Origin of the sequence: Sinorhizobium glycinis (genome assembly GCF_001651865.1) — a bacterium.
GTDB classification, from domain to species: domain Bacteria; phylum Pseudomonadota; class Alphaproteobacteria; order Rhizobiales; family Rhizobiaceae; genus Sinorhizobium; species Sinorhizobium glycinis.
Window position 1 is genome coordinate 226816 of the sequence record NZ_LPUX01000064.1, and the last position, 56787, is coordinate 283602.

Below are 56787 nucleotides of genomic sequence, written 5' to 3' on the forward strand. Positions count from 1 at the left end.
TCGACGCGCCGCCATGCACCTTGCGCAACAGGCCGGCTTGTTCGAGGTCGTCGAGATCGCGATGCACCGTCATCTTGCTGACGCCGAAGCGGATGGAGAGGTCCTCGACGGAGGCCGTTCCCGCCTCCATCAACACGTCCATGATCGCCTGTCGCCTGTCTTCCGGTTTCACTGAGATCGTCCCTTACGGCGGGTCTGCCTTCCGCTTACACACAGGAACATAACATGGGAATGTGATTATTCAACGTATAATGTGATATTTTGTTACGCAACGATGTGATATTCAGCGGCGATTGAACCCCGTATCGATGTGAGGCTCCCAGAATTCGACCGACTCGCGGATCATCTCGACCACCCGGTGATCGGCTGGCTCTCGCTCGCGGAAGGAGAGTTCGAGGCAGATCTCGTTGTCCGTGCCGCCGCCCTTTGTGACGGCATCGAGCAGGCGCTCCGGCGTGATGCGGCCGTCCCTGTTGTAGCGGGCCGTAAAGGGCCAATGGCCGCCCTTGTTCATCGACGACTGCTTGATGTGGATGATCGGCGACTGCCGCGGAAAGGCCTCCGCCCAGGCATAGGGATCGACATCGGCGGGATTGTCCGAGGTGACGTCGCCATGGTCGATATCGACCATCATCTTCATCGGGATCGGCAGCCCGGCCAGCTCGAAGCGACGGTCGAGCGCCCGACATGCCTCGATCGTATGGCCGAATTCGCGGCCGACCGACATCGGCTCCCAGAACACGTAGGAGAGTCCCGCGGCCTTGCCGTGCTCTGCCACTTCGCGCCAGCAGTCGATGGCGATCGCCATCAGCTCCTCGCGCCGCGCCGGATCGTCGTAATCCTTCAGCGTGAAGATCGCGAACTGCGTGCCGATCGCGGAGGCGCCGAGTTCAGCCGAGATATCGGCAAAGGTCTTGAACCAATCCACATAGTAGCGCCGCACATCCGGGTCGGGATGGCCGAAATGGTTGAGGCGCCCATAAGGTCCGGTCATGCCGGAGGTAATCTTCACGCCGGTGCGGGCAAGGGCTGCCCGGAATTGCCGTGTCGCCTTGCTGATCGTTGCCGCCGGCCAGCCGGGATTGACGAACTCGTGGGTGAGTTGCACGTAGCCGATGCGGATCCTCTCGGCGATCGTGTCGATCAGGTCGTCCGGCTCGGCAAAGCGGTTGACGAGGGGATTGGTATTGAGCGACAGCGTGAAGGCCATGGCCGGTTTCCTGGCTACCAGAGAAATTTCGGAAGGATGAAATCGGGCGTGGCGCCGTGAGCCGAAAAGAGCTCTCGGCGCTCCTCCTCCGACTGGCGTTCGAGAATGCCGGTGGTGACCAGCACCGAGCCGAGCCCGGCGTTTGCCGCGCCGGCAATGTCATGCTCGACGCTGTCGCCGATCGCACAGACCCGCGCCGGATCGGGCCGGCCGAGCAAATCGAGCGCGAAATCGTAGATGTCGGGGAAAGGTTTGCCGATCCAGCGCACCTTGCCGCCGAGCTCTTCGTAAAGCTCGGCAATGCGCCCGGCGCCGAAGGTATGACCGGTGCGCGTCAGCATCACCTTGTCCGGGTTGGTGCAGAGGCAAGGGACGCCGCGCCGCGCCGCCGGCCGAAGCAGGTCCTCGTAGTGGCCAAGCGGATGGAAGTCGCCTTCGCTACCCGCGAGGAGCACGACATCGGCCTCTTCGCCGCGCTCGGTCCTCGCGAAATCGAGGCCTGTGAGCGGTGACAGGTCTCCGTCGCGGCTGATCAGCAGGCATTTGCGCGTCCCGCTTCCCGCGGCCTCCCCTTCCCGCTTGAGAAGCCGCCAGGCAACTTCGCCCGAGGTCAGGAACCAGTCCCAGCTGCCCGGCTCGAAACCAAGGTCTGCGAGGCGGCGGTCGTTTTCTGCCGAGCGCTTGCCGGAATTCGAAAGAATGATGATCCGTTTGCCGGCCTCCTTCACGCGGACAAGCGTCTCGGCAGCACCCGGATAAGGCCCGCGCCCGTCTCTCAGGACCCCGAACTGGTCGACCAGGAAAGCATCATAGGCGTCGGCGATCGCCGACAGGCCGGGGATTGTCCGAACCGCGCTCATAGCACGCCCGCCTCCCTTGCGCCGGAAAGCGCAAGTCGCGCCGCGCCGGCCGCCGCCTCCTCGGAGTGCGCCGGCAGGAACGGCACGCCGAGTTTGCGCGCGCGGATTGCCGTCCAGGCTTGGTTCCCGGCGCCGCCCCCGACGCTACGGACGGAGCGAAGCCGTAGACTGCTGAGCGAGGCGAGCCGCTCATAGGCGAGGCTCTCGACGGCCGCGACCCCCTCGAAGATCGCCTTCAGGAACTCGCCGTCCTCGGCGGGCCGCGGCGTCATGCGCGGCATGAGCGCGGGATCAGCGATCGGAAAGCGTTCGCCGGGCTTCGTCAACGGGTAGTAATTGAGACCCGTCTCTGTCGTCGGGTCGATCGCCGCCGAAAGTTCGGCAATCCGCTCGGCGCTGAAATGCGCCGCGAGCACGGCTCCGCCGGTGTTGGAGGCACCGCCGGCAAGCCACATGTCGCCGATCCGATGGCTGTAGAGCCCGTATTCCGGGGCAAATAGCGGCCTGTCCGACAGCATCTTCACCGTCAAGGTGGTACCGAGAGCACTGACGCCGTCGCCCGGCCTGTCGGCGCCCGTGGCCAGGAACGAGGCACAGCCGTCTGTCGTGCCGGCAACGACGACCGTCTCGCTCGGTAGTCCGAATGCTTCCGCCGCCGGCGGCGAAATCGTTGCGATCGGCGCGCCCGCCGACAAAACAGCCGGAAGCAGTTCGACCTGCGCACCGGTTCGCGCGAGCCAGTCCGGCCAGGATCGGCTCAGCGGATCGTAGCCGGTCTTCAGCGCATTGTTCTCGTCGGTGACGTCGTAAAGGCCGGTGAAATGACCGGCGAGCCAATCCGCCTGGTGAATGACGCGGAAGACGCCGGGCAGCGATTGAAACGCCTGCAGCTTGGCGAGACCGGAGGTCGTGCCGTGCGCAGCGCTCTCCTTCGGCGCATGCGCGCCGATGCGGTCGAGAATGGCGAGGTCGGGGACCGGGTCGTTGTACATCAGCGGCGTCGCAAGCGGCGCCCCGTCGGCCGCAGCCGGCAGCATCGTGCCGGATGTGCCGTCGATGCTGATTGCACGCACGCGCGCCGGCTCGATCGCCGCAAGCGTCTCCAGAAGGGCTGCCTGCACCGCCTTCCACCAGCCGAGCGGATCACGATGGTCTTCGCAAAAGCCTGCGAGCTTGGCGGCGCCTGAGGCGACGACATTTGCGGCTCCATCCATCGCAACGGCACGGGCACCCGAAGTGCCCATATCGATGCCGAGGACGAGTCCTTCCCCGCTCATTGCAGCACCTGCCCGGCCCGGTTCAGCTGCTGGCGGTATTTCTCCGCATCCCAGCCGAGCAACTCGGCGTTTTCGGCATCCGTCAGGTAACGCAGCCGCGCGCTTGCCGGAATGCGCGCGGCCACATCCGAAAGGCAGCGCGCCATGGCAAGCGCGCCGGCGGTAATATCCTTGAGGACCAGCACTCCCTTGCCCGGAAAGAGCAGCAGCGGCGGGAGGGTCTCTCCGGCCTCAAGAAAATGCTCTTCGATCGAAAGCGCGGTGTCCTCGGGAGCCGCGATCACCGAGCCCTTGCCGAGAAAGATCACATGGTCGGGATAGAGGCTGCCGCCGGCGGCGATCCTGCAGCTTTCGAGATCGGTCGCCGCATCATGCAGCCCTTCGCATTCGGGCAGGCGATAGGCGCTGTTGACCGCGAGGCGCGACAGCGCTGGCAGGTCGGCCGCCGGAGCACTGCGCACGAGGCCGGCAAAACGATCCGAGACATCGACAAGAAGAAGCGCCGCCTCCTCGATCGTATCTGCGGCGACGGCGAGACCATGATTGCCCAGCACCAGCACGGCCGTATCCGCGTCGATCCGTTCGCCGATCGCTCTCGCGAGCGGCAGGCCGGGACGGGCGTAAGGGATGAAGGCATAGGGAATGCCGGCAAGCCTTTCGGCGGCGATGGCAGCGGCATTGGTCTGCACCGCGGCAGCGATCGTCGCCACGCAATGCACATGGATCACCACCTTCTGCGGCATCAGCGCGTGAACCGTCGTCTCGATCGACGGCCTGAGCCCGGAAAGGTTGAGCTCCTCGATGACGAAGTCCTGGGCCTTCTCCGCCGCCGGATCGTCCCGGTCCAAGGCGTCGAGCAGAGGGTCGAGCGCGACCGGCACCATGATGTCGCGCTGCCGGGCCTCTGCGAGCCAGAGTCCTGAAGCCTTGATCCAGAGGGTGTCGCCCTCCTTGATCGAGGTATTGCCGCCTGCGCCCTGGACGAGCTCCGGATCGGCGCCGATCCGCGCCGAAAGATCCAGAAGCGCTTCGAATTCGGAGCTTCGCAACATCGCCTGCCCCTTTCTCATGCAGCCGCCTGCTGGCCCTCGAGCCAGCCGCCGAAGGCTCGCTTTTCCGCTTCGCTCATGTGCAGTCCGTGCTTGGTGCGGCGCTCGAGCAGATCTTCAGCCCTGCGCGCCCATTCTGTCTCGATCAGGAAGCGGGCCTCTCGCTCGCGGAAGAGCCGGCTGAAGGGGGTGCCGAGTTCCTCGAGCGAATTGGCGCCGCCGATCAGCGCATGGGTCCGCGTGCCGTAGAGCCTTGCATAATGTTTGGCGAGATCGGCCGGCAGCCAGCGATAGCGGGCGCGAAGCTCCCCGAGGAACCGGTCGAAATCCGCGTCCGCCATGTCGCCGCCCGGCAGATAGGCGCCCGCCGTCCAGGCCGGTCCGATCTTCGGAAAGAAGGGTTTCAGCCGCTCCAGCGCATGTTCGGAGAGCTTGCGGAAGGTGGTGATCTTGCCGCCGAAGACGGAAAGCAGCGGCGCCTCTCCGTTTGCCGCATCCAGCTCGAAAATATAGTCGCGCGTCACGGCCGACGGATTTTCGGCATTGTCGTCATAGAGCGGCCGGACGCCGGAGAAGCTCTGGATAATGTCCGCATCGCTAAGCTGCTGCTTGAAATAGCGGTTCACCGATTTCATGAGGTAGGCGATCTCGTCGGCGTCTGCAGCGACTTCCTCCGGACGGCCGTCATAGGGAATGTCGGTGGTGCCGATCAGCGCCAGATCGTTCTGATAGGGATTGATGAAGATGACGCGCTTGTCGGGATTTTGGACGAGATACGCCTGCCGCCCCTCCCAGAACTTCGGCACGACGATATGGCTGCCCTTGACGAGCCGGACGCTGCGGCGGGAATTGAGCCCGGCAACCCGGCCGATCACGTCGTTGACCCAGGGCCCGGCGGTGTTGACGACGCAGCGCGCCTTGATCTCGGCCTTCGCGCCGGTCTCGGTGTCGGTCGTCTCGACGAGCCAGAGATCGCCGCGGCGTCGGATGCTCGTACAGGCGGTGCGCGTCAGAATCCGGGCGCCCCTCTTCTCGGCATCGAGCGCGTTCAGGATGACAAGCCGGGCATCGTCCACCCAACAGTCCGAATATTCGAACGCTTTGCGATAAGCCGGCTTGATCGGCGCGCCTTCCGGCGCCGTCCTGAGGTCAAGCGTGCGCGTGCCCGGCAGGCGCTTGCGGCCGCCGAGATGGTCGTAAAGAAAAAGTCCGAGGCGGACGAGCCAGGCCGGCCGGTCGGCCGGATTATGCGGCAGCACGAAGCGCATCGGCCAGATGATGTGCGGCGCCGATTGGAGGAGCACCTCGCGCTCGATCAGCGCCTCGCGCACCAGCCGGAACTCGTAATATTCGAGATAGCGCAAGCCGCCATGGACGAGCTTTCCGGAGCGCGAGCTGGTGCCCTGGGCAAGATCGTCCTTCTCGCAGAGCAGCACGGAAAGACCGCGGCCCGCCGCATCCCGGGCGATGCCCGCGCCGTTGATGCCGCCGCCGATGACGAAGAGATCGTATGTCCCGGTTTCGCTCATCGCCACGCCTCAGCACGGGTTGACCGGAGGCAGGCCGGCGATGTAGCGGCGCACCTCCTCCGCGGCCATTTCCGCTGCATGGGTGACGGTCCTGACCGAAGCGCCGGCGATATGCGGCGTGAGCGTGACGTTGGGCAGCTTGAGCAACGGCCAGTCTTCCGGCACCGGCTCGATCGCGAAAGTCTCCAGCATGGCGCTCGACAGGTGGCCGCTAACAAGATTCTCGTGAAGCGCCTCGTAGTCGCAAAGCGGCCCGCGTGCGGTGTTCACGAAGATCGCCCCCGGCCTCATCTTCGCGAAGGTCTCCGCGTTCATCATGTTCCGCGTTTCCGCGGTCACGCGCGGATGCAGCGTCACCACGTCCGATCGCGCCAGCAGGTGGTCGAGCGAGACGTGCTCGACTCCGGCGTTGCGGTCCTCGGCGCTCAACTGCACATAGGGGTCATGGACGAGCACCCTGGTGCCGAAGGCGCGCAGCAGCCTGACGACCCTGGCGCCGATATTGCCGTAGCCGATGACGCCGACGGTCATCTCCGAAAGCTCGCGGCCCGCGCGATCGGCGCGATAGAGATCGCCCCGCCATTCGCCCCGCCTCAGCGCTTCGTGGCCGACGCGGATCAGCCGCGTCTCGGCGAGAATGGCGCCGATCGTGAACTCCGCGACGGCGCTCGCATTGCGCCCAGGCGTGTTGACGACCCGCACGCCGGCGTCGCGGGCGGCATCCATGTCGATATTGACCGGACCGCCGCGCGAGACGGCGACAAGCTTCAGGTGCGGCAGTTCCGACAGCATCGCCCGCGACAGGGGTGCAAGCTGCGTCACCAGGATCTCGGAGTCGCCGATGAAGTCGATGATCTCGGCGGGCTGGCCCAGATATTCCTTCAATCCGTCCATGCCCTCGACGGCATAGCCGTGCTCCATCGGCACGTCCGGCCAAGGCTGTTCGAGCATGCGGATCTGATGCCCGTCGCCGCAGGCCTCGACGATCTTGTCGCGGAACACATCCGGCAGCATGAACCGGTCGCCGATGATGGCCATCCTCTTCATTTCGGTTTTTCCTGTTGGTCACCCGATCCGGCCGCGTGGGAGAGCGCGTGCCAGACGGGCCTGAGCGCGAGGCGCGACTGTTGGTAGGCGGGGAAGAGCGCATCGTAGCGGCGGACGAGTTCCGCGTCGGCCGGCTCGGCGGGGCGCTGGTGCGGCCGCACCCAATCGCGGACGCAATCGGCCATCGAGGGATAGATGCCGAGCGAAACGGCAGCGATCATCGCCACGCCCGCAGCCCCCGCCTCTTCGCGTTCACTGGTCTGGATGCCGGCACCGAGCGCGCCACCGAGGATACGGCGCAAGGAGGCGCTCCGCGCCGCCCCGCCGGTCAGCCGAATGCATTCGGGGACCGGCCCCATTTCGGCATAGCAATCGCGGGCGGCAAGGGCGAGGCCGTCGAAGACGGCGCGCACCATGTCGCCGAAACCGTGGGTGCTCGACAGCCCGACGAAGGAGGCGCGCGCCGAAGCATCGACGAACGGGCCGCGCTCGCCGGCTTCGGAAATATAGGGCTCGAAGAGCAGCGGCGTGCCCTTGGCCTCCTGCAGCCAGCCATCCACATGGGCGAGCAACTCGCCCTTGGACTTCTCTACCCCCATGCCTTTCAAAACACCCCCCGCGATCGAAAGGATCCAGTCGATGTTGAGCGTCGCCGCCATGTTCGACTGCATCTGCGTATAGGTGTTGGGGATCGGCATGCACATGGTGTAGCCGGTCAGGTCCCGGTTCAGCCGGACGTCCTCGGCGCTCGTCGCCAGACGCATGTGCATGCCGGTCGAGCCGATGATCGAACAGCCGGCGTCGGTGCCGGGGTCATAAAGCCCCGCCCCGAGCGCCGTGCAGACCACGTCGACATAGCCGAGCACCACGGGTGTTCCGGCCGGAAGCCCGGTCGCCGACGCGGCAGCCTGCGACAGCGCGTGATGCGACATCGCCCCGTCGACGATTTCCGGCAGCAGATGCCTCAGTTTTTCCAGGCCGAGGAAGGAAATCACCTCGTCGCAGTATTGGCGGGTCCGGAAATCGCCGAAGGTGAAGTTCGCCTCCGAGGGATCGGTGGCGCGCTGTCCTGTCAGGTTGAAATAGAGCCAGTCCTTGCAGTGAAATGCCGTCGTCGCGCCGGCAAGCATTTCCGGCGCATGATCCATCATCCAGCGCAGTTGCGGCCCCTGCTGGCAGGCTGCGAGCCCCGAACCGGTGCGCGCGAAACGCTCGACATCGCCGCTGTCGCCGCGCAGCCGCTCGACGGTTTCGCTGGCCCGCGCGTCGAGCCATAGCCAGCCCTTGCCGACCGGCTCGCCGTCGCCGTCGATCATCCAGGTGCCGTCCCCCTGACCGGTCACCGCGATCGCGGCAACACGGCCAGGGAGGTTCTCGATCCTGGCCGAAAGCTCGACCAGGGTTTTGACTGTATCAGACCAGGTGCGGCGCAGGTCCTGAACGCTGCCGGTACGGCCAACTGCCTCATAGGCGTTTGGAACGGCGGCAATCGCGAGCTGCCGGCCGCCGAGGTCGAAGGCGACCGACTTGATGACCGAGGTCCCCGCATCGATGCCGATCAGGATGTCGCGCATCAGGCGAGCTCCTCTCCATGCGAGATCGCCTCGCCGGTCTCGCCGTCGAAGACATGCAGGCTCGCAGGCTCGAGGCGGATGCCGATCGGCTGGCCGATCTCGAGCCTTGTCCGATCATGCTCGACCAGCACCAGGGTCCCGCCGGCGAAATCCGCGGCGATATGCGTCTGATCGCCGAGCCACTGACTGACGGCGACGCGGCCGGTGACACCGTCGGCGCTGCGCTTCACCGCATAAGGCCTGACGCCGAGGGCCACCCGCTGGCGTTTGGTCAGTGCATCGCGGACCGCATGCGAGAAGTCGGAGGCGGCGTATTCCAGCCGAACGCCGTCCTTGAGGCCGAAGGCAAGGCGACTTTCGGAGGCGGTGACGCTCGCCTCGAAGACGTTCATCGGCGGCTCGCCGACGAAGGTGCCGGTAAACAGATTGGCCGGCCGCTCCTTGATCCGCTGCGGCGTGTCGAACTGCTGCAGCACGCCGCCCTCCATGACGGCGATGCGGTCGGCAAGCGCGTTCGCCTCGGTTTGGTCGTGGGTCACGAGAATGGCGGTGAGGCCGCGTTCCTTGATGTAGTGCTTGATGCGGCCGCGCAGCACGGCGCGCAATTGCGGCTCGAGCTGCCCCATCGGCTCGTCGAGCAGGTGCAGGCTCGCATCGCGGATCAGCGCCCGGCCGAGCGAGGCGCGCTGCTGCTGACCGCCGGAAATCGAACTCGGATAGCGGCCGAGAATATCCTCGATTTCGAGCAGCCTGGCGATGCTCGCCACCTTTTCGTCGACGGTGCCCTGCGACAGCTTAGAGGCCTTGAGCGCGAAGGCGATGTTCTCCCTGACCGTCAGCGGCGGATAGAGCGAGTAGCCTTCGAAGGCCATCGCCACGTTGCGGCGAACCGGCGGAAACGTCTGGATCTCCCGGCCGCCGAGCGAGATCTTGCCGCGCGACACCGCTTCGAAGCCGGCGATCATGCGGAGCGTCGAGGTCTTGCCGCAGCCGGACGAGCCGAGAAGCGCGACGATCTCGCCCTTTCCGACCTGCATGCTGAGTTTCTTGACGGCATGGACCCCGTAATCGATCGGCCCGTAGAACTTGTCGACCTCCCTGAGCGAAAGTGCGATGTCGGTCATGCCGCTTCTCCGTTCCGCTTTGAGGCAGGCTCTGAAGGCCGCATCAGCCGGCCGCTTTCCTTGTCGAACAGCAGGGCCGCCCGGCTGTTGACGGCGAGGTGAGCCGGCCCGGTCGCCGGTCCCGGCGTTCCGGCCGGACGCGACACGAGGACCTCGCGACCGCGCGCCGTCAGCGTCAGGGTGACGGTTTTTTCATTGAGCGGCGTCTCGGCCTCTACCCTCACCGGGATCGCACCCGTCGCTGACGCTTCGCTGAAGACGATGCTTTCCGGCCGGATACCGAGCACGCAGGCCTTCCCGACGATCTCCGGTCCGAAGCCCGGCAGGCGAAGGCGGACGCCGGAAAGTTCGGCGAAGGCGCCATCCGGTCCGCGCTGCGGCACGACGTCGAGCAGGTTGATGGTCGGGTCGCCGAACAGCCGGGCGATCTCGAGCTCAGCCGGTGTGTCGTAGATGTCCGCCGGCGTCCCGATCTGGCGGAGCTGTCCCTCGAACATCACGGCGATCCGGTCGCCGAGCGCCATGGCTTCCTTGTAGTCCTGGGTGACGTAGATGACGGTCGCGCCCTGAGCGGCGAGAAGGCGCGGCAGTTCCAGGCGCATCTCGAAACGCAGCTTGGCATCGACGTTGCGCAGGGGATCGTCGAGCAGTAGCAGCGGCGGCGAGCCGACCAGCGCGCGTGCAAGCGCTGTCCGCTGCTTCTGTCCGTTGGACAGCGCCTTCGGATGGTGCGTGAGCACGTGGTCGATCTTCAGGAGCTTCGCCACCTTCTCGACCCCGGCAGCGATCGCCTCCTTCGAGAACCTGCGGGCCGTGAGGGCGCTGGCGATATTGTCGAAGGCGCTCATATGCGGGAAGAGCGCGAAGTTCTGGAAGGCCATGCCGACGCCCCGATGCTCCGCATCGACCTCCGTCATGTCCTCTCCGCCGATCAGCACCCGGCCTTCGTCCGGATCGATGACCCCGGCAACGAGCCTCAGGAGTACCGTCTTTCCGGCACCGGACGGGCCGAAGAGCACCAGCCGTTCGCCATCGGCAACGTCGAGCGACAGGTCGTCGAGGACCGTCTGGCTCTTGTAGCGCTTGACGATGTTCTTCAGTTGCAGTGTCGTCATCTGCGATTATCCCTTTACCGCACCGAGCGACAGGCCTTCGACGAGGTAGCGCTGGGCGTAGAGTGCGAGTGCGAGCGTCGGCGTGATCGACAATACGATCGCCGCGGCGATCTGGCCGTATTGGATGCCGGAGGCCGTGACGAAGGCAAGCGCGCCGACCGTCACCGGCTGCTTGTCGGCCGATGCCAGCACCAGGGCGAAGACGAAATTGTTCCAGGCGAAGATGAAGGCCAGCAGGCCGGCCGCGGCGATCCCCGGCCCTGCCAGCGGCAGGGCGATCTTGCGGAAGGTCGCGAACCAGGAATGGCCGGCAATACGATAGGCATATTCGACATCGGCCGAGATATCCTCGAAATAGCCGCGCACGATCCACAGGATGAGCGGCAGGCAGATGAGCTGATAGACCCAGATCAGTCCGAAATAGGTGTTCGAGAGGCCGAGCCACTGGAAATATTGCGTCAGCGGCAGGAGCACGAGCAAGGGCGGCGCGAAGCGGAAGGAGAGCAGCGTAAAGGCGATGTCCTCCGAACCCCTGAACTTGTGCCGCGCGAAGGCATAGGCGGCCGGCACGCCGAGGAGCAACGCCACCGCGACGGAGACGACCGACAGGAATACCGAATTCCCGAGGTTGCGCATGAAGGCGATGTCGAGCGTGCCGGCGGCGGTCTGCAGCTTGCCGGTGATCAGCGCCGCATAGTTGTCGAGCGTTGGAGTGAAGACCACCGATGGGGGGATCCTGAGGATCGTCTCGTTCGTCTGGAAGGACATCAGCAGGATCCAGACGATCGGGAACATGAAGAAGATGACGACGAGCGTAAGCGCGATGCCGCGCAGGATGCGTTCGAGCGGAGACATGGCTTCCATCTTGACCTCCTACGCCTCGCCGCGGGCGCGCTCGCGCAGCCTGAGCCAGTTCTTGATGAAGACATTCGACAGCGTGTAGGTGATCGCCCACAGGATGATCAGCAGTGCGGCGGAACGGCCGACATTGGTCGACTGGAAGAAATTCAGATAGGCCTCGACCTGGAAGACGGTCAGCGTGTCGCCCGGGCCGCCCTGCGTCATCGCATAGATGATGTCGAATTGCTGGATCGAGTCGAGCAGCCGGAAGAGCGTCGCCGTCAGGATATAGGGCGTCAGCATCGGCAGGGTGATCCGGAAGAAGACGAAGGTGCGCGGCACGCCGTCGAGCGCGGCCGCCTCGAAGGGTTGGGTCGGCAGGGAGCGCAGGCCGGCGAGCAGAAGGATCATGATGAAGGGCGTGTAGACCCAGATGTCGACGAGCACGACCGTCAGCAGCGCCGTATCCGGCGACGAGGCCCAGCGGAAGTTCTCGAGCCCTATCAGGCTGGCGAAGTAGCTCAGGATCCCGAAGCCCGGATTGGTCATCAGCTTCCACATCAGCGCCGCGAGCGCCGGTGCGGTCATCAGCGGCAGGAGCAGCATGATCGAGATGAAGTTGTTGACGGTCGAGCGCCGCTGCAAAAGCAGCGCGATGCCGAGGCCGAGCAGAAGCTCGAGGATCACTGTTGTGCCGGCATAGAGGAGCGACACCCTAAGCGTGTTCCAGAAGCCGGAATCAGTGAAGAAATTCAGGTAGTTCTCACCCCAGTTGAACTGGCGTGCCCAGGGCTGGCTCAGCCGGTAGCGCTGGAAGGAATAGATCACCGCCGAGAAGAACGGGATCAGGATGCCGATGCAGACGAGAAGCGCCGGCAGGGAAAGCACATAGGGCAGAACCCTCTTGCTGATCCTGAAGCCGCGGGTCCCTGCCCCGGATTGCGTCACTGAAGCCATGACCAGTTCCGTTCAATGCCTTGTCGACGGCGATGAAGGGGCCGGCCGCGGCCGGCGCAGCCAGACCCCTCCTCGTATGCACATGCGTCTTGTGATGACCGGCCCGCCTTGACGGACCGGCGTCGCTCACGATCAGCCGAGCCCCGCTTCCGCAAGCTGGCGGTTGATGCTTTCGGCCAGCTTGTCGAGCCCCTCGTCGACCGGCACTTCCTTGGCCACCATCTTCTGGAGCGTCGCCGCCCATTCGGTGGTCAGGTCGAAGAACAGCGGCTGGGCGGTGAAGTGAATCTTGGCGCCCGGCGCGGAAATGTCGTGCATTTCCACATAGCCCGGATAGCTCTTCTTCAGCCGCTCGCGGAAGATTTCGTCCTTCCAGACGGAAGCACGGACCGGATTGACGAAGTCCATCTTGGTCGCGCCGAAGATCGCGTGCTCGAGCCCCGTCGCCCATTGCAGGAAGTACCAGGTGGCATCCTTGTCCTTGGAGAAATTGGACATCGACAGCGACCAGATCCAGATGTTCGGCGTCGGTGCCGACGCGGCCGGATTGGCGGCGAAGGGGGCATAGGCGAGCTTGCCGGCCATCTTGTTGTCGCCGCCGTTCATGAAGTAGCCGAGGATGTCGGCGTCGTAGATCATCGCGGAGGCGCCGGCGCCGAGGTCGGTGCCGACCTGGTACCAGGTATAGGTCGACCAGTCCTTCGGGCCGCTCTCCTGGATCATCTGCACCCATTTGGCGTGGAAGGCCTTGGATTCCGCCGTGTTCATCGCCGCCGAAAGCTTGCCGTCGGCCGAGACGTTGAGGTCCTTCTGGCCGAAGTTCGCATAGCCGGAGAGGAAGCCCGGATGGATGGTCGCCCAGGAGCGCGAGCCGCGCACGCCGATGCCGTAGACCCCGCCGCCGACGTCCTTGGTGAGCTTTGCAGCCGTCGTCAGCAGCTCGTCGAGGTTCTTCGGAACACTGACGCCCGCCTTGTCGAACATCTCCTTGTTGTAGGAGAGGTTGTTCTGCTCGTAGCCCCAGGGAATGCACCATTGCTTGGCGTCTTCCGAACCGAGCGCCCCGCCCGGTTGGCCGTTCCAGGCGCAGGATGCCTTGACGCCCGGCAGGAAATCGTCCCAGCCATATTGCGGATTGGTCTTGGATGAGTCCTTGATCCATTCGTTGAGATCGGTGATCCAGCCGGCCGGGCCGTAGGTCCAGGTCATATAGGCGCCGGTCATGAAGGCGTCGTATTCCGTCGAGCTCGACGAGAGCGCCGCCGTCACCTTGTCGAAATAGACGTCCTCCGGGAAGACGTCGTAGGTGACCTCCATGCCGGTCAGGTCCTTGAAGGTCTGGAGGTTGGCGATCATCGCGTCGGCATAGGGATGCTTGTTCAGAAGCAGCTTCACCGACTTGCCGGAATGCGCCTTCCAGTCGAAGTCGGCGGCGAGCGCCTCGGTCGACATCATGTTGAACAACGTCCCTGCGGTGCCGGCCGTCAGACCGGCCGCACCCAGGCCCTTCAGCAGGCCGCGACGGTCCACCTCCCCGCGCAGAAAGGCGCCAATGAGGTCTTTCTCCTTCTCATACATCTCGTTCTCTCCTCCGTTGCGGGTAAGAATTCTCCACTGAACTGACCGGCTACCCGACCGGTATTGCCTCCCGGCTGCGGTGGTTTCCTCCCCCTACCGCAGCTCTCGTATGCTGCCCCTACAGCGCCGTGCGTCCTTTGGGACGCACAAGGACGCTGTAAGTCTTTGAACCTACGCATCGTGCTTTCCGAAAATCGGGTCCGATTTTCGGGCCGATGCGCTAGGCGGCGAGCGCCTGCGCCGTGCGCTCGTCCGTGATCAGCCCGTTCAAGAGCCCGCTTTCGAGCACGGCGCGGATCGCCCGTGCCTTGATCCTGCCGCCGGCGACCGCCACGGTGCGCCGGTCCCTCAAGTCCTCGCGACCGAGCGTAAAGGTGCGGTTGGAAAGCGCCGTCTCGATCGGCCGGCCCTTCGCGTCGAAGAAGTGACCGAGCAGTTCGCCCATGGCGCCGCCTTTCTGAATGTCCTCGATTTCGCGCATCTCGATCATGCCGGTCGCAACCAGCGATGCCTCGCGCTCGGCCGTGCCGATGCCGACCATCAGCAGGTCGGCCGATTTCGCGAGATCGAAGACCTCGCGAACGCCGCGCTGGCTGAAGAGCACGTCACGGTCCTCGACCGTGTTGGCGAAGAATGGCACCGGCATCACAAAGGCTTCGGCACCGGTGCGTTCCGCCAGGCGGTGGATCACGTCATGCGGATTGGCGGAGAACTTGCGCGTCAGGCCGCCGAGCAAGGAGACGAAGCGCGTGTTGTTGCTGGCGGTGCGCGGCAGATACTCTACGCAAGCGGCCAGCGTTCGTCCGTGGCCGACGCCGATCAGCGCCGTCTCGCCGCGCTCGATCTCGCGCCTCAGGAATTGCGCACCGGAGATTCCGAGCGCCTTCAGCGGCAGGTCGTCGCTATCGAAATCCGGAACAACCTCGCAATAGTCGAGGCCGTAGCGCCCCGAAAGCTTCTGTTCGAGTTCGACGCATTCGGAAACGTCGCCGTCGATATAGACTTTCACCAAACCTTCCTGGTTGGCCTTCATGATAAGACGATGGGCTTTCAGCGAGGTCAGCCCCAGGCGCTTGGCGACTTCGGCCTGGGTCAACCCGCCGGCGTAATGCAGCCACGCCGCGCGCGTCGCCATGCTCGCCTCGTCATCCCGAACCGCCGTTCCCCCGATGATCGCCATTGCCTCCACCCGAATGCTGCGTTGCGTGATAATTTTTGCAATGCATGAAATTTTTATCGGCTCATGTGCAATAAATTTCACGCCTTGCAAAAATTGTCAACGGCCGGGAAGTTGCGCGGTTGATGCAAGGTTGTGACGGGGGGTGAGAAGATCGGCCAGGAACGCTGGACCAGGGCGCAGAGCCCCGGAGCTGCCTCCTCTATCCGGAGCACGGCGCCTGGTGGCATCAGATGAGCAATCGCCACGTGCAGCAATACTCGCCTTTTGGTGGAACCGAAGACCACCTCCGTTCGTTGTCTTCGAACGAGCAGTTTCCACTTTTGGGGGATAGGACTCGGAGAGATGCCTCGGAAATCTCGAAACTGATTGGCAAAGCAATCGAACAAGCCGACTTGGCTGAACGTCCGGATTGGGATGTATTTCCATTTTCGGGACAACAGGCGAAGGAAATCGCAGAAACCGTTAACCATAGACACCGAACAGCGGGAACAGGCAGGAAGAAACGATCGTTAGTTGCAGGACATTCGTGACCTTCATCGGTGGACCGGCCCATTCCTGACGCAGAGCATCCGGTCCACCTGAACCTGGGGGAGCATCGATGAATGCGTTTGGCGTCGCACTTGTCGCGGATGACGACGAGTTCTTCCGGATTGCGCTCGCGGCCATCTTGAAGGCGAAGCTCGGCTTTTCCGACGTCGTGGAGACGGGATCTCTCGATGAGGCGATCGAGCGCCTGGCGGACCGCGACGATGTCTCGTTGGCGCTGTTCGATCTCACCATGCCGGGCATGGAGAGCGCCGCGAGCCTCGGTGCAGTGCGCGAGGTTCACCCCGACGTGAAGGTGGCGGTGGTTTCCGCTTCATCGCGCCGGAACGACATTCTCGCTTCGCTGGCGGCCGGAATCCATGGCTATGTTCCGAAGAGCCTCGGCGCCTCGGAACTCGCCGCCGCGCTGCGCGTCATCTTGAGCGGCGCCATCTATGTCCCGCCTTCACTCGCCGGCCGCACGCCCTATCCGGCGGAACCGGAACCATCGCCGGCGACGGGCGGGCACGGCGAAGAGCCGTCGCGGCGAACGATCGAATTCCTCACGCCGAGGCAGCGCGAGGTTCTGCTGCTGCTGGTCGAGGGTCTTTCGAACAAGGAAATCGCCCGCAAGCTTCGCCTCGGCGAAGGAACCGTCAAGATCCATATGGCCGCCCTCTTCCGCAGCCTCAGGGTAAGGAACCGCCAGGAAGCGGCCGCCGCCGGCGCCCGCCTGTTGCCGACCGCAAAGATGAGAACCGATAGGCCGGTCGGCTAGGCCGCTTTCTGGCCATCCGGACGAATAGCCCAAATGCCTGCGAGCCCGTAGTTTCGATCGCAACGAAATCGATTTGGAACGACAATGCGCCCAGCGAAAGAGAGGTTTTCGAGAGTCGCGCTCCCAGCCAATCGGCCCATCCGGGGCGAGGGCGACGTAAACGCGTCCGGTGCGGTCCTCTCGGACGCGGGGCCTCTCCTCGCAAAGATCACCAGCAAGATCGGGCCGAGCGTCGCGGCATTCCGCAAACAGGCTGCCGTATCGGCGATCCGCCGCCTCATGGTCCGGCGAGGCTTGAACCTCGATCAGATCGATGCGGACGAAGATCTCAAAGAGGAATTCATCGATGAGGTCACCGTCGGCGAGACCCATTTCTTCCGCGGTGCGGCCCAGTTCGACCTGGTCAGGGATACAATTCTTCCAGAGTTATGCCGAAGCCGTCCGCCGGGCTCGCCCGTCCGGATCTGGAGCCTCGGCTGCGCAAGCGGCGAGGAACCCTATTCGGTCGCAATCCTCTGCGAAGAGGGTGGCCTCTCGCACAAGGTTGAAATCGCGGCGTCTGACATTTCGCGCAAGGCGCTCAGCGACGCCGCCGGTGCCGACTTTGGCGAATGGGCTCTGCGGAACACAGACGAATGCTGGAGGCAGCGCTACTTCTACCAATGCGGGAGCCGGTATCGACTGAGGTCCGATCTGGCGGGGCGGGTGAGCTTCACCAAGGTCGCCCTCGGGGCCGACGCGCTTCCTGCTCCTGAAAGAGGCCTCGCCGAATTCGACCTGATCCTCTGCCGCAACGTCCTCGTCTATCTCGAGGCGGCCGCGGTCCGCCGGATCGCCCGTGAGCTATTCGCGTGCCTGGTCGAGGGCGGCTGGCTTATCACCGCTCCAACCGATCCACCCCTCTGGCAGCACGCGCCCTTCGAAAGGTCGACCACTTCCGCGGGCGTGGTGTATCGACGGCCCACCGCCCCAGAGAAAGCTCCTGCCGATGACCGCAGTTAGCAGAACGATCCACCGCACCATCGACTGGGCCGACGTGAAACGAAGGATCGCCGTGGCCATCGAACAGACCGAAGCGCTTCTCGATTCAGCCGCGCGGGGTGACGGATCCGAAGAGCGGCGGCATTTCCCCTCGACCCATCCGGATCTGGAGACCGGAGAGGATCACGAAGACTCGGCGGGTTGCGTATCCTTCGTACTCTCGGGCCGCCGCCTTGCGCTGGAAGTCCGCTACGTTTGCGAGATCGTCTCGATGACGCGCGTCACTCCGCTGCCGGGCATGCCGAGCTATGTGCGCGGCATTTGTGACCTGCGCGGTCAATTGCTTCCCGTATTCGATCTTCGAAGCCTGCTTCAGCTTCCCGCCGCTGCTTCACGGGACGGCGATTGGGCGATCGTCTGTGGGGAGACGCAAGCGGAATTCCTGGTCGTGACGGACGAAATGCCGGAGATCAGAACGTTCTCCGCGCCGGAGAGCCCCTCGACTGGCGGTGACGACGGTCCGGACTGGGCTCGCATCCCCATGGGTGACGGGACCGTTGTCCTGCAAGGCGCTCTTCTCCTCAGCGATCGCCGGTTCTTTCTGGAAAGCGAGCAGCTGGCCGACGAGTCCGCAGGGGGTGAACAACCATGAACCTCCCGCGCGCGAGGAGCCTCTACGGCAAACTGGGTTTTGCAATGCTGCTTTTCGCGGCGGCTGCGGCCTTGCTCGTCGGATCAAGCTTTGTCGCTTTGGAGAGAGTCCGCGCCGACCTCGCGGCGGCTTCGTCGCTCAGCAAGGAGCGCATCTTCTACCAGATGCTCTACAGGGCCGGACGCCTGCCGGCGCCGAACGACCCGAACTGGCCTGCGGCCATTTCCGAGCTTCGCGAGCTGATGCAGCGCAACGAGCGGGTGCTCGCGCGGCTGGCCGGCGGCGACGAGGCCCTTGGGTTTGCGGCCGAGACCGACCCCGACGCCGTTGCCCAATTGGAGCAGCTGCGCCAACTCTGGCAGCAACAGGTGAAACCGGCGCTTGAACGGACGATAAGCCAGACGCCTCCCAGCCCAGCCCTCCTTGAGGAACTCGACCGGCACATCCGGACCTACGCGGCCCGGATCAACGAAAAGATCGACAGGATCGAGGATACCGCCGCGACGAGGCTCTACCGGTCGCAGATGCTGCAGCTGGGCTTGTCCGCATTGGCCATCGTCTTGCTCTTCCTCGTGCTGAGGGTCGTTCGCCACTATGCCCGCCGGGTGCGCATCCTCGTCGACGTTGCGAAAGGCGTCAGTGCCGGAAATCTGCACGAAAGGGCCATTGTCGCGGGAAATGACGAACTGGCCGTTCTCGGCGCGTCCTTGAACGGCATGACGGCGAAACTTGCAGGCATTATCGAAAATGAGCGTGCCGCCCGCGAGCGGCTGGAGGACCTGCTCGCGACGATCGCGGAGACGTCACAGCATCTTTCGTCCTCGGCGGCCGAGATCCTGGCCGGAACCACGCAACAGGTCGAAGGCATGCGCGACCAGTCCACCGCCGTCGCGGAAACGGTGACGAGCGTCGATGACGTGCTGCAGACATCGGAACAGGCGGCGCAGCGCGCCCAGCAGGTCGCCGCCTCTTATGAAACCGCCGTGAAGATCAGCAGCGAGGGGCGCAAGGCGCTCGATAACACCGTCACGACGATGAACGCGGTCAACGCGCGAACGGAGGCGATTGCCGGCGATATTCTCTCGCTCGCGGAAAACAGTATCGAAATCGGCGAGATCGTCTCGGTCGTCGCCGAGATCGCCGACCAGACCAACCTGCTTGCGCTCAACGCGGCGATCGAAGCGTCGCGCGCGGGCGAACACGGCCGGGGCTTCAACGTGGTCGCCAGCGAAATCAGGACCCTTGCCGACCAGTCGAAAACCGCCACCACGAGAGTTCGGCGGATCCTCATGGAAATCCAGAAGTCGACGAATGCCGCAGTGATCGGTGCCGAAGAGGGAACGAAGAGTGTCGGCCGGGCGCTCGAAACCGTGAAGGAAGCAGGCGAGACGATCCGGCAGCTCGAGGCGATCATCGCGGATTCCGCCCGATCCGTCGCGCAGATCGCCGCATCCGCCGGCCAGCAGAAAGCCGGCATGAAGCAGATACACGATGCGATGCACTACATTCAGCAGGCGAGCAGCCAGAACCTGTCGGCCATCCGCCAGGCGGAAGAGGCGGCAAAGGACTTGAACGAGCTCGGCTCCCGGCTGAGGGACATGCTCGCTGACCATGGCAACGGAAAATGATGAAAGCGGAAGAACTCGACCGCCAGCTCCTGAAAATCTTCACGCAAGAGGTGCGGGAACGCTCCTGCGATATGGAGCGCATGCTGATCGGAATCGAGGAGGCCGAGGGCGCCGATGAGAAACGGCGTCTGCAGGATCAGCTTCTCAGGATGGCGCATAGTCTCAAAGGCGCCGCGGGCCTCGTTCAGGTGCGCGGCATAGAAAGCATTTGCCATTGGATGGAGGAGGTGCTGACGCACGCCTCGAAGGAGGGCTCGGCGCTTGATCGTACGAAGCTCGACCTGCTTCTGCGCGCCGCGGATGCGATTGCGGAGGCGGGGCGGCTGCTGGCAGGCGGCGAAATGCTCTCGTCGGCCGGCGCCGAGGGCGTCGCTCTCGAGTTGCAGGCTGCGGTCGCCCCGGGCATGTCTCACGGCAGCGCGCCACCGAAACCGCCATCGCCCCCCGCCGCACATCAGGTCCCGGTTCGTTCGACCGATCTGGACGGTTCGATGCGTGTGTCGGCCGATCGGCTCGACGCGCTTCTCCACAGGAGCGGCGAATTGCTCGCTTTCGATGCGGTCGTCCGAGCGCATGCCGATCGGGCCTCGCGCCTCAGGGAGCAGGCAAGAAGGTTGCGGACGGTCGGCTCCTGTTCCGAGACCGAGACCGCCGGCATTGAAACCGGACTGCGCGAGCTTGCTGCTTCGCTCCGCAATGACGGACGACTGATGCACAGCGCGGTGACCGCCCTGGACCACGAGGTGCGCCGCGCCCGCACGCAACCCTTCGCCGCAGCCTGCAAGGGGCTGGAGCGCATCGTCCGGGACATGGCGGCGCACGCGGGAAAATCGGCGGCGCTGGAAATCAGGGGCGGGGAAATCGAGATCGATCGCTCAATTCTCGCCGGACTGCAGGATTCGCTTCGCCACCTCGTCCGCAATGCCGTGGCGCATGGCATCCAGTCGCCCGAGGAACGGCGACTGGCGGGTAAGCTAGAAAAGGGGCGCATTGTCGTCTCGGCTTCCGTCTCCGGCGATCGCGTGCAAGTGGTGGTGCAGGATGACGGCCGCGGCCTGGACACGGCATCGCTGCGCAAGCTCGCAGGCCAGACGGACTCGATTGAATCGGAAGAAGAGGGAGATCTGCTGCAGCGCATTTTCGAGCCTGGCATCTCCACTTCGGCCTCGGTCAACCGACTGTCCGGCCGCGGGATCGGGCTCGATATCGTCAGAAGGGCTGTCGAGGACATGCGCGGCACGGCGAATGTCGCACAAGTTCCGGAAGGCGGGGCTGCCTTCACCCTGACCTTGCCGCTCACGCTCGCCACGGTTCGCGCCCTGGAGATCCATGTTGCCGGGCATGTGCTGACGATCGACACCTCTTCCGTCGAGCGCGTCATAAGGGTCGCCGCCGAGGACATAGGGTTCGAACAGGACAGACCGGTCGTGACGACCGGGGCCGGCACTTTTCCCCTTGTCGATCTTGCCCGCTGGTTGGGATTGCGAGCGGCTGGCGAGCCCATTTCAAGCGAGGCGCGGCCGGCGATCATCATCCGCGCCGGAGGCAGGCAGACTGCAGTTCTCGTAGACGCGGTCGCCGGAGAACAGGAACTGCTTGCGCGTTCGCTCGGGCCTCGGCTTCAGAAAGTCCGACGCTACTGCGGCGGGATGGTGCTGCACGACGGTCGCATCGCGCTGCTTCTCAACACTTCGCTTCTGGCTGGGGCGGCGCCGGAGACACATGCGGCACCCATCCCCGACGCCGGTCAGATTGCAACGTCCGAGCGCCGCAAGGTTCTCGTCGTCGATGACTCGAAATATATCCGCACGCTGGTCAGGCTCATCCTCCAGGCGGCGGGCTACGACGTTGCCATGGCATCCGACGGTCAAGAGGCGTTGCAGCACCTACGACACCATGAGGTCGATGTCGTCGTGGCCGATGTCGATATGCCGGCAATGGATGGGCTTGAATTGACGCAAGCGATCAGAAGCTCCGACCGGCTGGCCGGCCTGCCCATCATCCTCATCACTGGTCGGGAAGCGGCGGAGGACAGGGCTCGCGGCCTGGAGGCGGGTGCCAATGCTTACTTTGCGAAGAACCGGTTCGATGCGCATCAGTTTCTCGAAACCGTGAGCCAGGTTGTCTGAGGCGGCAATGGTTCGCATTCTTCTTGCCACCTCCAGGGTCGATCTTCAGGAACTCGTCGAGAAGGCGGTTCGCGGAGATCCGGCGGCGGAGCTCCTCGGCGTGGCAAGAAGCACGGCCGAGGCGGTCGCGATGGCGCGGCAACTGTCGCCCGATATCGTGACGATGGAACTGCGGCTCGGTGATCACGACAGCGCCGAAGCGGTGAGCGAGATCATGGTCTCAGCGCCGGCGCCGATCGTCATGGTGTCCCGTGACAATGGCGGTGAGCTCGGAGTTGCCGCGGCTCGAGCCCTCGAAGCCGGTGCTCTTGCGGTCATTCCGGCGCCGCCGCCGGTCGATGGTCGCCTCGAGAAAGCCGCGACGGAGAAATTCCTGTCGACGATCAAGGCCATGGCCCATGTGAAGGTGGTCAGGCAATGGCGCAAGCGGGCCGGAGACCGGCGCCGCATCGATCAGCGCCGTGCGGCCGCGGCCGATCGGCCGATCGGCATTGTCGGCATCGCCGCCTCGACGGGTGGCCCCGCTGCGATCCGGTCGATATTGATGAATATGTCGAGCAGATTCCCTGCCCCGATTCTGATCGTCCAGCACATGTCGAGCGGCTTCATTGACGGCGTCGCCGAATCCCTCGACGCGAGCGTGCCGCTGAGGGTCAAGGTCGCCGCGGACGGCGAGCGCCTGAGGCCCGGAACGGCTTACCTTGCTCCGGACGGTCTCCAGCTTGGCGTCTCCGGCCGATCACGAATCCGCGTCGTAAACGACGTTCCCGCCGACGGCTTCAAACCCTCGGGTTCGTATCTTTTCGGCTCGATCGCCCGTGCCTTCAGGGGCGAGGCGCTCGCCGTCATCCTGACCGGCATGGGCAATGACGGGACCGAGGGGCTTCGCGCGGTGCGCGAGGCGGGCGGCAAGGCGATTGCCCAGGACGAGGGGAGTTCCGTGGTTTTCGGCATGCCGAAATCCGCAATCGGTGCGGGTCTTGTCGATTTCGTGCTGCCGCTGGAAAGCATCGGCGGCAAGATCGTTGCCCTCGCTGAAGGTGAAGAGAACGGCACATAGCCACGTACGGAGTTGCGACCGCCGCTTCAAAGAGGGGCGCCGCAACGTCCGCTCACCTATTGAATGCCGGAAATCTGAATGGCAGCCGGCGTGATGATCACCGCGAAGAGAACCGGCAGGAAAAACACGATCATCGGCACCGTGAGCTTCGGGGGAAGCGCGGCCGCCTTCTTCTCCGCCTCGCTCATGCGCATGTCGCGGTTCTCCTGCGCCATCACCCGCAGCGCCTGGCCAAGCGGCGTCCCATATTTCTCCGCCTGGATCAGGCTGGTCACGACGGCGCGGACACCCTCCACGCCGGTCCTCTGCCCCAAGTTCTCGAAGGCCTGCCGCCGGTCCTGCAGATAGGAAAGCTCCGCCGTCGTCAGAAGGATCTCCTCGGCCACCTCGGGAGATTGCACGCCGATTTCCTCGCCCACTTTGCGAAAGGCGCTCTCGATCCCCATGCCGGATTCGACGGTGATCAGCAGGAGGTCCAGCGCCTCCGGCCAGGATCGGCGGATCGCCTGCTGGCGCTTGGTGATCCTGTTCCGGATGAATATCGCCGGAGCGAAATATCCGAGCGAGCCCATGGCGCCGGCCATCCCGATGACAGCAAGCAGCGGCGCCTCGGGCCGAAGGACGAGCAGCATATAGATCAGGCACGCAGCAAAGAGCGCAAATGGCGCTATCAACCGGAAGGCAAGAAAGGTCGTCACCGGAGCGTAACCCCGGTAGCCGGCCATGCTCAGTTGGCGCAGGATGTCGCCATTCTCCGCCTGTTTGGCAAGGTTGAATCGATCGACGATCGCCTGGAAGAAGCGCCTGGGCTCCACGCGGAGCTGCACCTTGCTTTTTTCGGCATTCAGGCGAGTGCGCTCTCGCTTTCTGATGCGCTCGCGCTCGCTCTCCACCTTGCGCATCCGCTCTGCGAGCGTATCGCGGAATATATAGGGCCAGGAAACCGCGACGACCGCAGAGAAGGCGGCAATACCAGCCAACATCGCGGAAAGCTGGTCCGAATCGGGGATGTGGACGCCAAGGTTCATGTCGTTTCTCAGAAGTCGAAGTTGATCATTTTGCGCATGAGGAGGGTGCCGACGCCCATCCACAGGGCCGAGCCGACAAGCACCATCTTTCCGGCCATCGTCGTGAACAGGAGCGACATGTAGTCGGGACTGGTCAGGTACACGGCGCCGGCGACGAAGAACGGCAAGGCCCCGATGATGCCGGCGGAGGACTTTGCCTCCGCGCTCATGGCCTTGATCTTCGCCTTCATCTTCTTCCGCTCGCGCAGCACCTTGGAGAGGTTTCCGAGCGCCTCCGAGAGGCTGCCGCCGGTGCGGCTTTGAATCGTGATGACGATCGAGAAGAACTTGGCCTCGGGCAAGGGAATGCGTTCGCACAGTCGCTCGACCGCTTCGTCGACCGGCAATCCCAGCGTCTGGTCCTGCGCGATGGTGAGGAATTCACCCTTGACCGGCTCCTCGGCTTCGGCAGCAATCACTCGCAGGCAATCGGTCATCGGCAGGCCTGCCTTGAGCCCCCGCACGATCACGTCCACCGCATTCGGAAACTCGGCAGTGAACCGCTTGAGCCGCCTGTTGCGCGTCGTGTTCACGTAGAGGTGCGGCAGGAACAGGCCGCCCGCAATGGCAAAGCCCAGCGTGGTAAGGGCGCCGAGCCCCAGGAGCGATATCGGGACATAGGCGGCGAGGCCAGTGCCGGTGCAAGCGAGCCAGTAGGTGCGGACCGACCAGCCGAGACCCGCCTGGCGGAGCCTGACGTCGAGCTTCGGCTTGCCGCCCTTTCGCGCATGCGCCTTCTGCTGCTCGTCTATCTCGCGCAGCGTCTTTTCAACCGAGCGGCGACGGTCGCGGCGCTCCTCGTCGGCCGTCTCTGCCCGCTTGATCTCCGTGCGGCCGGCGACGCGCTCGAATCTTTGCCGATAGGCGCTGGCCTTCGCGGCCCGCGGATAAAGGGCGGCAAGCATCAGGCCGCCGACGGAGCTCGACGCCAGAAGGAAGATGAGCACGGGAAACAGCGAAGCACTCAGCATGTCCGTATCAGCCTTTGTCAGATGCTCGGGAGCGGCCGTCAGGCGGCCGCCTTGATCTCGGCGGCATCGAGGGCGGCAGCCAGGCGCGCCTCTTCGCCATAGTAGCGGGCGCGATCCCAGAAGGCCGGCCGGCCGATGCCGGTGGAACGGTGCCGTCCGATGATGTTGCCTTTTCCGTCCTCGCCGAGAATGTCGTAGACGAAGAGGTCCTGCGTCGTGACCACGTCGCCCTCCATGCCGAGCACTTCGGTGATGTGGGTGATGCGGCGGGAGCCGTCGCGCAGGCGTGCCGCCTGGACGATCACATCCACCGATGAAACCAGCATTTCCCGGATCGCCTTGGCCGGCAGCGAATGACCGCCCATGGTGATCATCGCCTCGATGCGCGAGATCGCCTCGCGCGGAGAGTTGGCGTGGAGCGTCCCCATCGAACCGTCATGGCCGGTGTTCATCGCCTGCAGGAGGTCGAAGGCCTCCGGGCCGCGCACCTCGCCGACGATGATCCGCTCCGGCCGCATGCGCAGGCAGTTCCTGACGAGGCTGCGCATGGTGATTTCACCCTGCCCCTCGATGTTCGGCGGGCGGGTCTCGAGCCGCACGACATGCGGCTGCTGCAATTGAAGCTCGGCGGCATCCTCGCAGGTGATGATGCGTTCGCCGTCATCGATATAGCCGGTGAGGCAATTCAGGAGCGTCGTCTTGCCGGAGCCCGTACCGCCCGAAATGAGCACGTTGCAGCGGACGCGGCCGACGATCTTGAGGATCTCGGCGCCCTCCGGCGAGATCGAGCCGAACCGCACCAGTTGGTCGAGGTTCAGCTTCTCCTTCTTGAACTTGCGGATGGTCAGGCTCGGTCCGTCGATCGCGAGCGGCGGCGCGATGACGTTGACACGCGAGCCGTCGGCCAGACGCGCGTCGCAGATCGGACTTGCCTCATCGACACGTCGGCCCACCTGGCTGACGATGCGCTGGCAGATGTTGAGAAGCTGCTCGTTGTCGCGGAAACGGATGCCCGTCTGCTGCACCCGGCCACCGACCTCGATGAAAACCTGGTCGGCGCCATTCACCATGATGTCGGCGATGTCATCGCGTGCGAGCAGGGGTTCGAGCGGACCATAGCCCAGAATGTCGTTGCAGATGTCGCGGAGCAGCTCGTTCTGCTCGGCCATGGAAATGCCGGCCTTCTTGGCCGAAACGATGTCGTTGACGATCGCGCCGATTTCCTGGCGCGCTTCGTCTCCGTCCATGCTCGACAGCGCCGCCACGTCGATCGTGGCGATCAGCGCGCTGAAGACTTCCTTCTTCAGGCTGTAATATTGGTCGGCTTTTTCCGCTTTGACGGTAGAAGGGACTTCGGCAGGCTTCGGGACTTCGGGCGGCATGGCAGAGTGCGCTTCGCGCGCCGCGTGCTGGACTTCCGTTTCGGTAGCCTTTTGATCCGGGATGGATTTTCTGCCGAACATCGTTGTCGCTTCACTTGGCCGTTGGGGTGTCTCTGTTCGTGAGATGCGACAGCGGAAGGCGACAATGCCTTCCGCTTCGCTTGGCGACCGACGCGTGACTTGGGTCGCCGTTAGAGGGCAGCTGCGATCGCGTCGAACGCGGCGTCGACATCGGTGCCGACGGTCCGCACGGCAGTGATGATGGCAACGGCGATCAGGCCGGCGATCAGGCCGTATTCGATGGCCGTTGCACCGGATTCGTTGCGGAGAAAGCGGACGAGAAGATTTTTCATGAGACAGATCCTTCACTGGGTTAGGGTTGCGCCGACGCCAAGTTCGGCATCACAGGGCCGGGCCGGCTTCTGCCTCGTTTCCCGCTTGCTGTGTGGCCTTGATATAGACTTTATTAACCCTTTTGATCCATTCGGCCTGATGGCCGATACCACTTCCGCACTAGGGTCGGCCTGTTGGCCTAGTCCAATCGTCCGGCCGCACTATCCTCTTGCTTTGCCGCCTTTATTAGAACGGATGGGTCGTCGTCCGTTCACAGAGATCGGGAGCGAAAAATGCGCGTGGTTCCAGGGCATATAGGGGCCGGACGGCTTGTTCTCGCCTTGCTGGCCTCAACCGTTTTTGGCGGGGCGCAGGCGGCGGAAGATCGCCCGCCGAGCACGGCACTGGAACCGACCCGACAGACCGAGGGCGTTGTCAGGGTCATTGTCGATTTTGCAAGGCCGCTGATGCTCGCCCGGCCGGCGAGCACGCTCATCATCGGCAACCCCGCCATCGCCCAGGCGACGCTCAGCGACGACAAGACGGTCATACTGACCGGCAAGACGCCCGGATCGACGAACCTCATCGTCATGGATGCCGCCGGCGCAGAGGTCGCCAACATCATCCTCGACGTGGTTGCAGCGGGCGGCCGGTTGATCACCGTCCACGGGGGCACCGGGCGATCGACCTACAGCTGCACGGAGCACTGCGATCCGGTTCAATCCGGCGACGAAACGTCGAACGCTCCTCCGCCGAACAACCCCGCTCCGCCGATCAGCGAAGTAAGCCCCGACGAACCATGACCCACTCCGCCGATCGGTCATCCGATCGGGATGCGCCGCGAAAAAGCGAGGCTGAAGGGAGCCTCCGCCAACCCGGGAAGGAAGAACCTGAACGGGTAGCGGATCGACAACACGCGAAAATCGATCCCGTCTACCGTTTGCTTGCTGACGGCAATTTGCAACAACTCGGGATCGCCGCTGCCGAACTTTTCGCGGACGGCGCTCGCCAGCTTCGTCTGCGCCTCCGTGTCGGGCGCGTCGCGCGCGATCTGCCCGATGAGGACCTGCCGGGCGGCAAAATCGACAGCATAGGACAGGTCGTTGCGCACGTAAAAAGCGCGGCCGAACTCCATGACGCCGAGCACCAGCAGAAGCAGCGGAAAACAGACGAGCGAGAATTCGACCGCCGTCGCGCCCGACTGGCTGCGCCAGGCGCGACCAAGGATGTGGAACGATACGGTCATCGGACCTGCACCTGCATCGAGGAGTTGAGCTGGAAGGGCGGCAGCGCCTCCGGCACGGACATGGGCTGGTAGTTCTTCGCCGCTTCAAGCCGATAGAATACGAGCTGCTGCGCCGCATTCGCGCAAGGGCTCGTCCCGCATTGCGGCGCGGCCTCCGGCTTGACATCGGCGTTCTCCGGGCAGGCGCAGTAGCGCTTCGCCGGCGCCAGGATGACATTGGCCGGCACGGCGCTTTGCGCCAGCGTCGACTGCAGCACCTTGTCGACCTGCGTCGCTCCCGGATCGGCCATGGCGGCTTGGGCCCCGGCCCGAAGGACGTGGTCGATCGTCATCCGCTCGTGCAGCGCCAGGGCAACATCGGCCATGGCGACGAGGCCAAGGGCCAACACCGGTGCGATCAGCGCAAATTCCACGGCCGAGGCGCCGGCCTCGGACTTCTTCAGTTCGTGCGCCTTCTTGCGCAGCCCCGCCGCCGCCTTCTGCTGGTGCCGTTGAACGAATCTCTGCACCAATCCCGGGAGTCCTTTCCTTCGCGTCCGTCTCTCCCGCGTGCCGCCGACCCGCCAGGCAAGCGATGCGATGGCCTGTCCCGCCTTGGACTCGGGCGCCGACTCGACGACCAGTTGGCCGTTATTGGCCGCCTTGCCGAACAGCTGCGGATCGAAAGGGACGCATACGCTTTCCTCCAGCCCGACGGCGGCGACAAAGTCCTTCGGCTTGATTTCCGCGAGCTTCGGCGTGTTTGTCCGGTTCAGCACGAGTCTCGGCGGCGGATCGTTCGGACGCGCCGTCTTCAGAAATTCGACCAGGTTCTTCACGTTGCGCATCGAGGCCAGATCCGGCGTTGCGGTGATAACGATCTCGTCGGCCTCCAGCAGAATCTTTCGCGTCCACTGCATCCAGATGTGCGGCAGATCGACCACGACGTGCCAGGAACTGGACCGGGCGACATCCAGGAGATGATCGACATGCTCCTCCTTCAGATGGAAGAACCTGTTGAGGTCGGTGGTCGTCGGAAGCAGGTGCAGGTGCTCCGTGTAGGGCACCGCCAGGCGCCGCAGCAGCACGTCGTCCAGGCGGTCGGGGCTGCTCAGAACCTCCGTCATGCCCTGGACGGCCTCCACGTCGAAAGCGAGCCCCAGCGTGCCGAACTGGAGGTCGAGGTCGGCCATCAGCACGTCGGCATCGACGCGCTTCGACATCGCGAAGGCGACGTTGTGGGCGAGCGTCGAGGAGCCGGTTCCGCCCTTGGCACCGATGAAGGCGACGATCCGCCCGAGCTTCTCATCGACGGAGTCGCGAAAGCAGCGATGCACCGCAGCGACGAAGTCGATCGGGTCGAGCGGCATGACCAGGTAGTCGCTGACGCCGGCGTCGAGCAGCCTCTTATAGAGGCCGACGTCGTTGGAACGGCCGACGACGATGACCTTGGTGCCGGTGACGCACTCCATTGCCAGGGCTTCGAGCGCCGGCATCAGACGGCCCTCCTCATCGCTGTTCTCCACGACGACGAGGTTCGGCGATGTGACGCCGCCGTAAAGCGCCGTAGCTTCCTGTATCCCGCCTTCCTTGATCGTCACGGTGGCCCGCGTCATGCGGCGGTCCATCGCCGCCATGCGGATCGTCTCCGTCAGCGCCTCCGAGCGGCAGAAGACGGTGATGACCACCTTCGGGACGGACAGGAGCGGCGCAACCGGTGCCCGCGGGGTGTCCTGGATAGTGTTTCCGAGCTGTTTCATCTGTCCGACAATCCGTGAAAATCAATCAGCTGCCGCCGGAGCGGGATGGGACCTCGACCATCGACAGCCGCCCTCCACTGACAATGCGCACGACCCCTGGTCGGTTTCCTTCCGTCTCGACAACCGGCGCTTCCAGGTTGTCGGCGACAGCCCGCAGCGCAAGCGACACGGTGCCGGAAGCCTCCGCCGCGGCGATGACGGCGATCTGCTCGGGGTCTGCCTCGAGCGTCGCAGTCTTGCCGACAACTGAGGTACCGTCGGCACCTTCCGAAATGGTCTGATCGACCGCGAGCACCCGTATGTTGGAAAGGATCGCGCGGCTGACGACCTTGCCATCCTTCCCTGAGGAATCCGGGCGGGCGACGGTGTGGATCACGTCGACATGGTCGTTCGGCAGGATGAAACCGCCGGCCGTGCTCTCCGCCGTCACGCGCACGGCGATTGCCCGTTTTCCAGAAGGCAGCATGCTGGACAGGAAACCGGCGCCGCGCTGGGCAAGCTTGTCCTCGCGGATCGGTTCTCCGGCGACGAAACTGCTTTGGGCGAGCAAACCCTTGAGCGTCGCAATCGCGTCCGGCCGCGCACTGCGGCTGATGAACACGGGGGGAATATCTCCCTCCCACGCCTGCCAGCGCAGGTGTGGCTCCTCGAGCGTCGTGCCGCGTGCCAGCCCCTGAGCGGCGACGAGCACCTCCTGAGTGGGAGTCAGCCGAACCTCGGCGGCCTCGACGGTCGGCTGCTCGGTGAAGCCGAGCGCCAGCCACGAGGCGGCACCGCCGGAGGCGAGTGCGAAAAAGAGGATGACCAAGCGGATCATGGCAGGACCTGTTTCCAACGGGATTTCGGTTTCTTCAGAGAATGGCGGAGAGCCAATGGCTTTCCGGCAGCAGCAGGAGCGCCGCCGGCGCCATCGCCGCACCGTACGGAATGCCCGACTGCGGCTGATGCAACCGGCTCGACCAGGCACGTTTCTTCAGGATGACCGGCAGCGGCACCCTGCGAAACTGCAGCAATGACAGTGTCAGAACCGCACCGAGCACCGAAGCGTAGACGACGAAGTGCAGGGCCAGGTCCGGACCGAGCCAGAGCACCGCCACGGGCAGCAGCTTTGCGTCGCCGCCGCCGATCCAGCCGAGGGCGAAGAACGTGAAGGTGCAGGCGAGCACCGCGGACGCTACGAGGGTGCTCGACCAGATCGTGGAAAGCTCGACGCCGGCAAGCGGCGCGAACACCGCGAAGGCGACCAGCAGAAAGGCTACAAGGCGGTTCGGGATCGTCATCGTCGCCACGTCTCTGACGCCTGCATAGGTCATCGTTGCGGCAAAAAGAAAGAATGCGAGCCAAGCGGCAGTCGTGGAGATCATCTCAAGGGCGCCTTTCACGAGGGCCTCGAAGGCCGTTTCAAGTGCCGCGAAATATGCCGCCTGCATCGCTTGATCGCCATTCGGCCTGATGGCCTAAGCGGACGCCTCAAGCGGGATGGGGCAGGACTAGGCCAACCGGCCGAATCGCAACTGCCGCCCTGCCGGGATATATCCTCCGCCCGGAACATCAGGATCCCGTGACACTCGGATGGACAAAGGAACCAACGTGATCGCAGTCGAAAAGCCGTCACCGCGCCTGCGGCGTCTTTCGCGCGCCTTTATGAAGAACGACGGCGGCGCGGTCGCCGTTATCGCGGCGATCGCGTTTCCCGTGCTGGTCGGCGCGATGGGGCTCGGAGCGGAAACCGGCTACTGGTATATGGAGCAGCGTCAACTGCAGCATGCGGCGGACGTGTCGGCCCATGCGGCCGCCATCCGCCATCGGGCGGGCGACCAGCAACCGGCCCTCGAGAGCACGGCGCTGGGGATCGCGAGCGCCTCGGGCTATGCCCCCGGCACCCTGACCGTCAGCACGAAGCCCGGACTGAGCGCCGGATCGACCAAGGTCACGGTGGAACTGACGGAGACGCATGCGCGCCTATTTTCCTCCGTCTTCGTCGGCGGGCCGGTGGCGATCTCGGCCCGTGCGGTCGCAGAGGTCAAGGGTGGCTCGAAGGCCTGCGTGCTGGCCCTGTCGGGCTCGGCATCGGGCGCGGTCACCGTGACCGGCTCGACCCAGGTGCAATTGTCGGGCTGCAGCGTTGTCTCCAATTCGAGCGCCGCCGACGCCTTTCTTATGAAGAACGGTAGCGCCTTCATGTCGACCGATTGCGTCTACACGGTCGGCGAAGCGGTGACGACGACCGGCCTGACAATGACCGGCTGCAGCGAGCCCGTCGAACGCGTCCCGCCGACCCCGGACCCTTTCGCGAGCGTCGCCGAGCCGGACAGGCTGCAGGTCCAGCTGCTTCCCTGCCGGACGCTGGACTATGTCTCCAACTCGACCTACCTGCTCGACCGCCTCCTGAGCGGGCTCGCAGCGATCCGGTTCTGCGGCGGGCTGGACATCAAGGGAACGATCGCGCTGAAGCCTGGCCTCTACATCATCGACGGTGGCGAACTCACCGTGACGGCGGGAGCGAAACTCTCAGGCGAGGGCGTCACCTTCTATTTCACGAATTCCGCGACCGCGAAGCTGCTTGGCAACGGCGACATCGACCTGACCGCGCCGGCGAGTGGACCCTATGCCGGCCTGCTCTTCTTCGGAAGTCGCCGCGATGCGGGCGTGGTTCATCAGGTGACGGGCAATTCGGAATCGACGCTGGAAGGAAATTTGTACATCCCAAGCGGCCGCATCGAGTTTACCGGCAACTCGACGGTTTCGGGCGGCTGCACGCAGATCGTCGCGAACGAAATCACCTTCACCGGCAATTCGACGATGGAGACCTGCGCCTCGCCGACGGACGAGATCATCGTCGGCAAGACGGTGTCGCTCGTCGAATAAGCAGGCGCCGAAACGGTTCGCGTAGCCGATTCCTGGCGGCGTCGTGCGCTTCAAGGGCGGCATCACCCGCCTTGTCCAGCACCTGCTGCGCAGTCCCCACTGCCTCGCCAACCGCTGCATTGGCCCTGTCCGCCAAGCGGCTGCGCGCCTCGTCGGCCGCCTCGCCCATGGCTTCGTCCTCGGTCTCGGTGTGGGGCAGAGCAGCCCCGATCGCCGCACCTACGGCAAAGGCAAGCGCGCCGCCGACCAGCGGCTGATCGCGGAAATGCTGGAGGATGGCTGCATTCAGGCGCGCGCCCTGGTCTTCCAGCGATCGGCCGGCGGACTGCACACTGCCGGCAAGCGACCTGCCGGTTTCCGCAATGGACTCCGACATGCGGCCCGCGGAGTCACTTACCTGCCGCCACGTCCTGGAAGCCCAACCCGAGGCCTCGTCGAACATGGCACCGGTCTCGTCGCGTATGTCTTCGATCTGCTTGCCGGCGGCGTCGGCAAAGCCGCGATAGACCTTGCCGCTCTGGTCGACGAAGTGGCCGGCCCGGCGACCGGCAGCGTCAGTCATGGCCCTGAAGCGGTTGCCGCCTTCATCCGCGAAATGGCTGTACCGCTCGCCGAAGCTCTCCTCGACCGGACCGCTTCGCCTTACCGACCCCGTGACGTTTGCCAGTGGATAGTCGTCCGGCTCATTGTCCAGTCCTGTGAACCGGGGAGCGCGGGAGCCCGGATTGGCGAGCAGCCAGGCGAGGCTTATCCCCATCAGGGCAACCGGGATGGGGTTTGCCTTGAGTGCCACGCCGAGATTGCTCAGATATTCGGCTCCGCCACTCGTCTTGGCATATTCGAGCACCTCGTCCATCAGTTGGCCGAGCGACATGCGCTCCTGGATGGCGTGGAGCTTTTCTTCGATCCGCTGCCGGTCGGCCTCGATCTCTCGCTGCAGCTCGGCGGCCGAGTGCGTGTGGGAAAAATCGTTCATTGCACTCTCTCCTTCACAACGTCGAGGTCGCGCTGCAGGGAGCTGGCCGTCTTATCGAACTTCAGACTGCTGCCGCGCAGGTGCGAGATGCTGCGCGAGATCATCGCCCAGGCGAGGAGCGCGACGACGACGCCGATGATGACAGCCGACAACGCATCGGCATTGGGTTCGGTCATGTTCTGTGCGACGAGAAAGGCGGCCAATCCCTGTACCGCCGCGCTCAACAGCACGCCGATGGCACCTATTGCGAAAACCAGGCCGACGAGAAGCGTCTCAAGACTGCCTATCGCCCGGTTTACGTTCTCGGATGCCTCGGCCTTCGCCAGATCGATTTCCTTGCGGAAAAGCCCGGATATATCCGCCACCAGACCGGTCATGAGCTCCGGCAAGGGGCGGTCGTCTCGATGATTAACCATTGCGCCGATCCTCCTCGAATTTCCACCCGCCTTCACCTGGTCTGGGGCTTGCCGACGGCGATGGCGAGGACGATTGGGAAACACCCCGCCTGCTGCGGCGATGCGCCGAGGCGGTCAGGAAGCGACTGGCGGCCAGTCCGGCAATCGCCGCCATGCCCAGGAAGGCGAGCGGCTGCTTCCGGCCGAAGTCTTCCGCCATGCCGGCAATCTCGCCGAGGTTGCGGCCCTCGATGTCGCGGGCGAAACCCTGAAGCGAGCTGCCCATCTGTTTGGCATACCTGCCAAGGGCACGTTGATCCGACTGTTCCAATTCGCCGCCGACTTTTTCAAGGGCAGTTGCGACGCCGCTCAGTTGGCGCGCCGTCAGGTTCTTCTCGTCCTCGGCCATACGGCTGACGGCTTCCTTGGCTTCCTCCGTCTGCTCGCCGGCGAATTGCCGCAGCTCATCGAGATCCTCACGCACGGCCTGTTGCAGGCCACGGTCCATGGCGCCCTCGCCTTCTCTTGTCCCTGCGCCAGGCTGACGGCCGGCGCTTTCCGGCGTCGTTGCGGGCGAACCGGGCTGATCACCGGGGCTGCGGCCACTTGTCTCATTGTTCATCTTGGCTCCTCCATCGCGGAACGACTGTTTATGTCATTCCAACCAACCACTTGCGGCCTTGTTCCATCCACGGCCACGTGAGGTGCCAGGAAATCGGACGCGGGCGGCGCGCCTGGCGGCGAAGAAGATGATCCGGAGCTCTCGTGCTCTTGGGCCCGCTCGTCGCACGACCGCATGGTTCCCTCGGATCCTTGTCGATTTAAGGTTAAAAACATGCAGCGATTCCAAGTGCTACAGTGACCTTTGGGCGTCTGATAAGACGCGCGCGCTGTAGAGCCCGGAACAAAATACGGAGGCTGTTGTTAACAGACATTCGCGAGCACCCGCGAGGCCGCCGCGCGCAAGACACCGCGGAAACACGAGGCGTTTTTACCTTCGACGACTGCACGTTCCTTGAATCGTCGCCGATTGAAGGGGAAACACTTGCAGAGTTTCAAAGTGCAACAACGTCTGAAAACAGCGCGGCGCTGTAGGCTCGTCGGGGGCTGGCAGAGCCGGCCTGAACTCGATTTCGAAAGTCTTGCAAGGGAAGCGCCATGTCTTCTGAGATCGTCGCCTCTCCGGCCCCCGAGCCACCCGCATATGCGGTTTCGGCAGCCACATCCCTTCAGGAACGGCGCCCGAACACCTTGAAGCACGGCGATACCTTCGCCGTTTTCGATCACAACGGCGACGCCTATTCGGGGCCCGACAGTCCGGAAGGGCTGTTCCACCGCGATACCCGCCACCTCTCCCATCTTGTCGTGACGATCAATGGCGCCAGGCCGATGCTTCTCTCCTCGACACTCAGGGACGACAACGCGACACTGACCTGCGACCTGACCAATCCCGACTTCCTGGACGAGAGCGGCGCACTGGCCCTTGCCCATGACACGATTCACCTCAGGCGATCGCAATTTCTCTGGAACGGCACCTGCTACGAAAGGGTTCTGGTCCGCAGCTTCCATGAAAGGCCGCTGCGCATAGAAATCAGGCTGGCCTTTGCCGCCGATTTCGCAGATCTCTTCGAGGTCCGCGGCAAGCAGCGCAAGCAGCGCGGCCAGATGCATCCACCGACGACCAGGCAAACCGAGGTTCATCTTTCCTATACCGGTCTCGACGGCCAGAAGCGGACCACCCGCCTCGGTTTCGATCCGCCGCCCTCGCAGCTGTCGGCAAGCGAAGCGGTTTACGAGATCGAGCTCGCACCGGGCCAAAGCCGAACGCTGTTCATGGAGATCAACTGCCAACGGGAGCCCGCGATCGCGATCGGTCACAGGTCGTTCTTCTTCGCGCTGAGGGATGCGCGGCGTGCGCTGCGCGCTTCTTCGGGAAGGGCGGCGTCTATCGTGAGTTCCAACGAAGTCTTCAACGAGGTCGTTCACCGCAGCATATCCGACCTCTACATGCTGATCACCGATACCAATGAAGGGCCCTATCCCTATGCGGGGATCCCATGGTTCAGCACGGTGTTCGGCCGCGACGCGATCATCACCGCGATCGAAACCCTGTGGCTCGACCCGGAAATTGCGCGAGGCGTTCTCGCCCATCTCGCCGCCAACCAGGCAACGGATTTCGATCCCTTGTCCGATGCCGAACCGGGCAAGATCCTGCACGAGGTCCGCTTCGGCGAAATGGCCGAGTTACGGGAAGTGCCGTTCCGACGCTATTACGGAAGCGTCGATTCGACTCCGCTGTTCGTCATGCTCGCCGGCCAGTACCTGCAACGCACCGGCGACCTCGCCACTATCCGGACGATCTGGCCGAACATCGAGGCCGCGCTGAAATGGATCGATGTCCACGGCGACCGCGATGGCGACGGCTTCGTCGAATACGGCCGACGGACCGAGGAAGGCCTCATCAACCAAGGCTGGAAGGACAGCCACGACTCCGTCTTCCACGCGGACGGCACGCTTGCCAGGGGTCCGATAGCGATCGCAGAGGTACAGGCCTATGTCTACGGCGCCTGGGAGGCGGCCTCGAGGATGCTCCGGGTTCTCGGTCACGAGGATCGGGCCCTGGAGTTCACGCGCCGCGCCGATGACTTGCGGCATCGCTTCGATGCAGTCTTCTTCGATGCGGAACTCGGCACCTATGTACTCGCCCTGGACGGGGACAAGCAGCCCTGCCGGGTTCGTTCCTCCAATGCGGGCCACGCCCTGCTCACCGGGCTTGCCATTCCGGAGCGGGCCGAAATGCTCGCAAAGACGCTGATGTCCGGCGCCTCGTTTTCGGGCTGGGGAATACGCACCGTGCCTGTCACCGAAAGTCGTTTCAATCCGATGAGCTATCACAATGGCTCGGTCTGGCCGCATGACAACGCCTTGATCGCGCTCGGCCTGGCGCGGTACGGCTATCGCCGGCATGCCGCCCGGATCTTCGAAGGCCTGTTCGCTGCTTCGACCTATATCGACCTGCGCCGGCTGCCGGAGCTCTTTTGCGGTTTTCCGCGCCAGCGCGCCCAGGGCCCCACCTTCTACCCGGTCGCCTGCATCCCCCAGGCATGGGCCGCCGCAGCGCCCCTGTCGCTGATCCAGTCCTGTCTCGGATTTGAGTTCTATACGAAGCAGATGCAGATCACCTTCGACACGCCCTACCTGCCCGGTTTCATCGAAGAGCTCGAGATCAGGAACCTGCAGATCGGCTCCGGGTCCGTCGACGTTGCCGCAAACCGGTCCGGCACCAGTGTCGTTATTGACGTTCTGGAGCGGCGCGGACATGTACGCGTCGTAACGTTCATCTGAACGTGCATGTAACCCAGCGCTGACCTACAGCGCCGCGCGTCTTTTAGACTAAGACGCGCAAGCGAAGGACGAGAAGCGAGATCAGCGCGTGCGCGCCACTCTCTTCGGCGAAGGCAGCAGGCCTTCGCGCTGCAGTTTCTTGCGCGCAAGCTTGCGCGTGCGGCGAACCGCCTCGGCCTTTTCGCGGGCCCGTTTTTCGGAAGGCTTTTCGTAGGCGCTGCGCATCTTCATTTCGCGGAAGACGCCTTCACGTTGCATCTTCTTCTTGAGAACCCGGAGAGCCTGGTCAACATTATTGTCCCTGACGAGTACCTGCAAAGTATATCCTTTCCGTGTTGATGAGATCGCTACATGTTGTCTATCAAGAGCCGACGGGCGGAAATTTCAAGGGGCCCAGTGGGCTGAGGGCAGCGTTTTCACTTGGCCGTCCTGATGCGTAAGCAGTTTAGGGCGCGGTTCCGAACCGGACGCGATACTGCGCCTCTCCGTGTTCGGTCGTGGGCAGCATGCCGCGGCGACCTGTGCCCTTCGGTGGCACCAGCAAAAAAGGCCGGGCGTTACCCCGACCTCCCTTGAGCGCCGCGCGTCCTTTCAGACGCGCCACGGCGCTCCGTCATTCGAACGCTCCCTGCCAGTACATCCGTGGTCAGCGGAGGTGAATGACAAATCATGCAGTTCGCAGATTGTCTGCCGAGCTTTTGCCGGACCTGTTATCGCGGACGATGTCGTAGCTCACCTTCTGGCCTTCGACGAGCGAGCGCAGTCCGGCTCGTTCAACGGCGGAGATATGGACGAACACGTCCGTCGAGCCGTCATCGGGCTGGATGAAGCCGAAGCCCTTGGTGCTGTTGAACCACTTTACGGTGCCTGAATTCATAACGATTTCCTTTCAATCGCTAGAGATTGCGGACGAGTATTCGCCGCGCTTGATCGATATTTGAGAGGAAATCTGACAAAGCGCATCGGCGCGTAGACAAAGGTCACAAGCAATGTTCGACGCGTTATATATAGACGCCGCCTTGAGATATGCAATGGCAAAACCAGATTTAATGACGAAAGTCGTTCGCGCGTCCCGGAAATTACATACAAGCCGCTGTTTTAAATCGCAAATGATATTTCCCTGAAAAACAGCGGAAGTGGCGAATTGCGCCGCCCTCCTGCCTTTTGCACTCAGCGGACGACGGGGTAAAGCCGGCTCGCTTCACCACCCGCAAGCAGCGTTTCGATTTCGCGGGCAACAAGAACGGCATGCTCCGTCACCTGCGGCAGCCCCATCAATTCGCCGAAGGTGCCGCGTGCCAGAGGACCGGCGATGAAAAGGTTCTCTTCCACCCGGCCGTCGGTGCCAACGGCGCGAGCGTGCAGATCGCAGGCGATCCCAAGGCCGGTGGCGCAAAGGGTAAGCACGCCCTCCTTTTCGAGCTCCGTCAGGAAAGGCTGAGACTTCAGTATCTCGCCATGGGCCGGGCCGGTGGTCACCACGATCGCGTCCACCGTCATGCGGCGCCGTGTCTCGAGGCCCCGCTGCCTGAGCTCGACGCTGATCGCGTCGCCCTCGATCGCCGCCGATGCGATGGCGGCGGCGAGAATTTCAAGTCGCCCGTTTTCGACTGCCTCGTCCAGAACGTTTTCGACCTGCGGCGCTATGCGGAACCGATGCACGTCCCAATGGGTGCGCGCCAGGCGGGCGACACGGCGGCGCTCGACGACCGGCAAGGCCTGCCATATCTGCTGGCCCTGCGCCCGCACCGCATCGATGACCGGGTGCCAGCTCAATCCCTGTTGCCGGGCATCCCGCAGCGTCCGGCGAATGCGGCGAAGAAGCTCGGACGCGCGGGTGATTGGATCGGAGACGAAGTCGCCAAACGGGTCCTGTGCGACCGCCGGGTGGCCGCGGGACCGCAAGCCGCGTCGCGATATGGAAATGACAGGCCCGTGGTGGCCCCTCTCCGTAAGTGCGGCAACGACGTCCGCCGCTGTGAGACCATTGCCGACGATCAGGACGCGATCTGCCGGCGCGATGCCGTCCAGCGCGTCGGCCCGCGTCGAATCGGCGACCAGTTTCGGAGAGGAAGCAAGCGGGCGCAAAGTCTTCGGCAGCGACGGGGCCGGATGGCTGACGGCGAGCACGAGAATGTCGGCGGCAAGTGCCTCCCCATCCTCCGCAAGCACTGTCCATTGGTCCGCAGATCGGCCGACCTCGAGGACCCGCGTGCGCCGATGCTCGATCGCCCCGCTCGCGAGAGAGGGGGCGAGCTCCGCCGCGACGTAGTCCCCGAACACCGAGCGCCGCGGATAGGCCATACCCTCGGCGGTGTAGGCGCCCGGATCCGTGGCGGCCGTATCGGCCCGGACAACATAGTCTGCAAAGCTTTCCGGCTCGTCCGGATAAAGGCTCATCTTGAAGGCGGGCACATTGATGCGGTGGGCAGGCTCCGCCGTGTCATAGGCAAGGCCGGCACCGAGCCTTGTGCGCGGTTCGAAGACGATGACACGCGCCGCTCGCTCCAGATTGCGTGTGAGGTGCAGTGCGACGGCGGCGCCACTGAAGCCGCCTCCGATGATCGCCACGACCGGCAAAGGCTCGGATTCTCGCATGCCGCACCCCCGCAATTCTCCGGCGCTCGATAGGTGATTGGACCGGTGGAAAGCTAAAGGCCTTCAAAGTCCCCTGACCGCAAGCGACATCCATTTTTCGGCGAGCGAAAGCCCTGTCCGTACCGATGATAGCACGACCGGGGCAGCGGATTGCATCTACAGAAAATTCTCGTGGATTGGACGACCTGCCTCACCTCATAAAGGAGAAGAGGCATTCCCGTCCGAACCGATCGGAGCTAGCGCGCCAGCCATCCGCCGTCGACGGCGAGCACCTGCCCGGTGACATAGCTGCTCGCAGGGGAGGCGAAGAACAGGACGGCGGTGTCGAGGTCGCTCGGCTCGCCCCAGCGACCGCAGGGAATGCGCTCGAGAATGGCCCGGAAGCGCTCCGGATCGTTGCGCAGCGCCTCGGTATTGTCGGTCGCCATATAACCCGGCGCGATCGCGTTTACCGTGATCCCCTTGGCGGCCAGTTCGTTGGCCATGAGCTTGGTGAGCCCCGCCATGCCATGTTTCGAGGCCGTATAGGAGGCGACGCGGATCCCGCCCTGGAAGGAGAGCAGCGAAGCGACGTTGACGATCCGCCCCTTGATGCCCCGTTCGATCATGTGCCGGACGACCGCCTGGGAGAGCACGAAGGTGCTCTTCAGGTTGATGTTCAGCACGTCGTCCCAGTCTTCTTCGGTGAATTCGGTGAAGTCAGCCCGGCGAATCTGACCGGCATTGTTGACCAGGATGTCGACCGCCGCGCCGCCTTCGACGAGGCCGGCAAACAGATCCGGAATTCCGCCCGGATCGCGCAGATCGTAAACGACCTCTTCAAACCGCCGCCCGAGTGCCCCGACTGCGCGGCGCGTCTCGGGCATTTCCTGTGACCCCAGCCCAATGATGTCGGCGCCGGCGGAAGCGAGCGCCAGGGCGAGGCCCTGCCCCAAGCCGGTGCGCGCGCCGGTGACCAGCGCCCGTTTTCCGGAGAGGTCGAAAAGGCCGGCGGCAGCCGTCATCGGATATCCCCCATCGGCACGAAATCCATGTCCTTGAAGGACTTGTTGTCGCCGGCCATGCTCCAGATGAAGGCATAGGAGGAGGTCCCGGCGCCGCAATGGACCGACCAGGGCGGCGAGATGACCGCCTGTTCGTTCCGGACGATCAGATGGCCCGTCGCTTCCGGCCGCCCCATGAGGTGGACCACGAAAGCGTCCTGCGGCACTTCGAAATAGAGATAGGCCTCCATGCGCCGGTCATGCGTGTGCGCCGGCATCGTATTCCAGACGCTGCCCGGCTCCAGACGCGTCATGCCCATCAGCAACTGGCAGCTCGGCACGACATCGGGATGGATATATTGGTAGAGCCTCCGCTTGTTCGAGGTCTGCCCGTCGCCAAGCTTGAGCTCGATCGCTTCCGCCTTGCGGATATGCCGGGCCGGATAGGCGGCATGGGCGGGCGCGCTGTTGATATAGAACTTGGCCGGCGCCGAAGGATCGGGGCTTTCGAAGGAGACGTTTCCGGTCCCCATGCCGAGATAGAGCGCGTCCTGGAAGCCGACTTCGAAAACGGCGCCGTCCGCCCGGACGATCCCCGGACCGCCGACATTGATCAGCCCAAGCTCGCGTCGTTCAAGCAGGAATTCGCCACCGACGACGCGGGCCATGTCTTCGCCGAGGCCGATCGATTCCCGCTCCGGCATCACGCCGATAAGGAGAAGGCGATCGTAATGCGTATAGACCGCATTCGCGCTCCCCGGCGTAAACAATTCCTCGATCAGGAAATTCTGCCGCAACGCGCTCCCGGTCATGGCTTCCGACTGCGAGTAATGAACCGCGTGGCGGACAGTTATGGACGACTGCATGGCGTTCCTCTTCTTTGCATTGAGCGCGAGAGACGACGCGCCCACTGAGCGGGCACGTCGTCCAGCCTGGGAGGCTTGATGAGAATGGCGCTTTACTGCGTCGCTCGCGCCTCGTTGATCTTGCGGACGTCGTCCTCGAGCACCTTGTAGGTCTCCTCGAGCGACAATTCGCCGACGATCAGCTGGCTCATGCGCTGCACGATCTGCTGGTAGAGCGCCGATCCACCCTTCTGGCGTTCGAAGTCGCGTGCCGCCTGCGGCACGTTCTTCTTGTTGTCGAGGAACACTGCCATGGCGGACTTGGCGTTGTCGCTGGAAAGCTTGTACTGCGGGTCCTTGATATCGGCGCCGGTCAGGATGACGTAGTTTTCGGCGATCTCCCGCTGGATCTTCTCGGAGCCGAGGAACTCGATGAACTCGGCCACCGCCTCCGGATGCTTGGTCCGCTTGAAGCCGACGATCGCCGTGGCGCCCGGCATGGCGTAGCACCCGGCCTCGCCGCACGGCGCATTGATCGCCGTCCAATCGAAGGCGTCACCGATCTTCGTCTGGAACGGGTTGACCATCCAATTTCCGGCCAGATAGGTCACCACATTACCGTTGACGAACTCGTCGCCCATGTTCTTGTACTGCGACCCGCCGGCCGCGCCCCACATCTCCTTGGGGAAGCTCCCGTCCTGCGTCCAGGAATAGACGTCGGCGATGTATTTCTTGGCCGCCTCGTCCGGGAAGCTGAACTTGCCGTCCTTCACATAGGTCGCACCGTAGGAAAAGGCCGCACCCGAGAAGCGGTGGCCGGAGCGGTCCATGGTGAAGGGAACCTGCACGCCCGTCGCCTTTGCGACCCGCGCCGAGGCTTCGACGATCTCCTTCAGCGTCGCCTTCGGCCCCGGCAGGGGCTCGCCGGCCTGCTCGAACAGCGTCTTGTTGACGAAGGGAAGATTGAGCGTCTGCGACGCCACGTAGCCGTTGATGGAAGTCGGCTCGTTGATGTTCGGCAGGCGCAGCTGTTCGAGGCTCGCTCCATGCAGCTTGGCGTAAGCTTCCGGATCCTTCATATAGGGGCGCATATCGAGATAATAGGGCGCCAGCTGCCAATCGGTGATCTTGGCGAGATCGGGGCCCTCGCCGACCGCAAGCTGCACCGGCAATTGCTTGGCGACGGCATCATAGCCCGACGAGACGAAATTGACCTTCACATCCGGATGGGTGCTCTCGAATTCCTTGCTGAGCTCGGCCATGCGCTGGACATAGCCCTGGTCGTCATCGGTGAACAGGAATGTGATCGTCTTGGTTTCGGCCTGAGCCGAGGCCGCCCCGATGAAGCCGGCGATTACAAATGCGCTGACGCCCGAAAAGAGCTTCGACATGCTCATCCTCCCTGATGAAAACATTTTCATAAGTCGAACCGGAACTCCTCTGTCCAATTTCGATTTTCACCTTTTTGCGGCTTGACAGCGCAAAGGTCAAGCTGTTTGTTTTGCGGAAACTTCACGGCGGCGCGCTTATGCGCCGTTTTGCGCGAGATGAAAACATTTTCATACGATCGACGGGAGGCGGTCTATGAACGACGATTTCCCGATTGAGGCGGCCTCTCTTGACCCGACCTATGAGGTTGCGAAGGGCGAGACGATTACCGCCTGGATCGTCTCCGACCTCATCGCCGCAGACTTTCCCGGAATCGCGGCGCCGGCCGAAGACCGCGTCAACTATCGCTTCATCAACGGCTTCGTCGATGTCGGCGACCTGCCCTGCCGCAAGGCCTTCTGGGCCGAAATGGTGGGCCGCGCGATCGAGCCGGAAGGCAACTGGCCGGCCGCGCATCTGAACCTGCCGGGCTCCAATCGCCGCGTCGAATTCACCGGCTTCTGGCATGTGCCGACCCATCTCCGCCGCTGGCTGAAGGGCACCTTCCGCACCGAAGCGCCGCGCCGTCTTCACCTCCGGCTCCGGACCTGCGGCGGCGTGCGCATCTGGGTGAACGGCGTGGAGCAGGTGCGCTTCGAGCCGTTCCGGCGCAATGTCGAAAGCACCTCCGACGTGACGCTCGAGCTTCGCCCCGGCGACAACGAAATCCTGATTCACACGGAAGATCTCGCCGAAAGGGACACGATCTGGTTCTTCGAGCTCGAACTCTTGGATGAGGCGCCGCTGACGGTCGTCCTGCCGGTCCCCCTCGACGGCGAAGAAGTCGGCCGCCTTGCCGCACTCGTGCGCGACGTTCGACCGAGTCAGGATGTCTTCGTCGGTTCGGCGCTCGAGCTTGTCTTCGACGCGCCGCCCGAAGTCGACCTGCCGGTGCTCGTCGAGGTCGTCAGCCACGGCCACGACCGGGCCGTCCTCGCCCGCGCCGCCGCGACCCTCGGCGCTGCCGAGACGCGGCTTGTGGTCCCCGAAACGCTAAGCATTCCGGACGGCTATCACGGCGTGCGGCTGACGATCGGATCCGGCGCAGGCACAGTCACCCGGGTCATCGACGCAGCCTTCCTCGACCGGCTTTCGCCGGCCCCACCGGCCGGCACCATCGCCGAGCGGAAGCGGGCTGCGCTTGATTTCAGTGCCGCTCACGGCGCCGAACGCATCGGCCGGGCCCTCGCCATGGTGGCCACCGGCAGCGACGACCGGTCGACGATCGACCGCCTCATCGCGACGACGCTGCGATCGATCGACCGGCGCGAGGATTGCTCCGACTTCGTCCTGGTGCCATTGCTCTGGCTGGTGCGCGCCTACGGCGACCGCCTTGGCCCCGAGACCGTCGAAAATATCCGGGCATCGGTCCTCGGCTACCGCTACTGGGTGGACGAGCCCGGCAATGACGTCATGTGGTTCTGGAGCGAGAACCATGTGCTGTGCTTCCATTCGAGCCAGTTGCTCGCGGGCGAATTCCTGCCGGACGCCGTCTTCGAGGCCTCGGGACGGAGCGGCCGCGAGCTGGCGGCGCTCGCCAAGGCACGCCTTCACCGATGGTTCGACAGCGTCGAAGCGCACGGGCTGGCGGAGTGGAACTCCGCGGCCTACTACCCGATCGACTTCATCGGCCTGCTCGCGCTCGAACATTGGGCCGAGCCCGAGCTTGCGGGCCGCGCCCGGCACCAGCTCGACCTGATCTTCGAAATGATCGCGCTGCATACGCTTGCCGGCGTGCCGGCGGGCTCGCAGGGGCGTGCCTACGACAAGGAACTGCGTGCCGGGCCGCTGACCGAACTCGCGCCCTTCGCCGCGGTCGTCTTCGGCGAGGGATGGCTGAACGGCGGCGTTGCCTCGCTGCCGATGTTCTGCTGCTCGGACTATGTCCCGCCGGCCCATCTCTCACCGCTGGCGCGGCCGGAGCCCGGTCGTGCCATTGAGGCCCGCTACGCGCAGGGGCTGGATGAAGGCAAGCTCGTTCTCTTCAAGAACGCGGCGGCCCAGCTTTCGACCGTCGTCGACCACAAGACCGGCCGGAAGGGGCACCAGCAGCACGTCATGGACATCCGCCTCGCCGGCCATCCGATGGCGCGGCTCTGGGTGAACCATCCGGGCGAGGACGATCCTTGGGGCGCGCAGCGGCCTTCCTATTGGGCGGGCAGCGGCATCCTCCCGCGCGTCGCCCAGCACCGCGACGTGGCGCTGATGATCTTCGATACGGAGGAACACAGAAACGGTTGGACCCACGCCTATCTCGGCCGGGACGGTCTCGACGAGATCCTGCTCGAAGACGGCTGGCTGATCGTCCGCGCCGGCGCCGGCTTCGCCGCTCTTCACGCCACCAACGGCCTCACCATGGTGACGAAGGGTGCCACTGCCGGACGCGAGGCCCGCTCCGAGGGGCGCCTCTGCGGCTGGATCGGCGCGGTCGGCTGCGGCAGCGGCGGCGATTTTGCGCGTTTCCGAAAGCGGATCCTCGCCACCGCCGTGACCTTCGATCCCGATCGACGCGTTCTCTCGGTCACGCCTCCGTACCGGCCGGAACTGAGGCTTGCCTATGACGGCGCCTTCTCGCTCGACGGAGAGCCTCTGGCCTTCGACCACACGCAGCCGAAGCCCGAAATCACCTTCGACAGCACGGGTCTCGCCGATCGGGCGGACCGTCTCTTCTTTTCATGAGTGGACCATGCAGATGAACCAGATCAGCATCGAGCGATCGACGCTCAAGACCAAGATCGACAAGGTCGCGGCCGCCTTCAGCCGCCTGAAGGGCATCAAGGAAGGCCTCGTCGGCGCCGGTCATGCTTGCGGCATTGAGTTCGACGAATGGGATTGGGAGGTCGGCGTCGGTCTCTATGGCTTCCTGCGCCGCGCGATTGCCACCGGTGACAGCAAGGCAATCGACGATCTCGTTGCCTGGTATTCCTGGCAGATCGAACGCGGCCTGCCGCCCCGCCAGATCAACAGCTCCGCCCCGATGCTGCCGCTCGTCATCCTGACCGAGCATGTCGATCGGCCGGATTTCCGCGCTCTCGTCGAGGACTGGGCCGACTGGCTCGTGCATAAGCTGCCCAAGACTGAGGAGGGCGGGTTCCAGCACGTCGTCAAGGAACGCCTGAACGACGGCGAACTCTGGGACGACACGCTGTTCATGGCCTGCCTGTTCCTCGCCCGGGCCGGCGTCATCTGCGATCGCCGCGACTGGATCGACGAGGCGGTCTACCAGTTCATGATCCACACCCGGTATTTGTCCGACCCCGTCACCGGCCTCTGGTATCACGGCTGGACGTTCAACGGCCGGCACAACTTCGCCAAGGCCTTCTGGGCGCGCGGCAATGCCTGGATCACCGTGGCGATCCCCGAACTTTTCGAGCTCGTCCCCTCGCTCAGCCCCAGCGACAAGCGTTTCCTCTCCAATGTGCTCGCCAGCCAGGTCCGGGCGCTCAAGCGTCATCAGCGCGACGACGGGATGTTCCACACCCTCGTCAATGACCCGACATCGCCTGTGGAGACGTCCGCCACCGCCGGCATCGCCTATGGCATCCTGCGCGGCATCGAAGCCGGCATCCTGAGACCGGAAGACCGCGTTCACGCCGACCGGGCGCTGATGGCGGTGCTGGGGCAGATCGATGCGGAAGGCGTCGTCCAGGGTGTCTCGGACGGAACGCCGATGGGCCACGACCTCGACTTCTACCGGCGCATCCCCAACCTGCCGACGCCCTACGGCCAGGCATTGACCATGCTGCTGCTGATCGACGTGCTGCTCGAGGAGGATACCAAGGCGTGACGACACTCCAGCAGTTCAGGATAAGAGCCACCGGCCACGACGCGACTGCCGAAATCCAGTCGGCAATCGATCAGGCCTCCGCCCGCGGCGGCGGCCGGGTGTCGCTGCTGGGCGGTGAGCACGTTTCGGCCGGGCTTGTCCTGAAGAGCGGCGTCGAACTGCATCTCGCCGACGACGCCTTGCTTCGCTCCGTTCCGGAGTACGACGCGTATCGTCACACGACGGTCACCGTAATCGCCGAAAAATCGAACAGGGGCATGATCGTCGCCCGGAACGCCGAAAATGTGCGGATCACCGGACCGGGCAGGATCGAGGCGGGCGGCGAGCACTTCATCACAGGCGACGACCCGGATGTCGGCACCTTCATTCCGGCAGAATTCCGGCCCCGCGTGATCGTCTTCGAGAGGTGCCGTGGCGTCGGTCTCGACGGTCTTCAGGTCGCGGGTTCGCCGATGTGGACACTGCACCTCGCCGATTGCGAAGACGTCACCATCCGCAACGTCACAGTCACGAACGACCGGCGGCTGCCGAACACCGACGGCATCGTCCTCGACGCCTGCCGCCGCGTGCTGATCGAAGACTGCGCAATATCGACGGCGGACGACGGCATATGCCTGAAGACGAGCGCCGGCCCGGACGGCACGGCGATCGGGACCTGCCAAAATGTCATGGTCCGCCGCTGCTCCGTTTCGAGCCTGAGCTGTGCGCTGAAACTCGGCACAGAATCCTTCGGGGATTTCAGCAGTATCACTTTCGAGGACTGCAAGATCAGCGACTCCAATCGCGGTCTGGGCCTGTTCTCGCGTGACGGCGGGCACATGCGAAACATTCGCTTCTCGCGCATCGAGGTCGATTGCCGTGAAACGCCCGATGGTTTCTGGGGCTCCGGCGAGGCGCTGACCGTGACGGTGGTCGACCGTCGACCCGAGCGCCAGGCGGGAGCCATCGAGAACCTTCTGGTGGAAGCGATCAGCGGCCGCATGGAGGGGGCGATCAATCTCGTCTCCACCTCCGCAGCCGGCATCCGCAATGTCGCGCTTCGCGGCATCACGCTTGCCCAGGAGCCCGGACCGCTTGGTACCGGCCTTCGCTACGATCTGCGGCCGACCTTTGCGGACATTGCTCCGAGTGCCGAAGCGGCAGGACGGGCCAACGCCTGGACTCGCGGCGCCGACGGCCGGATCCTCGGGCTTATCGACTACCCGGGCGGCAGGCCGGCGATCTATCTGCGGGGCGTCGAGGGGCTGGTCGCCGAGGGCGTGACGGTCAAGCGTCCGGCACCATTGCCGGAAGGCTGGAATGGAGAGGATATCGTCGAAGAGACGAATTGACTGAGGGGCACGGGAGAGTGCGCGGTTTCGCGCATCCGCTCCAAATTACCAGACTCGATCACGTCCATGTTTTTCGGGCAAAGCGACCCAAGACCATGGCGATCTACCGGGAGCAGGCGATGGGAGATCTCAAGCTTAAGAACCTCAACAAGTCGTTCGGCGCGGTTCACGTCCTGCACGACGTGAACCTTCGGATCGACAATGGCGAGTTCGTCGTCTTTGTCGGTCCGTCGGGCTGCGGCAAGTCGACCCTGTTGCGCATCATCGCCGGTCTCGAGGACGTCACTTCCGGTTCGATCGCCATCGGAGGACGGGATGTCGGCGCGTTGTCGCCGGCCGAGCGAAAGATCGCCATGGTCTTCCAGTCCTATGCGCTCTATCCGCATATGAGCGTACGCAAGAACCTCGCCTTCGGGCTCGAGAACCTGAAATTCAAGCGGGCCGAGATCGACGCGCGGATCACGGAAGCCGCCCGCATGCTGGCAATCGAGCCCTATCTCGACCGCCGGCCCAAGCAGCTTTCCGGCGGGCAGCGCCAGCGCGTGGCGATCGGCCGGGCGATCGTGCGCGATCCGGACATCTTCCTGTTCGACGAACCGCTCTCCAATCTCGACGCGGCGCTCCGCGTCCAGACGCGCGCGGAAATCACCAAGCTGCACCGCGAGATGCAGACGACGATGATCTATGTCACCCACGACCAGGTCGAGGCGATGACAATGGCCGACAAGATCGTCGTGCTCAGGGCCGGCCGCATCGAGCAGGTGGGAACGCCGCTGGAACTCTTCGACCATCCGCGCAACCTCTTCGTCGCGGGCTTCCTCGGCTCGCCGCGCATGAACATCTTGAAGGGCAGGATCACCATCGGAGACGATCGGAGCGTCCTCGTCGACGTCGGCTACTCGACCCTGCTCAGGACCGACGTCGATTCCACCACCGTCGCCGCAGGACAGGAGGTCCTTGCCGGTGTCCGGCCGGCGCATTTCGCCCTTGCCGACGCCGAAGGCCTGCCTTTCGAGGTGCAATATCACGAGAGCCTCGGCACGGAGACCTACGTCTACGGCAAGCTGCAGGGACAGTCGGAGCAGGTCATCGTCCACCAGCCCGGCCACTTCGCGCCAGCGCCAGGCGCGATCCTGAAGATCATGCCGCTCGACGGCCGGCTGCATGTCTTCGATCCGGCAAGCGAACTTGCGCTCGCCCGAGGGAGGGCTTGACCATGGCTAGGGCGACAGGACTCGCGGACCGCGCGCTCGACCTCGTCATGGCGCTCGTCGAAGCACCGATCAACGCCATCGAGCGGCTGATCGGCAGGGGGCGGATGCCCTACGTCTTCCTGGCGCCGAACCTGGTGCTCTTCGGCATCTTCACTTTCCTGCCGATCGCGATCGCCGTCGGCTACGCCTTCACCGGCGGCACCGAACTGCTCATCTCGGATCGCCCGTTCGTCGGCCTCGACAATTTCCGCAAGCTTTTGACCTGCGAGAGCTACCTCGTGCCGGGAAGCTGCGAGGAATCGCTCTTCTGGACGGCGATCTGGAACACGCTCTGGTTCGTCGGCTTCAACGTCGCCGGCACGCTTCTCGTCGCCCTCGTCACGGCGCTGATCCTCAACCGGGCGATCGCCGCGCGCGGATTCTTCCGGGCGATGTTCTTATATCCGGTCCTTCTTTCACCCGTCGTCATCGGCCTGATCTGGAAATGGTTCCTCGACCGCAACGGGCTGCTCAACGTCTTTCTGCAGATGCTCGGCGTGCCGCCGGAAATCTTCCTCCTCGACGTCGGCTGGTCCCGTTTCTTCGTGGTCGTCGTCTCGGTCTGGTTCCACATGGGCTTCTATACGCTGATCCTGCTCGCCGGGCTGCAGGCGATCCCCAAGGACCTTTACGAGGCGGCGGCGATCGACGCCGCCACGCCGTCGCGCACTCTCTTCCGGATAACGCTCCCGCTCCTCGCCCCCAACCTGCTGGTCGTGCTGATCCTGCTGATGATCAAGTCGGTGCAGATCTTCGACGAGGCCTGGGTGCTGACCAATGGCGGCGGCCCCGGTACGGCCAATACATTTCTCGTCCAATACATCTACCAGATGGCCTTTGCCGGTGACCTCCGGCTGTTCGGCCTCGCCTCGGCCGCCTCGGTCCTCATGGGGCTGGTGCTTCTGGTGCTCACCCTGGTGCAGCTGCGCCTCGGCAAGAAGGTGGAGTCCTGATCATGTCCGCCAATGTCAGTGCCATCGGCTTTTTCACACGCACCCGGCGCGCCGGCCGGATCGACGTCACCGACATCCTTTCCTGGCTGTGGCTGATCGGCGGCACGCTCGCCGTGCTGGTGCCGGTTCTCTGGGCCGGGATGTCATCGCTCAAACCCGAGGCGGAGATCACCCGCTTTCCGCCGACGCTGCTGCCGCGCACGGCGGTGCAGGTGGACGTCCAGGGCTTCGACAAGCCCTTTAGCCTCTGGAACGTGACGGTCGAAGGCGAAAGCCGGGAAATGGCAATGGTCCGCCGCATCGGGCTCAAGGCGCAGATGGTCGATCCGGACAATCCGGGCAAGCCCGTCAGCGTCGACACCAGGAGCATCTCGCCGGTCCAGCGGCTGACCGTCGCGACCGAGAACTACACCGATCCGCTGACCCGCTTCAGCTTCCTGACCTTTCTCCAGAATTCGGTTTTCGTCACCTTCGTCGCGACCATCCTGACGCTGATCGTCAACGCGCTGGCGGCCTTCGCCCTGTCGAAATACCGCTTCCGCGGCGACAAGACGATCTTCGTGCTGATCATCTCGACGCTGATGATCCCGCTGACCGTCGTCATGGTGCCGGCCTATCTCGTCATCGTCGGCGTCGGTCTCGTCGACAATCTCTGGGGCGTCATCATCCCGACGGTCGCCTCGCCGACCGGCGTGTTCCTGCTCCGCCAATACATGCTGACAATACCGGACGAGCTGATCGAGGCGGCGCGGGTCGACGCGGCAAGCGAGTTCCGGATCTTCTGGCGCATCGTCCTGCCGCTGACCGCGCCGGCGCTCGCCGTTCTGGCGATCTTCTCGGTGCTCTGGCGGTGGAACGACTTCCTGTGGCCCCTGATCGTCTTGAGCAGCCGCGAGAACTTCACCCTCCAGGTCGGGCTCAATGCCTTCCAGGGCGAGTTCTCGGTGCAATGGCACTATATCTTGGCCATGACCTTCCTGAGCCTCGTGCCGGTGACGCTGGTGTTCCTCTTCCTGCAGCGCTACATCACCACCGGCATTGCCGGCACGGGGATGAAGTAGGCGTCCACCGGGTACCACCGGGTGGAATACCCCCCTCTGCCCTGCCGGGCATCTCCCCCACAAGGGGGGAGATCGGCAAGAAGCACGGTTTTTTCTGCGACATCAAAGTCGCAGATGCCGATACTGCCGAAGCGACCGATCTGAGCGCGAGGTATTTGATTGAGCGGGACATCGCACCTTGCCAATCTCCCCCCTTGTGGGGGAGATGCCCGGCAGGGCAGAGGGGGGTGCCTCCCTTGAAAGGCGCGGGGATGCTACCCCGCCCGCCCCTACCTCCGTGGCGCCGCGATGCTGCCCCTCAGGATCAGCCGGCAGCCGAGCTCGAGCCGATGGGCCGGGCGCAGCGGATCGCTGGCGACGAGCCGTTGTTCAAGCAGCGAGAGCGCGGCCGCACCGAGGCGGTCGGCCGGCATCTGGACGGTGCTGAGCGGCGGCGCGCTGAATTCGCCCGGCACGATATCGTCGAAACCGAGCACCGACACGTCGTCCGGCACGCGGATGCCCGCCTCGGCGAGTGCTTCCAAGCAGCCGAGCGCCAGATTGTCGGCCGCGCAGAAGATCGCCGTGGCGCCCCTGAGCTTGCGGTCCGCTTCCAGGAGGGCGCGGATCACCTGTTTGCCGTGGCGCGGCTCGTAGCTCTCCGCGACCACGACCATGTTCTCCGGCGCCGGCAGGCCGGCGACCAGATGGGCATCGACATAGCCGTCGTAGCGCCGCCGGATCGTCGTGCGACCCTGCCACGTCAGGTGCAGGATGCGGCGGTGGCCGAGCGACAGCAGATGCTCGGTACCGAGCCGCGCTCCGAAACGGTTTTCGACCGTCACGGTGTCGACCAGCATCGAGGGGTCTTCACCGTTGAGGATGACCATCGACTTGTCGAGCGCCGAAAGCGCCCGGATGAGTTCCGGCCTGTCGTCGTTGAGGACGAGGATGCCGTCGGCGTTCTCCTCCGCCGCCGCCGCGCCCACCTCGGCCGGATCGAGGCGGGTGCTGGCGCTGACGAAAGGAACGATACGGATCCCTCGCCTCTCGCATTCGCGCCGTACGCCGTTTAGGATCGTCCAGCTCACCATGTTGAGGTCGCTCTGCGGCGCCGCGTCGCTCGTCAAGGCGAGGAGGACGACGCGCACGGTCGCGATCGTCGCCTTCTTCCGCCGGCTTTCGAGATAGCCGAGCCGGCGTGCGGATTCGAGGACCCGCTCGCGCACCTCGACGGTCAGCGGTGCGGTGCCGTTCAGGGCGTGCGACGCCGTGCTGAGCGATACCCCCGCCTCACGCGCCACGTCCTTGAGATTGGTTTTTCGCTCCACGATCCGATCCCGTTCCGCTGCTGCAGCGACCTGAATACGCCGGATCCGACGCATGGCGCTGCAGGGCAGCCTGTGCATCAACTCAAACCATATCCGCGCGGCGATCCGCAAGCCTAAAAGCCTTGGCCTGCAATGGGATCAGCAGTCTGTTTCCCCGCCGCGCCGACATGGCGGCGACGGCACCTTCCTGTGACGCGATGAGGTCGGAGCAGGAGTTTCCTATGGAGCCTCCTGAAGCCGGTTGACACGCCTATTCGCAAATGAGAACATAACATGAACAAACGGAGGCTTCCATGACCCACACGGAAGAAGTCATCGAGCGCGCAATGGCGGCGGTCGCCGCGGTCCGCCGCCAGCGGGAGCGTGATCAGGAGCGGCGACGGCAAGCATTCGGACGTCTACAGTCGGGCCTTCCCCTCCCGACACTCAAGCGAGGCATGCAACTCTCATTGCAGTTGGAAAAGCGGTCGCGGCGCGAGGCCTGACCTGCTCTAAGCGGTGCGCGTTCGCCCGAAGGCGCGCAGCAACAGGTTGACGGAGACCGCCACCTTGTCGATGTCGGGTACTTCCTGGGAATAGTTGCCGGTGTAGAGCTTGATGATCATCTTGTCGCGCTCGAAACCGCGCAAGTCGAAATGGAGATGCAGGTAATAGCGCCGCTTGTCGCCGGAACGGCTGATGTCACCGCGCCGCTGGGTCACCTGCTTGAGCTCCGTCCGGAGCGGCGCGAAGCCTTCGAGGTTCAAGACGACGCGGGTCGACTTGAAGCGCGTTGCGGTCGGAACCGCCACCACCGCCTTATCGAGCGAAAGGCTCACCAGGCGCCCCGCGATGCCGTCGACCTCCACGGTTTCGTCAAGCCTGAAGGCCTGGAGGAGGCGGCGCGGCTTCTCGAAGCAGATCAGTGAGGCGATGACGAGCACGACGATGTTGATCCCCGACCAAAGCGCCGCAACCGTCGAGAATGACCCCTCAATATGCGCGGTCTCCGGGACGATATTGATCAGCAGCCCCACCGCCGTGACGACGATGAAGCCGGCAATCCAGGTAAAGGTATAGGCATCGAAGAGGTTTTCCTCGTTGCCGCTGCCCTTGGGGGTCACCTTGAAGGGCTTGCCGAACGGGCGCACGAGGCTCGAAAGCACCGTCGGCAGCATGCGGAAGGTCGCGAAAGTACCGACGGCGGTGGAGACCAGCGGCAGGTAGCGGATCGGAGCCAGCCAGAGCATCAGCAGGAAATAGGCGGCCAGCAGCGGCACCTGGTTGGAAACGTAGTCGGAGACGTTCGTGAAATAGAGCGGCAGGGCGCCGAACCAGAGATAGACGATCGGGACGAGAAGCACGGCAAAGCGGACAAGATACTGCACGAGCCAGGACATCGGCAGGAACATGATCCGCTGAAAGACGGAGAGGCCCGGCCCGCGCAAGGGACCGTTATGCAGATAGAGCGTCTGGATTCCGCCCTGGCACCAGCGCTCGCGCTGGACGAAATAGCCGGTCAGGTTCTCGGCCGCCAGGCCCATCGACAGCCGTTCGTTCAGGTAGCGGGTCTTGTAGCCCTTGTTGAGCATCGAAAGCGTCGTCAGCAGGTCTTCGGTGATCGACTCGGTCGGGAAACCGCCGATCATATCGACCGCAGTTCGGCGCGCGATGGAGCAGGAGCCGCAGCAGAAACTCACGTCCCAGCCGTCGCGGCTCGGCGCGATCTCGTCGAAAAACAGCCGCTGCTCATCCGGCCAGATATTCTCGAGACCAAGATTGGATTGCACCGCATCGACGTTGAAGAAGTGCTGCGGCGTCTGCACGATGCCGATCGTCTCGTCCAGGAAGAACGGCAAGGTCCGCCTGAGGAAGTGGCGATAGGGCACGAAGTCCGCGTCGAAGATGGCGATGAAGTCGCCGGAGCTGACCCGCAAGCCGTTGTTCATGTTGCCGGCCTTGGCATGGGCGTTGTCGCTTCGCGTCACATGGATGGCGCCGCGGCCTTCGCAGAAGGTCTTGAGCCAGTCGCGCCGGCCGTCGTCGAGCACATAAACGGTCAGCTTGTCCTTCGGATAATCGAGCGCCAGCGCCCCGACGATCGTTCGCTCCAGCACGTCGAGAGGTTCGTTGTAGGTCGGTATGAAAACGTCGACGCTCGGCAGCTTGCTGTCTGGTTGCGCGAAGAACGCGCTCGCGCGCTGGTCCGCCTCGGCGCTGCGGTCGATATGGCGGCTCATCAGAATGAGGAACAACACGACCTCGGAAAAGGCGAGGAGCTCCACGATGAACACGAGCCATACCCAATAGAAATTGGCGCCGTCGTTCGGATAGGGCAGAACTGTTTCGGTGAAACGCCAGAGCATGTAGCGGAGCCCCACTGCCGCGACGAAGCCACAGGTGATCGCCCGCGCCCAGCTTTGACGGCGCGACCAGTTGGATGGCCCGAGCAGGAAGAAGGCGAAGACCAGGAGGGTCGGCGCCAGCGCTAGAAGAGATTGAACCACAGGCTTTCGAACCATTGTGTCAGACGGATGCTGCGTTTCGAGAAGCGCACCTGCGCCGTTCGCCCCACCTGACAGAAATTGCTGAAATCGGTGTTGAGCGCCGACGGCGCCAGGGCGACGCGGATCCGTGCATTGCGCTCCTCGGTTTCCGGCTCGTTTGCGGCGAGCGAATCCTTCTCGACGACGGCGGAGCTGCCCTTGACCGCCTGAACCCTGCCCCTGAAGACTTCTCCGCGACCGAACAGCCGGACCTCCGCATCGCGGCCGGGATAGATCTCGTCGTAATCGACCTCGGGAACGAGAATATCGACGAACAGTTCACGGCAGTCGAGGATGCGCATCATCTCGTTGTTCAGGACCACATTGGAACCGCTGACAATGTTCCTGTTCCAGACAACGCCGCTGAACGGCGAGGGAACGGCGGCCGATTCGAGGCTGCGAACACGCCTCTCCTCCTCCATCAACTGCCGTTCGGTCTGACTCGCCCGCGTTTCGTTCTCGGCGATGCGGGTATTGAGATCGTTGATGCGAACGATCACCTCATCCTGGCGCTGGCGCGAATAGGGCACATCGTTCTGGCCGTCGCCCAGCACGAAAATGCCCTGGCGCACGGCATCGAGCCGTTGCTGCAGCAGGTCGACGGTCAGGTTGCTGATTTCCACCTCGCCGCCCGTCGCGGCGCCGGCGGCCTCCGCCGCCTCGACCATCTTTCGCGTGAAGATTCCCTTCGATTCCAGTTCCTGCCGACGGTCGAGGTCGACCCTCGCGACCACGTCCTGCGCGCGCGACACCTCGACGCGCTTCTGGAGAATCCGCAGCTCCCGCTCGAGACTGGCAATGGTCGCGCCCTGGAAGACGTTCATCCGTTGGGCGAGCTCGTCGCGCAGCCCGGCAAGTTCGTCCCGCTCCCGCCGCAGCGCCGTGACGCGCTCGACCGCGGTTCCGTGCTCGGCGCGAAGCGATGCGAGAATGGCGCGATTCACGCGCTCATTGCGAATGATCGCGAGCGTTTCGCCTTCCGCCACCGGCGTGCCGATCCTTGGCGGCGGCCTGGCAATCTCGCCGTCGATCGGCGCATTGATGACGGCGAAACGCGCGTTGACAGTTCCATCCAGGCTCGTATAGCCGGTCAGTCCGGGCAGCAGGACGGCGATTGCAAGCGCCAGAAGCAGAATACCGACGGAGATACGCGTAACACGATGGTTCAGGATCACCTTGGTCGTCCCTGGTCACTCCCTGGCAGCTCGGCGCAGATGCATACGGTTGTTTTCGAATGCGGATACAACCACTTTCCACCCGTTCGTCGGCCCGGGCGGAGTTTGTGCCGCAGGATTCAA

At 64.2% G+C, this 56787-nt stretch carries 51 protein-coding genes (1 of these 51 only partly in view); 17 read left to right on the forward strand and 34 right to left on the reverse strand.

Annotated elements, in window-relative coordinates:
- The 14 genes from AU381_RS20960 to AU381_RS21025 all read right to left on the reverse strand — a co-directional run.
- Positions 1-172, reverse strand: the 5' portion of a protein-coding gene (locus AU381_RS20960; protein ID WP_064243660.1) for a DeoR/GlpR family DNA-binding transcription regulator. It extends 614 nt beyond the left edge of the window; the window shows 172 of its 786 coding nt (coding positions 1-172); its start codon is at positions 170-172; its stop codon lies off the left edge, out of view.
- Positions 173-283: 111 nt separating this feature from the next.
- Entirely contained in the window at positions 284-1210 is a 927-nt protein-coding gene (locus tag AU381_RS20965) for a sugar phosphate isomerase/epimerase family protein (protein WP_064243661.1), read from the reverse strand.
- 14 nt (positions 1211-1224) lie between these two features.
- Positions 1225-2070, reverse strand: a complete 846-nt coding sequence (locus AU381_RS20970; protein WP_064243662.1) for a TIGR01459 family HAD-type hydrolase — start codon at positions 2068-2070, stop codon at positions 1225-1227.
- Positions 2067-3347 (reverse strand): FGGY-family carbohydrate kinase, encoded by a 1281-nt coding sequence (locus AU381_RS20975; protein WP_064243663.1) that lies wholly within the window; start codon positions 3345-3347, stop codon positions 2067-2069. The genes AU381_RS20970 and AU381_RS20975 overlap by 4 nt, the downstream gene beginning before the upstream one ends.
- Complete coding sequence (locus tag AU381_RS20980; protein WP_064243664.1) at positions 3344-4399, reverse strand: class II aldolase/adducin family protein; 1056 nt, start codon at positions 4397-4399, stop codon at positions 3344-3346. The genes AU381_RS20975 and AU381_RS20980 overlap by 4 nt, the downstream gene beginning before the upstream one ends.
- A gap of 14 nt (positions 4400-4413) precedes the next feature.
- On the reverse strand, positions 4414-5925 hold the full coding sequence (locus tag AU381_RS20985; protein WP_064243665.1) for a glycerol-3-phosphate dehydrogenase: 1512 nt from the start codon (positions 5923-5925) through the stop codon (positions 4414-4416).
- A 9-nt stretch (positions 5926-5934) separates the two neighbouring features.
- Complete coding sequence (locus AU381_RS20990; RefSeq protein WP_064243666.1) at positions 5935-6972, reverse strand: 2-hydroxyacid dehydrogenase; 1038 nt, start codon at positions 6970-6972, stop codon at positions 5935-5937.
- Positions 6969-8546, reverse strand: a complete 1578-nt coding sequence (locus tag AU381_RS20995) for an FGGY-family carbohydrate kinase (protein WP_064243667.1) — start codon at positions 8544-8546, stop codon at positions 6969-6971. Before AU381_RS20995 ends, AU381_RS20990 begins: the two co-directional genes overlap by 4 nt.
- Entirely contained in the window at positions 8546-9670 is a 1125-nt protein-coding gene (locus tag AU381_RS21000) for an ABC transporter ATP-binding protein (protein ID WP_064243668.1), read from the reverse strand. The genes AU381_RS20995 and AU381_RS21000 overlap by 1 nt, the downstream gene beginning before the upstream one ends.
- Positions 9667-10785 carry an ABC transporter ATP-binding protein gene (locus AU381_RS21005; protein ID WP_064243669.1) on the reverse strand — a complete coding sequence of 373 codons (1119 nt, stop codon included), beginning with the start codon at positions 10783-10785 and terminating at the stop codon, positions 9667-9669. Before AU381_RS21005 ends, AU381_RS21000 begins: the two co-directional genes overlap by 4 nt.
- Before the next feature lie 6 nt (positions 10786-10791).
- Positions 10792-11649 carry a carbohydrate ABC transporter permease gene (locus AU381_RS21010; protein WP_064243670.1) on the reverse strand — a complete coding sequence of 286 codons (858 nt, stop codon included), beginning with the start codon at positions 11647-11649 and terminating at the stop codon, positions 10792-10794.
- A gap of 9 nt (positions 11650-11658) precedes the next feature.
- Entirely contained in the window at positions 11659-12582 is a 924-nt protein-coding gene (locus AU381_RS21015; protein ID WP_064243671.1) for a carbohydrate ABC transporter permease, read from the reverse strand.
- Positions 12583-12714: 132 nt separating this feature from the next.
- Entirely contained in the window at positions 12715-14160 is a 1446-nt protein-coding gene (locus AU381_RS21020) for an ABC transporter substrate-binding protein (RefSeq protein WP_064243672.1), read from the reverse strand.
- A gap of 220 nt (positions 14161-14380) precedes the next feature.
- Positions 14381-15340 carry a sugar-binding transcriptional regulator gene (locus tag AU381_RS21025; protein ID WP_064243673.1) on the reverse strand — a complete coding sequence of 320 codons (960 nt, stop codon included), beginning with the start codon at positions 15338-15340 and terminating at the stop codon, positions 14381-14383.
- Between the two features lie 598 nt (positions 15341-15938).
- Between AU381_RS21025 and AU381_RS21030 the strand changes: the two genes are divergently transcribed.
- From AU381_RS21030 to AU381_RS21055, 6 genes are all read left to right on the forward strand, one after another.
- Positions 15939-16643: a LuxR C-terminal-related transcriptional regulator gene (locus AU381_RS21030; RefSeq protein ID WP_064243674.1), complete on the forward strand. Its 705-nt coding sequence runs from the start codon at positions 15939-15941 to the stop codon at positions 16641-16643.
- 84 nt (positions 16644-16727) lie between these two features.
- Positions 16728-17645 (forward strand): CheR family methyltransferase, encoded by a 918-nt coding sequence (locus AU381_RS21035; protein ID WP_064243675.1) that lies wholly within the window; start codon positions 16728-16730, stop codon positions 17643-17645.
- On the forward strand, positions 17632-18276 hold the full coding sequence (locus AU381_RS21040) for a chemotaxis protein CheW (protein WP_064243676.1): 645 nt from the start codon (positions 17632-17634) through the stop codon (positions 18274-18276). The genes AU381_RS21035 and AU381_RS21040 overlap by 14 nt, the downstream gene beginning before the upstream one ends.
- Positions 18273-19904 (forward strand): HAMP domain-containing methyl-accepting chemotaxis protein, encoded by a 1632-nt coding sequence (locus AU381_RS21045; RefSeq protein ID WP_064243677.1) that lies wholly within the window; start codon positions 18273-18275, stop codon positions 19902-19904. The genes AU381_RS21040 and AU381_RS21045 overlap by 4 nt, the downstream gene beginning before the upstream one ends.
- Positions 19901-22033 carry a hybrid sensor histidine kinase/response regulator gene (locus AU381_RS21050; RefSeq protein ID WP_162273446.1) on the forward strand — a complete coding sequence of 711 codons (2133 nt, stop codon included), beginning with the start codon at positions 19901-19903 and terminating at the stop codon, positions 22031-22033. Before AU381_RS21045 ends, AU381_RS21050 begins: the two co-directional genes overlap by 4 nt.
- A 7-nt stretch (positions 22034-22040) precedes the next feature.
- Positions 22041-23093 carry a chemotaxis protein CheB gene (locus tag AU381_RS21055; RefSeq protein WP_064243679.1) on the forward strand — a complete coding sequence of 351 codons (1053 nt, stop codon included), beginning with the start codon at positions 22041-22043 and terminating at the stop codon, positions 23091-23093.
- Positions 23094-23149: 56 nt separating this feature from the next.
- Here AU381_RS21055 and AU381_RS21060 read toward each other — a convergent pair whose 3' ends face one another.
- The 4 genes from AU381_RS21060 to AU381_RS21075 all read right to left on the reverse strand — a co-directional run bounded on the left by AU381_RS21060 (position 23150) and on the right by AU381_RS21075 (position 26866).
- Positions 23150-24121 carry a type II secretion system F family protein gene (locus tag AU381_RS21060; RefSeq protein WP_064243680.1) on the reverse strand — a complete coding sequence of 324 codons (972 nt, stop codon included), beginning with the start codon at positions 24119-24121 and terminating at the stop codon, positions 23150-23152.
- Positions 24122-24129: 8 nt separating this feature from the next.
- Positions 24130-25131, reverse strand: a complete 1002-nt coding sequence (locus tag AU381_RS21065; protein WP_064243681.1) for a type II secretion system F family protein — start codon at positions 25129-25131, stop codon at positions 24130-24132.
- Between the two features lie 38 nt (positions 25132-25169).
- Positions 25170-26594 (reverse strand): TadA family conjugal transfer-associated ATPase, encoded by a 1425-nt coding sequence (locus AU381_RS21070; protein WP_156528645.1) that lies wholly within the window; start codon positions 26592-26594, stop codon positions 25170-25172.
- A 110-nt stretch (positions 26595-26704) separates the two neighbouring features.
- Positions 26705-26866, reverse strand: coding sequence for a Flp family type IVb pilin (locus AU381_RS21075; protein ID WP_064243682.1), 162 nt, complete (start codon positions 26864-26866; stop codon positions 26705-26707).
- A gap of 273 nt (positions 26867-27139) precedes the next feature.
- On the opposite strand from AU381_RS21075, the gene AU381_RS21080 reads away from it, so the two are divergent.
- The gene (locus AU381_RS21080; protein WP_064243683.1) at positions 27140-27649 is read left to right on the forward strand and encodes a pilus assembly protein N-terminal domain-containing protein; all 510 of its coding nucleotides are present in this window, start codon (positions 27140-27142) and stop codon (positions 27647-27649) included.
- Positions 27650-27666: 17 nt separating this feature from the next.
- Here the strand turns inward: AU381_RS21080 and AU381_RS21085 are convergent, their stop codons facing one another.
- The 4 genes from AU381_RS21085 to AU381_RS21100 are packed head-to-tail and all read right to left on the reverse strand — an operon-like array spanning position 27667 to position 31195.
- On the reverse strand, positions 27667-28092 hold the full coding sequence (locus AU381_RS21085) for a TadE/TadG family type IV pilus assembly protein (protein ID WP_064243684.1): 426 nt from the start codon (positions 28090-28092) through the stop codon (positions 27667-27669).
- Positions 28089-29831, reverse strand: a complete 1743-nt coding sequence (locus AU381_RS21090) for an AAA family ATPase (protein WP_064243685.1) — start codon at positions 29829-29831, stop codon at positions 28089-28091. The genes AU381_RS21085 and AU381_RS21090 overlap by 4 nt, the downstream gene beginning before the upstream one ends.
- A gap of 25 nt (positions 29832-29856) precedes the next feature.
- Positions 29857-30648 carry a Flp pilus assembly protein CpaB gene (gene cpaB / locus AU381_RS21095; RefSeq protein ID WP_064243686.1) on the reverse strand — a complete coding sequence of 264 codons (792 nt, stop codon included), beginning with the start codon at positions 30646-30648 and terminating at the stop codon, positions 29857-29859.
- Positions 30649-30682: 34 nt separating this feature from the next.
- Complete coding sequence (locus AU381_RS21100) at positions 30683-31195, reverse strand: A24 family peptidase (protein ID WP_064244170.1); 513 nt, start codon at positions 31193-31195, stop codon at positions 30683-30685.
- A 208-nt stretch (positions 31196-31403) separates the two neighbouring features.
- On the opposite strand from AU381_RS21100, the gene AU381_RS21105 reads away from it, so the two are divergent.
- On the forward strand, positions 31404-32699 hold the full coding sequence (locus AU381_RS21105; protein WP_064243687.1) for a pilus assembly protein TadG-related protein: 1296 nt from the start codon (positions 31404-31406) through the stop codon (positions 32697-32699).
- Here AU381_RS21105 and AU381_RS21110 read toward each other — a convergent pair.
- Genes AU381_RS21110 through AU381_RS21120 form a run of 3 tightly spaced genes read right to left on the reverse strand, consistent with a single transcriptional unit; the run spans position 32665 to position 34692 of the window.
- The gene (locus AU381_RS21110) at positions 32665-33675 is read right to left on the reverse strand and encodes a DUF3618 domain-containing protein (RefSeq protein ID WP_064243688.1); all 1011 of its coding nucleotides are present in this window, start codon (positions 33673-33675) and stop codon (positions 32665-32667) included. The two genes, AU381_RS21105 and AU381_RS21110, sit on opposite strands and share 35 nt — an antisense overlap.
- A complete protein-coding gene (locus AU381_RS21115; RefSeq protein WP_064243689.1) occupies positions 33672-34091 on the reverse strand; it encodes a phage holin family protein in 420 nt (139 codons plus the stop codon). The genes AU381_RS21110 and AU381_RS21115 overlap by 4 nt, the downstream gene beginning before the upstream one ends.
- Positions 34084-34692 (reverse strand): hypothetical protein, encoded by a 609-nt coding sequence (locus tag AU381_RS21120; protein WP_064243690.1) that lies wholly within the window; start codon positions 34690-34692, stop codon positions 34084-34086. The genes AU381_RS21115 and AU381_RS21120 overlap by 8 nt, the downstream gene beginning before the upstream one ends.
- A 536-nt stretch (positions 34693-35228) precedes the next feature.
- Here AU381_RS21120 and AU381_RS21125 point away from each other — a divergent pair.
- Positions 35229-37415, forward strand: a complete 2187-nt coding sequence (locus AU381_RS21125) for an amylo-alpha-1,6-glucosidase (protein WP_064243691.1) — start codon at positions 35229-35231, stop codon at positions 37413-37415.
- An 81-nt stretch (positions 37416-37496) separates the two neighbouring features.
- Here the strand turns inward: AU381_RS21125 and rpsU are convergent, their stop codons facing one another.
- The 6 genes from rpsU to AU381_RS21155 all read right to left on the reverse strand — a co-directional run bounded on the left by rpsU (position 37497) and on the right by AU381_RS21155 (position 43232).
- Positions 37497-37733 (reverse strand): 30S ribosomal protein S21, encoded by a 237-nt coding sequence (gene rpsU, locus AU381_RS21130; RefSeq protein ID WP_014331582.1) that lies wholly within the window; start codon positions 37731-37733, stop codon positions 37497-37499.
- 349 nt (positions 37734-38082) lie between these two features.
- On the reverse strand, positions 38083-38292 hold the full coding sequence (locus tag AU381_RS21135) for a cold-shock protein (RefSeq protein WP_064243692.1): 210 nt from the start codon (positions 38290-38292) through the stop codon (positions 38083-38085).
- Positions 38293-38585: 293 nt separating this feature from the next.
- Complete coding sequence (locus AU381_RS21140; protein WP_064243693.1) at positions 38586-40013, reverse strand: FAD/NAD(P)-binding protein; 1428 nt, start codon at positions 40011-40013, stop codon at positions 38586-38588.
- Positions 40014-40249: 236 nt separating this feature from the next.
- The gene (kduD, locus tag AU381_RS21145) at positions 40250-41017 is read right to left on the reverse strand and encodes a 2-dehydro-3-deoxy-D-gluconate 5-dehydrogenase KduD (RefSeq protein ID WP_064243694.1); all 768 of its coding nucleotides are present in this window, start codon (positions 41015-41017) and stop codon (positions 40250-40252) included.
- Positions 41014-41862, reverse strand: coding sequence for a 5-dehydro-4-deoxy-D-glucuronate isomerase (kduI, locus tag AU381_RS21150; RefSeq protein ID WP_064243695.1), 849 nt, complete (start codon positions 41860-41862; stop codon positions 41014-41016). Before kduI ends, kduD begins: the two co-directional genes overlap by 4 nt.
- A gap of 92 nt (positions 41863-41954) precedes the next feature.
- A complete protein-coding gene (locus tag AU381_RS21155; RefSeq protein ID WP_064244171.1) occupies positions 41955-43232 on the reverse strand; it encodes an ABC transporter substrate-binding protein in 1278 nt (425 codons plus the stop codon).
- 193 nt (positions 43233-43425) lie between these two features.
- On the opposite strand from AU381_RS21155, the gene AU381_RS21160 reads away from it, so the two are divergent.
- The 6 genes from AU381_RS21160 (at position 43426) to AU381_RS21185 (ending at position 51654) form a co-directional block, all read left to right on the forward strand.
- Positions 43426-45948 carry a hypothetical protein gene (locus tag AU381_RS21160; RefSeq protein ID WP_064243696.1) on the forward strand — a complete coding sequence of 841 codons (2523 nt, stop codon included), beginning with the start codon at positions 43426-43428 and terminating at the stop codon, positions 45946-45948.
- Positions 45949-45961: 13 nt separating this feature from the next.
- Complete coding sequence (gene bglB / locus AU381_RS21165; protein WP_064244172.1) at positions 45962-47056, forward strand: beta-galactosidase BglB; 1095 nt, start codon at positions 45962-45964, stop codon at positions 47054-47056.
- A complete protein-coding gene (pglB, locus tag AU381_RS21170; protein ID WP_064243697.1) occupies positions 47053-48387 on the forward strand; it encodes a polygalacturonase PglB in 1335 nt (444 codons plus the stop codon). Before bglB ends, pglB begins: the two co-directional genes overlap by 4 nt.
- Positions 48388-48506: 119 nt before the next feature.
- On the forward strand, positions 48507-49601 hold the full coding sequence (locus tag AU381_RS21175; protein WP_064244173.1) for an ABC transporter ATP-binding protein: 1095 nt from the start codon (positions 48507-48509) through the stop codon (positions 49599-49601).
- Between the two features lie 2 nt (positions 49602-49603).
- The gene (locus AU381_RS21180) at positions 49604-50593 is read left to right on the forward strand and encodes a carbohydrate ABC transporter permease (protein ID WP_064243698.1); all 990 of its coding nucleotides are present in this window, start codon (positions 49604-49606) and stop codon (positions 50591-50593) included.
- A gap of 2 nt (positions 50594-50595) precedes the next feature.
- Positions 50596-51654 (forward strand): carbohydrate ABC transporter permease, encoded by a 1059-nt coding sequence (locus tag AU381_RS21185; protein ID WP_064243699.1) that lies wholly within the window; start codon positions 50596-50598, stop codon positions 51652-51654.
- A 269-nt stretch (positions 51655-51923) separates the two neighbouring features.
- On the opposite strand, the gene AU381_RS21190 is transcribed toward AU381_RS21185, so the two are convergent.
- The gene (locus tag AU381_RS21190) at positions 51924-53018 is read right to left on the reverse strand and encodes a LacI family DNA-binding transcriptional regulator (protein WP_064244174.1); all 1095 of its coding nucleotides are present in this window, start codon (positions 53016-53018) and stop codon (positions 51924-51926) included.
- On the opposite strand from AU381_RS21190, the gene AU381_RS29855 reads away from it, so the two are divergent.
- Both AU381_RS29855 and AU381_RS21195 read left to right on the forward strand, forming a co-directional pair.
- Entirely contained in the window at positions 53017-53157 is a 141-nt protein-coding gene (locus AU381_RS29855; RefSeq protein ID WP_156528646.1) for a hypothetical protein, read from the forward strand. The two genes, AU381_RS21190 and AU381_RS29855, sit on opposite strands and share 2 nt — an antisense overlap.
- A 100-nt stretch (positions 53158-53257) precedes the next feature.
- A complete protein-coding gene (locus AU381_RS21195) occupies positions 53258-53449 on the forward strand; it encodes a hypothetical protein (protein ID WP_064243700.1) in 192 nt (63 codons plus the stop codon).
- Positions 53450-53455: 6 nt separating this feature from the next.
- Here AU381_RS21195 and AU381_RS21200 read toward each other — a convergent pair whose 3' ends face one another.
- Together AU381_RS21200 and AU381_RS21205 are read right to left on the reverse strand one after the other, a co-directional pair.
- A complete protein-coding gene (locus AU381_RS21200) occupies positions 53456-55450 on the reverse strand; it encodes a glycosyltransferase (RefSeq protein ID WP_064243701.1) in 1995 nt (664 codons plus the stop codon).
- On the reverse strand, positions 55432-56664 hold the full coding sequence (locus tag AU381_RS21205) for an HlyD family secretion protein (RefSeq protein WP_064243702.1): 1233 nt from the start codon (positions 56662-56664) through the stop codon (positions 55432-55434). Before AU381_RS21205 ends, AU381_RS21200 begins: the two co-directional genes overlap by 19 nt.
- Positions 56665-56787 lie beyond the last annotated feature (123 nt).

What these genes read in the sequence shown, in the direction of transcription:
- AU381_RS21070 (WP_156528645.1), bottom strand. Translation starts at nt 26,594, where the DNA reads ATGTTCGGCAGAAAATCCATCCCGGATCAAAAGGCTACCGAAACGGAA.
- AU381_RS20975 (WP_064243663.1), bottom strand. Translation starts at nt 3,347, where the DNA reads ATGAGCGGGGAAGGACTCGTCCTCGGCATCGATATGGGCACTTCGGGT.
- AU381_RS21080 (WP_064243683.1), top strand. Translation starts at nt 27,140, where the DNA reads ATGCGCGTGGTTCCAGGGCATATAGGGGCCGGACGGCTTGTTCTCGCC.
- AU381_RS21100 (WP_064244170.1), bottom strand. Translation starts at nt 31,195, where the DNA reads ATGATCTCCACGACTGCCGCTTGGCTCGCATTCTTTCTTTTTGCCGCA.
- AU381_RS20995 (WP_064243667.1), bottom strand. Translation starts at nt 8,546, where the DNA reads ATGCGCGACATCCTGATCGGCATCGATGCGGGGACCTCGGTCATCAAG.
- AU381_RS21120 (WP_064243690.1), bottom strand. Translation starts at nt 34,692, where the DNA reads ATGAACAATGAGACAAGTGGCCGCAGCCCCGGTGATCAGCCCGGTTCG.
- kduI (WP_064243695.1), bottom strand. Translation starts at nt 41,862, where the DNA reads ATGCAGTCGTCCATAACTGTCCGCCACGCGGTTCATTACTCGCAGTCG.
- AU381_RS21085 (WP_064243684.1), bottom strand. Translation starts at nt 28,092, where the DNA reads ATGACCGTATCGTTCCACATCCTTGGTCGCGCCTGGCGCAGCCAGTCG.
- cpaB (WP_064243686.1), bottom strand. Translation starts at nt 30,648, where the DNA reads ATGATCCGCTTGGTCATCCTCTTTTTCGCACTCGCCTCCGGCGGTGCC.
- AU381_RS21190 (WP_064244174.1), bottom strand. Translation starts at nt 53,018, where the DNA reads ATGCGTCGGATCCGGCGTATTCAGGTCGCTGCAGCAGCGGAACGGGAT.
- AU381_RS21010 (WP_064243670.1), bottom strand. Translation starts at nt 11,649, where the DNA reads ATGGAAGCCATGTCTCCGCTCGAACGCATCCTGCGCGGCATCGCGCTT.
- AU381_RS21015 (WP_064243671.1), bottom strand. Translation starts at nt 12,582, where the DNA reads ATGGCTTCAGTGACGCAATCCGGGGCAGGGACCCGCGGCTTCAGGATC.
- AU381_RS21050 (WP_162273446.1), top strand. Translation starts at nt 19,901, where the DNA reads ATGATGAAAGCGGAAGAACTCGACCGCCAGCTCCTGAAAATCTTCACG.
- AU381_RS21125 (WP_064243691.1), top strand. Translation starts at nt 35,229, where the DNA reads ATGTCTTCTGAGATCGTCGCCTCTCCGGCCCCCGAGCCACCCGCATAT.
- AU381_RS20985 (WP_064243665.1), bottom strand. Translation starts at nt 5,925, where the DNA reads ATGAGCGAAACCGGGACATACGATCTCTTCGTCATCGGCGGCGGCATC.
- AU381_RS21185 (WP_064243699.1), top strand. Translation starts at nt 50,596, where the DNA reads ATGTCCGCCAATGTCAGTGCCATCGGCTTTTTCACACGCACCCGGCGC.
- AU381_RS21110 (WP_064243688.1), bottom strand. Translation starts at nt 33,675, where the DNA reads ATGAACGATTTTTCCCACACGCACTCGGCCGCCGAGCTGCAGCGAGAG.
- AU381_RS21025 (WP_064243673.1), bottom strand. Translation starts at nt 15,340, where the DNA reads ATGGCGATCATCGGGGGAACGGCGGTTCGGGATGACGAGGCGAGCATG.
- AU381_RS21140 (WP_064243693.1), bottom strand. Translation starts at nt 40,013, where the DNA reads ATGCGAGAATCCGAGCCTTTGCCGGTCGTGGCGATCATCGGAGGCGGC.
- AU381_RS21005 (WP_064243669.1), bottom strand. Translation starts at nt 10,785, where the DNA reads ATGACGACACTGCAACTGAAGAACATCGTCAAGCGCTACAAGAGCCAG.
- AU381_RS21040 (WP_064243676.1), top strand. Translation starts at nt 17,632, where the DNA reads ATGACCGCAGTTAGCAGAACGATCCACCGCACCATCGACTGGGCCGAC.
- AU381_RS29855 (WP_156528646.1), top strand. Translation starts at nt 53,017, where the DNA reads ATGGCGCTGCAGGGCAGCCTGTGCATCAACTCAAACCATATCCGCGCG.
- AU381_RS21045 (WP_064243677.1), top strand. Translation starts at nt 18,273, where the DNA reads ATGAACCTCCCGCGCGCGAGGAGCCTCTACGGCAAACTGGGTTTTGCA.
- AU381_RS21195 (WP_064243700.1), top strand. Translation starts at nt 53,258, where the DNA reads ATGACCCACACGGAAGAAGTCATCGAGCGCGCAATGGCGGCGGTCGCC.
- AU381_RS21060 (WP_064243680.1), bottom strand. Translation starts at nt 24,121, where the DNA reads ATGAACCTTGGCGTCCACATCCCCGATTCGGACCAGCTTTCCGCGATG.
- AU381_RS21035 (WP_064243675.1), top strand. Translation starts at nt 16,728, where the DNA reads ATGCGCCCAGCGAAAGAGAGGTTTTCGAGAGTCGCGCTCCCAGCCAAT.
- bglB (WP_064244172.1), top strand. Translation starts at nt 45,962, where the DNA reads ATGAACCAGATCAGCATCGAGCGATCGACGCTCAAGACCAAGATCGAC.
- AU381_RS21115 (WP_064243689.1), bottom strand. Translation starts at nt 34,091, where the DNA reads ATGGTTAATCATCGAGACGACCGCCCCTTGCCGGAGCTCATGACCGGT.
- AU381_RS20970 (WP_064243662.1), bottom strand. Translation starts at nt 2,070, where the DNA reads ATGAGCGCGGTTCGGACAATCCCCGGCCTGTCGGCGATCGCCGACGCC.
- AU381_RS21000 (WP_064243668.1), bottom strand. Translation starts at nt 9,670, where the DNA reads ATGACCGACATCGCACTTTCGCTCAGGGAGGTCGACAAGTTCTACGGG.
- AU381_RS21055 (WP_064243679.1), top strand. Translation starts at nt 22,041, where the DNA reads ATGGTTCGCATTCTTCTTGCCACCTCCAGGGTCGATCTTCAGGAACTC.
- AU381_RS21090 (WP_064243685.1), bottom strand. Translation starts at nt 29,831, where the DNA reads ATGAAACAGCTCGGAAACACTATCCAGGACACCCCGCGGGCACCGGTT.
- AU381_RS21160 (WP_064243696.1), top strand. Translation starts at nt 43,426, where the DNA reads ATGAACGACGATTTCCCGATTGAGGCGGCCTCTCTTGACCCGACCTAT.
- AU381_RS21175 (WP_064244173.1), top strand. Translation starts at nt 48,507, where the DNA reads ATGGGAGATCTCAAGCTTAAGAACCTCAACAAGTCGTTCGGCGCGGTT.
- AU381_RS21020 (WP_064243672.1), bottom strand. Translation starts at nt 14,160, where the DNA reads ATGTATGAGAAGGAGAAAGACCTCATTGGCGCCTTTCTGCGCGGGGAG.
- AU381_RS21105 (WP_064243687.1), top strand. Translation starts at nt 31,404, where the DNA reads ATGGACAAAGGAACCAACGTGATCGCAGTCGAAAAGCCGTCACCGCGC.
- AU381_RS21135 (WP_064243692.1), bottom strand. Translation starts at nt 38,292, where the DNA reads ATGAATTCAGGCACCGTAAAGTGGTTCAACAGCACCAAGGGCTTCGGC.
- AU381_RS21030 (WP_064243674.1), top strand. Translation starts at nt 15,939, where the DNA reads ATGAATGCGTTTGGCGTCGCACTTGTCGCGGATGACGACGAGTTCTTC.
- AU381_RS21075 (WP_064243682.1), bottom strand. Translation starts at nt 26,866, where the DNA reads ATGAAAAATCTTCTCGTCCGCTTTCTCCGCAACGAATCCGGTGCAACG.
- AU381_RS21065 (WP_064243681.1), bottom strand. Translation starts at nt 25,131, where the DNA reads ATGCTGAGTGCTTCGCTGTTTCCCGTGCTCATCTTCCTTCTGGCGTCG.
- AU381_RS20990 (WP_064243666.1), bottom strand. Translation starts at nt 6,972, where the DNA reads ATGAAGAGGATGGCCATCATCGGCGACCGGTTCATGCTGCCGGATGTG.
- AU381_RS20980 (WP_064243664.1), bottom strand. Translation starts at nt 4,399, where the DNA reads ATGTTGCGAAGCTCCGAATTCGAAGCGCTTCTGGATCTTTCGGCGCGG.
- AU381_RS20965 (WP_064243661.1), bottom strand. Translation starts at nt 1,210, where the DNA reads ATGGCCTTCACGCTGTCGCTCAATACCAATCCCCTCGTCAACCGCTTT.
- kduD (WP_064243694.1), bottom strand. Translation starts at nt 41,017, where the DNA reads ATGACGGCTGCCGCCGGCCTTTTCGACCTCTCCGGAAAACGGGCGCTG.
- AU381_RS21155 (WP_064244171.1), bottom strand. Translation starts at nt 43,232, where the DNA reads ATGTCGAAGCTCTTTTCGGGCGTCAGCGCATTTGTAATCGCCGGCTTC.
- AU381_RS21180 (WP_064243698.1), top strand. Translation starts at nt 49,604, where the DNA reads ATGGCTAGGGCGACAGGACTCGCGGACCGCGCGCTCGACCTCGTCATG.